Annotated in this window: 50 protein-coding genes, 1 tRNA gene and 2 pseudogenes (1 of these 53 cut by a window edge); 25 read left to right on the forward strand and 28 right to left on the reverse strand. The window is 64.4% G+C overall.

Features of this window, described 5'->3' with window-relative positions:
• Positions 1 to 257 precede the first annotated feature (257 nt).
• Positions 258 to 560, forward strand: coding sequence for a hypothetical protein (locus F2P44_RS13630; RefSeq protein ID WP_167087245.1), 303 nt, complete (start codon positions 258 to 260; stop codon positions 558 to 560).
• 93 nt (positions 561 to 653) lie between these two features.
• On the opposite strand, the gene F2P44_RS13635 is transcribed toward F2P44_RS13630, so the two are convergent.
• Positions 654 to 2750, reverse strand: coding sequence for a DUF6055 domain-containing protein (locus tag F2P44_RS13635; protein WP_187363320.1), 2097 nt, complete (start codon positions 2748 to 2750; stop codon positions 654 to 656).
• A gap of 225 nt (positions 2751 to 2975) precedes the next feature.
• Here F2P44_RS13635 and F2P44_RS13640 point away from each other — a divergent pair.
• The 4 genes from F2P44_RS13640 to F2P44_RS13655 all read left to right on the forward strand — a co-directional run bounded on the left by F2P44_RS13640 (position 2976) and on the right by F2P44_RS13655 (position 6933).
• Positions 2976 to 3062, forward strand: a tRNA-Leu gene (locus F2P44_RS13640).
• A 249-nt stretch (positions 3063 to 3311) separates the two neighbouring features.
• A complete protein-coding gene (locus tag F2P44_RS13645) occupies positions 3312 to 4109 on the forward strand; it encodes a hypothetical protein (RefSeq protein ID WP_167087246.1) in 798 nt (265 codons plus the stop codon).
• Positions 4110 to 4158: 49 nt separating this feature from the next.
• Positions 4159 to 6363 (forward strand): penicillin acylase family protein, encoded by a 2205-nt coding sequence (locus tag F2P44_RS13650; protein WP_167087247.1) that lies wholly within the window; start codon positions 4159 to 4161, stop codon positions 6361 to 6363.
• 33 nt (positions 6364 to 6396) lie between these two features.
• Positions 6397 to 6933, forward strand: coding sequence for a sugar O-acetyltransferase (locus tag F2P44_RS13655; RefSeq protein WP_187363316.1), 537 nt, complete (start codon positions 6397 to 6399; stop codon positions 6931 to 6933).
• Here F2P44_RS13655 and F2P44_RS13660 read toward each other — a convergent pair.
• Complete coding sequence (locus F2P44_RS13660) at positions 6916 to 7821, reverse strand: LysR family transcriptional regulator (protein ID WP_167087249.1); 906 nt, start codon at positions 7819 to 7821, stop codon at positions 6916 to 6918. The two genes, F2P44_RS13655 and F2P44_RS13660, sit on opposite strands and share 18 nt — an antisense overlap.
• A 102-nt stretch (positions 7822 to 7923) precedes the next feature.
• Between F2P44_RS13660 and F2P44_RS13665 the strand changes: the two genes are divergently transcribed.
• The 4 genes from F2P44_RS13665 (at position 7924) to F2P44_RS13680 (ending at position 10986) form a co-directional block, all read left to right on the forward strand.
• Complete coding sequence (locus F2P44_RS13665) at positions 7924 to 8991, forward strand: alkene reductase (RefSeq protein ID WP_167087250.1); 1068 nt, start codon at positions 7924 to 7926, stop codon at positions 8989 to 8991.
• Positions 8988 to 9914 (forward strand): NADP-dependent oxidoreductase, encoded by a 927-nt coding sequence (locus tag F2P44_RS13670; protein ID WP_167087251.1) that lies wholly within the window; start codon positions 8988 to 8990, stop codon positions 9912 to 9914. The genes F2P44_RS13665 and F2P44_RS13670 overlap by 4 nt, the downstream gene beginning before the upstream one ends.
• 69 nt (positions 9915 to 9983) lie before the next feature.
• Entirely contained in the window at positions 9984 to 10535 is a 552-nt protein-coding gene (locus F2P44_RS13675; RefSeq protein ID WP_167087252.1) for a thymidine kinase, read from the forward strand.
• 28 nt (positions 10536 to 10563) lie between these two features.
• Positions 10564 to 10986 carry a DUF7684 family protein gene (locus F2P44_RS13680; RefSeq protein WP_167087253.1) on the forward strand — a complete coding sequence of 141 codons (423 nt, stop codon included), beginning with the start codon at positions 10564 to 10566 and terminating at the stop codon, positions 10984 to 10986.
• Between the two features lie 16 nt (positions 10987 to 11002).
• On the opposite strand, the gene F2P44_RS13685 is transcribed toward F2P44_RS13680, so the two are convergent.
• On the reverse strand, positions 11003 to 11716 hold the full coding sequence (locus F2P44_RS13685; RefSeq protein ID WP_167087254.1) for a hypothetical protein: 714 nt from the start codon (positions 11714 to 11716) through the stop codon (positions 11003 to 11005).
• 198 nt (positions 11717 to 11914) lie between these two features.
• On the reverse strand, positions 11915 to 12577 hold the full coding sequence (locus F2P44_RS13690; protein WP_167087255.1) for a hypothetical protein: 663 nt from the start codon (positions 12575 to 12577) through the stop codon (positions 11915 to 11917).
• A 158-nt stretch (positions 12578 to 12735) separates the two neighbouring features.
• On the opposite strand from F2P44_RS13690, the gene F2P44_RS13695 reads away from it, so the two are divergent.
• Genes F2P44_RS13695 through F2P44_RS13705 form a run of 3 tightly spaced genes read left to right on the forward strand, consistent with a single transcriptional unit; the run spans position 12736 to position 14623 of the window.
• Positions 12736 to 12984 (forward strand): DUF3297 family protein, encoded by a 249-nt coding sequence (locus tag F2P44_RS13695; RefSeq protein WP_167087467.1) that lies wholly within the window; start codon positions 12736 to 12738, stop codon positions 12982 to 12984.
• Positions 12985 to 13028: 44 nt separating this feature from the next.
• On the forward strand, positions 13029 to 13949 hold the full coding sequence (locus F2P44_RS13700) for an ATP-grasp domain-containing protein (RefSeq protein ID WP_167087256.1): 921 nt from the start codon (positions 13029 to 13031) through the stop codon (positions 13947 to 13949).
• The gene (locus tag F2P44_RS13705) at positions 13946 to 14623 is read left to right on the forward strand and encodes a DUF1963 domain-containing protein (RefSeq protein ID WP_167087257.1); all 678 of its coding nucleotides are present in this window, start codon (positions 13946 to 13948) and stop codon (positions 14621 to 14623) included. The genes F2P44_RS13700 and F2P44_RS13705 overlap by 4 nt, the downstream gene beginning before the upstream one ends.
• A 5-nt stretch (positions 14624 to 14628) precedes the next feature.
• Here F2P44_RS13705 and F2P44_RS13710 read toward each other — a convergent pair whose 3' ends face one another.
• On the reverse strand, positions 14629 to 15420 hold the full coding sequence (locus tag F2P44_RS13710) for a M24 family metallopeptidase (RefSeq protein WP_167087259.1): 792 nt from the start codon (positions 15418 to 15420) through the stop codon (positions 14629 to 14631).
• 132 nt (positions 15421 to 15552) lie between these two features.
• On the opposite strand from F2P44_RS13710, the gene F2P44_RS13715 reads away from it, so the two are divergent.
• On the forward strand, positions 15553 to 16062 hold the full coding sequence (locus F2P44_RS13715) for a hypothetical protein (protein WP_167087261.1): 510 nt from the start codon (positions 15553 to 15555) through the stop codon (positions 16060 to 16062).
• A gap of 174 nt (positions 16063 to 16236) precedes the next feature.
• Positions 16237 to 18477, forward strand: coding sequence for a carboxy terminal-processing peptidase (locus F2P44_RS13720; RefSeq protein WP_167087263.1), 2241 nt, complete (start codon positions 16237 to 16239; stop codon positions 18475 to 18477).
• Positions 18478 to 18640: 163 nt separating this feature from the next.
• Here the strand turns inward: F2P44_RS13720 and F2P44_RS13725 are convergent, their stop codons facing one another.
• The 3 genes and pseudogenes from F2P44_RS13725 to F2P44_RS13735 form a co-directional block, all read right to left on the reverse strand.
• Positions 18641 to 19414, reverse strand: a complete 774-nt coding sequence (locus F2P44_RS13725) for a DUF4184 family protein (RefSeq protein WP_167087265.1) — start codon at positions 19412 to 19414, stop codon at positions 18641 to 18643.
• Between the two features lie 148 nt (positions 19415 to 19562).
• Positions 19563 to 19953 (reverse strand): annotated as a pseudogene (locus tag F2P44_RS13730) (VOC family protein).
• A gap of 368 nt (positions 19954 to 20321) precedes the next feature.
• The gene (locus F2P44_RS13735) at positions 20322 to 21533 is read right to left on the reverse strand and encodes a glycoside hydrolase family 19 protein (RefSeq protein ID WP_167087267.1); all 1212 of its coding nucleotides are present in this window, start codon (positions 21531 to 21533) and stop codon (positions 20322 to 20324) included.
• A gap of 237 nt (positions 21534 to 21770) precedes the next feature.
• On the opposite strand from F2P44_RS13735, the gene F2P44_RS13740 reads away from it, so the two are divergent.
• Complete coding sequence (locus F2P44_RS13740; protein ID WP_167087269.1) at positions 21771 to 22178, forward strand: hypothetical protein; 408 nt, start codon at positions 21771 to 21773, stop codon at positions 22176 to 22178.
• Between the two features lie 18 nt (positions 22179 to 22196).
• On the opposite strand, the gene F2P44_RS13745 is transcribed toward F2P44_RS13740, so the two are convergent.
• Positions 22197 to 22670, reverse strand: coding sequence for an Rrf2 family transcriptional regulator (locus F2P44_RS13745; RefSeq protein ID WP_167087271.1), 474 nt, complete (start codon positions 22668 to 22670; stop codon positions 22197 to 22199).
• 165 nt (positions 22671 to 22835) lie between these two features.
• Between F2P44_RS13745 and F2P44_RS13750 the strand changes: the two genes are divergently transcribed.
• From F2P44_RS13750 to F2P44_RS13765, 4 genes are read left to right on the forward strand one after another with little or no spacing between them, the layout of a single operon-like run.
• The gene (locus F2P44_RS13750) at positions 22836 to 24026 is read left to right on the forward strand and encodes an acyl-CoA dehydrogenase family protein (RefSeq protein ID WP_167087273.1); all 1191 of its coding nucleotides are present in this window, start codon (positions 22836 to 22838) and stop codon (positions 24024 to 24026) included.
• 10 nt (positions 24027 to 24036) lie between these two features.
• Positions 24037 to 25182 (forward strand): acyl-CoA dehydrogenase family protein, encoded by a 1146-nt coding sequence (locus F2P44_RS13755; RefSeq protein WP_167087275.1) that lies wholly within the window; start codon positions 24037 to 24039, stop codon positions 25180 to 25182.
• Positions 25179 to 25649: a MaoC family dehydratase gene (locus tag F2P44_RS13760; protein WP_167087277.1), complete on the forward strand. Its 471-nt coding sequence runs from the start codon at positions 25179 to 25181 to the stop codon at positions 25647 to 25649. The genes F2P44_RS13755 and F2P44_RS13760 overlap by 4 nt, the downstream gene beginning before the upstream one ends.
• On the forward strand, positions 25642 to 26097 hold the full coding sequence (locus F2P44_RS13765; protein WP_167087279.1) for a MaoC family dehydratase: 456 nt from the start codon (positions 25642 to 25644) through the stop codon (positions 26095 to 26097). Before F2P44_RS13760 ends, F2P44_RS13765 begins: the two co-directional genes overlap by 8 nt.
• A gap of 41 nt (positions 26098 to 26138) precedes the next feature.
• On the opposite strand, the gene F2P44_RS13770 is transcribed toward F2P44_RS13765, so the two are convergent.
• Complete coding sequence (locus tag F2P44_RS13770; RefSeq protein WP_223165033.1) at positions 26139 to 27047, reverse strand: LysR family transcriptional regulator; 909 nt, start codon at positions 27045 to 27047, stop codon at positions 26139 to 26141.
• 84 nt (positions 27048 to 27131) lie between these two features.
• Here F2P44_RS13770 and mdtH point away from each other — a divergent pair, with 84 nt between their 5' ends.
• From mdtH to F2P44_RS13790, 3 genes and pseudogenes are all read left to right on the forward strand, one after another.
• Positions 27132 to 28331 carry a multidrug efflux MFS transporter MdtH gene (gene mdtH, locus F2P44_RS13775; RefSeq protein WP_167087281.1) on the forward strand — a complete coding sequence of 400 codons (1200 nt, stop codon included), beginning with the start codon at positions 27132 to 27134 and terminating at the stop codon, positions 28329 to 28331.
• 188 nt (positions 28332 to 28519) lie between these two features.
• A pseudogene (locus F2P44_RS13785) lies at positions 28520 to 30223 on the forward strand (methyl-accepting chemotaxis protein).
• Positions 30224 to 30519: 296 nt separating this feature from the next.
• Complete coding sequence (locus tag F2P44_RS13790) at positions 30520 to 31638, forward strand: methyl-accepting chemotaxis protein (protein ID WP_167087287.1); 1119 nt, start codon at positions 30520 to 30522, stop codon at positions 31636 to 31638.
• Here F2P44_RS13790 and F2P44_RS13795 read toward each other — a convergent pair.
• From F2P44_RS13795 to F2P44_RS13880, 18 genes are all read right to left on the reverse strand, one after another.
• Positions 31565 to 32485 carry a diguanylate cyclase gene (locus tag F2P44_RS13795; RefSeq protein WP_167087288.1) on the reverse strand — a complete coding sequence of 307 codons (921 nt, stop codon included), beginning with the start codon at positions 32483 to 32485 and terminating at the stop codon, positions 31565 to 31567. The two genes, F2P44_RS13790 and F2P44_RS13795, sit on opposite strands and share 74 nt — an antisense overlap.
• Complete coding sequence (locus F2P44_RS13800; RefSeq protein ID WP_167087290.1) at positions 32482 to 37026, reverse strand: response regulator; 4545 nt, start codon at positions 37024 to 37026, stop codon at positions 32482 to 32484. Before F2P44_RS13800 ends, F2P44_RS13795 begins: the two co-directional genes overlap by 4 nt.
• A 297-nt stretch (positions 37027 to 37323) precedes the next feature.
• A complete protein-coding gene (locus tag F2P44_RS13805; RefSeq protein WP_167087292.1) occupies positions 37324 to 38583 on the reverse strand; it encodes an acyl-CoA dehydrogenase family protein in 1260 nt (419 codons plus the stop codon).
• Complete coding sequence (locus F2P44_RS13810) at positions 38583 to 39665, reverse strand: phosphotransferase (RefSeq protein WP_167087293.1); 1083 nt, start codon at positions 39663 to 39665, stop codon at positions 38583 to 38585. Before F2P44_RS13810 ends, F2P44_RS13805 begins: the two co-directional genes overlap by 1 nt.
• Positions 39666 to 40021: 356 nt before the next feature.
• The gene (locus F2P44_RS13815) at positions 40022 to 40723 is read right to left on the reverse strand and encodes a histidine phosphatase family protein (protein ID WP_229423542.1); all 702 of its coding nucleotides are present in this window, start codon (positions 40721 to 40723) and stop codon (positions 40022 to 40024) included.
• Between the two features lie 17 nt (positions 40724 to 40740).
• Positions 40741 to 41292 (reverse strand): prepilin-type N-terminal cleavage/methylation domain-containing protein, encoded by a 552-nt coding sequence (locus F2P44_RS13820; RefSeq protein WP_167087295.1) that lies wholly within the window; start codon positions 41290 to 41292, stop codon positions 40741 to 40743.
• A gap of 45 nt (positions 41293 to 41337) precedes the next feature.
• Positions 41338 to 42027, reverse strand: a complete 690-nt coding sequence (locus F2P44_RS13825) for a hypothetical protein (protein ID WP_167087297.1) — start codon at positions 42025 to 42027, stop codon at positions 41338 to 41340.
• Complete coding sequence (locus tag F2P44_RS13830) at positions 42027 to 42764, reverse strand: ABC transporter permease (protein WP_167087299.1); 738 nt, start codon at positions 42762 to 42764, stop codon at positions 42027 to 42029. Before F2P44_RS13830 ends, F2P44_RS13825 begins: the two co-directional genes overlap by 1 nt.
• A gap of 3 nt (positions 42765 to 42767) precedes the next feature.
• The gene (locus F2P44_RS13835; RefSeq protein ID WP_167087301.1) at positions 42768 to 43475 is read right to left on the reverse strand and encodes a prepilin-type N-terminal cleavage/methylation domain-containing protein; all 708 of its coding nucleotides are present in this window, start codon (positions 43473 to 43475) and stop codon (positions 42768 to 42770) included.
• Positions 43472 to 43864, reverse strand: a complete 393-nt coding sequence (locus F2P44_RS13840; RefSeq protein WP_167087303.1) for a hypothetical protein — start codon at positions 43862 to 43864, stop codon at positions 43472 to 43474. Before F2P44_RS13840 ends, F2P44_RS13835 begins: the two co-directional genes overlap by 4 nt.
• Positions 43861 to 44523, reverse strand: coding sequence for a hypothetical protein (locus F2P44_RS13845; protein WP_167087305.1), 663 nt, complete (start codon positions 44521 to 44523; stop codon positions 43861 to 43863). The genes F2P44_RS13840 and F2P44_RS13845 overlap by 4 nt, the downstream gene beginning before the upstream one ends.
• Positions 44523 to 46091, reverse strand: coding sequence for a hypothetical protein (locus tag F2P44_RS13850; RefSeq protein ID WP_167087307.1), 1569 nt, complete (start codon positions 46089 to 46091; stop codon positions 44523 to 44525). The genes F2P44_RS13845 and F2P44_RS13850 overlap by 1 nt, the downstream gene beginning before the upstream one ends.
• Before the next feature lie 2 nt (positions 46092 to 46093).
• Positions 46094 to 47299 (reverse strand): type II secretion system F family protein, encoded by a 1206-nt coding sequence (locus F2P44_RS13855; RefSeq protein WP_167087309.1) that lies wholly within the window; start codon positions 47297 to 47299, stop codon positions 46094 to 46096.
• The gene (locus F2P44_RS13860) at positions 47299 to 49002 is read right to left on the reverse strand and encodes a GspE/PulE family protein (RefSeq protein WP_167087311.1); all 1704 of its coding nucleotides are present in this window, start codon (positions 49000 to 49002) and stop codon (positions 47299 to 47301) included. Before F2P44_RS13860 ends, F2P44_RS13855 begins: the two co-directional genes overlap by 1 nt.
• A 4-nt stretch (positions 49003 to 49006) precedes the next feature.
• Positions 49007 to 50293, reverse strand: a complete 1287-nt coding sequence (locus F2P44_RS13865) for a tetratricopeptide repeat protein (RefSeq protein ID WP_167087313.1) — start codon at positions 50291 to 50293, stop codon at positions 49007 to 49009.
• A complete protein-coding gene (locus F2P44_RS13870) occupies positions 50290 to 52146 on the reverse strand; it encodes a pilus (MSHA type) biogenesis protein MshL (RefSeq protein ID WP_167087315.1) in 1857 nt (618 codons plus the stop codon). The genes F2P44_RS13865 and F2P44_RS13870 overlap by 4 nt, the downstream gene beginning before the upstream one ends.
• A gap of 67 nt (positions 52147 to 52213) precedes the next feature.
• Positions 52214 to 53140, reverse strand: coding sequence for an ExeA family protein (locus F2P44_RS13875; protein WP_229423543.1), 927 nt, complete (start codon positions 53138 to 53140; stop codon positions 52214 to 52216).
• Positions 53128 to 53844, reverse strand: a complete 717-nt coding sequence (locus tag F2P44_RS13880) for an ABC transporter ATP-binding protein (protein ID WP_167087317.1) — start codon at positions 53842 to 53844, stop codon at positions 53128 to 53130. The genes F2P44_RS13875 and F2P44_RS13880 overlap by 13 nt, the downstream gene beginning before the upstream one ends.
• A gap of 270 nt (positions 53845 to 54114) precedes the next feature.
• Between F2P44_RS13880 and F2P44_RS13885 the strand changes: the two genes are divergently transcribed.
• The 3 genes in view from F2P44_RS13885 to F2P44_RS13895 are tightly spaced (at most 3 nt apart) and all read left to right on the forward strand, a layout consistent with a single transcriptional unit that may run on beyond the window.
• The gene (locus F2P44_RS13885) at positions 54115 to 55818 is read left to right on the forward strand and encodes a GspE/PulE family protein (protein WP_167087318.1); all 1704 of its coding nucleotides are present in this window, start codon (positions 54115 to 54117) and stop codon (positions 55816 to 55818) included.
• 3 nt (positions 55819 to 55821) lie between these two features.
• The gene (locus F2P44_RS13890) at positions 55822 to 57057 is read left to right on the forward strand and encodes a type II secretion system F family protein (protein ID WP_167087320.1); all 1236 of its coding nucleotides are present in this window, start codon (positions 55822 to 55824) and stop codon (positions 57055 to 57057) included.
• Positions 57054 to 57172, forward strand: partial view of a type II secretion system protein gene (locus F2P44_RS13895; RefSeq protein WP_167087322.1) — the beginning only. Its footprint extends 403 nt past the window's final position; the window shows 119 of its 522 coding nt (coding positions 1–119); the start codon lies at positions 57054 to 57056; its stop codon lies off the right edge, out of view. Before F2P44_RS13890 ends, F2P44_RS13895 begins: the two co-directional genes overlap by 4 nt.

A 57172-nucleotide genomic window follows, 5' to 3' on the forward strand; every position in this document is an offset into this window, starting at 1 on the left:
GAATGAGATTAACCATGATTCCGCCACCATAACCGACCAGAATTCGTCCAGCATCACGAAAATGCGATGGAAAGTCGCGCTCCCGTGATGCCGGCCAGTTCAGAAAAATCGTTTTGCAATTGGCTCATAGCAATTGCCGCTTGCGCTGGCTACGCTGGCTGGCGCCTGCTCAGCGCAAAATAAACATCCTGTACCTTAACTTATCGCGGGAAATCGGAATGAATCCATTTCCCGCAGTTCTTTTGAGGAGGCGAACGATGTCTGACGCTGACGTAAATTTCGTGGTCATGTTCACGATTCTTGTTGGAGTAATACTCCTGTTGTCGCGGGTTGGTGGGCTAACGGAGCGGCTGAAAAAAGTAGAAACTCTATTGTTGACGCTTCCGGTGGATAAGGCGGCACTGGACTTGTCGCCGGAAGTAAAAAAATTGATTGCGGAGGGCCACAAGAATAAGGCCACGGCTTTGCACCAGAAACAGACCGAGTCTTCCTTGCGAAGTGCCCAAACTGTGGTCGAGGACTATATCGCCCGGGAAGCAATTTCCCCAAGCAAAGTTTGACCGCCACCGCTGCTTGAGCTGCTTTGCACCGGACTCATCGCCGACCATCGGCGGTGAGTCCGGGAACCACTCAGCGTTGCTGCACGCTCCCGATCACGGCCGCCAGACTGGCCGCGCCTTGGTATTGATGTCGGTGGCCGATCCCACGTTGGAGGTGGCATCGACGAAGCCGGACCGGTTGCCCGAGCCGAGATTGAGGCCAGTCCCCCGATACTCCACATCCCCGTACAGGTTCAAGCTGCCCGACGCGGCCTGGGCGCGCTCGAAGAACCCCAGTGGATAGAAGGTGGTGCGTACCTGCGCCGAGCCGCCGACGATAAAGGCATTGTCGCCGTTGTTGCCCCTCTCGCCGATGATGCTCAAGCCGCCCACCGTCCCACCCGATACCGTGCCGTTGGCGATGATGGCCTGGTCCTCGATGCGCGCATTGCCCGTCACCGAGTTACCGGCCAATACCGTGGCATACGGACCGACGTAGACGCTCGCCGGCGTGCTGGACGGCGCGCAGCCGCCGCCGTTGACGTGACGCGCGGTACCCGATGGGCAGGCGTCGCGCTGGCCGTTCTGGAAGCCCTGCGGCCAGGCGTTCGCCAGTTCGATCATGTAAGGGTAACGCCAGATGGAGCCGTATTCCTGCTCCGCGACGATGGTCTTGAACACCGCCGGCGTGGCCGTCACCACCAGGAACAGCGGCTCGCCCGGATTGACTTTGTAGGTCAGGTTGGCGTCGAGGCCCTTCTGCAGTGCACTGTAGCGCGGCGCGGTGAATTGCGCATTGGTGGCCACCAGGCCCCAGCGGAAATCGGCGTCGGAGCCCGGCTGGTTCACGCCACGGAACTTGACGGTGACGGTGGTGGCGCAACTGGCCGGATACAGGCGAACCACGTTGTAGCCGAATCGCTGGGGCGCGCCATAGTTCGGCGAGACGAAGCGGCGGTTGCCGGTCCAGTTGGTGTCGAGCGCTTCGAGCGGCATCAGGCGATGCATGCGCTCGGACTTGTCGGCCTGGGTGATATTGCCGTATGCGTTGCGGAAAGCGTCGGGCGTGGACTTGTAGTCCCACGTCACATTGTGCATCGCCCAGTCGCCGAAGAAGTCATTGAGCTGGGAGATATTCCATCCGCGCGACTTCTGGATATTGGTGAACGGGGCCGGACCCGGGGTGGTGTGGATCTGGTTGGTCGCGGCCGGGCACTGCTTGTCTTTCAGGTACTCCATGAACTGCCAGTTGCAGTAGCGGTCGCGGGTCGATCCGAGGTACAGGTGCGGCGCGTTCGACAGCATCTCGGAACAGTGGGCCTCGTTCTTGTATTCCGGGAGCTGGTGCGGCGTGTAGTTCGCGTGGCTCTCGGCGATCCAGCCGCAGGTATTCGAGTCCGGGCAGCCAAGGCCGCAGTTGTAGGCCATCCAGAATTGCCAGGCGTGGGTGAATTCGTGGGTCAGGCCCCAGTGGTCCTTCAGGGCGCCAGGGCCGATCCACATGCCGACCCGGTCGCGCGCCCATCCGCCAGCGCTCAGGCCATCGGTCGAGTGGATGTGGATCGAGGGCTTGATCTTGTTGGCCGTGTTGTAGAACGGCTCGGGCATGAACAGATTGCTGTTGAAAAGGTTCTGCCACACCGTGTTTTCGAGCGTGGATACCGCCAGAGTGAGGTCGGCATCGGAAACCGCTTCGTCGGAATAGAAAGCGAAGTGCGTCGATTCCTTGACCAGTCTGTAGTTCGGGCGGTCAGGGGAGGGGCCGCCAGCCGTCCAGGTACCTGGCGTGGTGGCCGGCTTGGTGGTATCGCAGCCCGTGGCCCAGACGGTGGTCGTGGTGCCGGCGTCGACCACCGGCGTGGGAGTTGGTGTCGGGGTAGGCGTCGGAGTTGGTGTCGGCGTAGGCGTAGGCGTAGGAGTTGGCGTCGGCGTCACCGGACCAATCGCACAATATTTTTTCTTGCCCGGGACCGGATCGCCAAAGGTCGTGTTGTTGCACGCTACGTTGCCGGAGAGGCTCTTGGTGACCCACTTGTTGCTGACGCCGTAAGAAACCGAGCGCTTGCTGGCGCCGACGACACAGGTTTCCCGCTCGGCGGCGCACTTCGCATAGCCGCTCGGCCAGTCAGCTGCGAAAGCCGGTGCGGCGGCGCTACAGGCAACCAAGGCGGTGGCGCTGGCGATCAAGGTCTTGCGAATGATATTTGTCATGTGTCTCCCATTAGTTATTTAAAGATAAATCATATGTTATCAGACGACTTGTAAATTAGGTAAGTATGTATTGATACCATCGTGGACTTTTTCCGCCAAGTGCACATGCAACCCGCACGGGACGGGTGATCGGACCGGCGGCATCGGTGGCGCGGGGGCGTTGCTTGCAGCGGCGCGCTGAAAGTGGCCGTATCGACCACATCCTGTGCTAGAATCTCGCCCGCTGCCCGGATGGTGAAACTGGTAGACACCCGAGACTTAAAATCTCGTGCTCGTAAGGGCGTGCCGGTTCGATTCCGGCTCCGGGCACCAGCAATGGCGGGGTTTTGTAGCTTCAAAGCCCCGCCACCTTTTCCGCAAAAGCGGGTTTATTCCGCAAAAATCCCCCCTTCCTTGACTGGCCGGTCGGCCGTGCCCGCGCGACGCTGGTACTGTGCCCAATTGGCCGCCGCCGTGTCATCCAGCGCGATCCGCTGTGCATTCCCCTCGTCCACGGTATGGTGTAGCATTCGTGGCGGCGCGCCGTAGCCCGGCGCGCCGCAGCATTTACAAGGACACGAATTGAACATCACTATCAACGAGGAACTGCGTTCCTTCATCGACCCGCTCACCGCCAACGAATACGCCGCGCTCGAACGCAGCCTGCTGGCCGAGGGCTGCCGCGACGCCCTGGTTTTATGGAACGATGTGCTGATCGACGGCCATAATCGCTACGAAATCTGCCAGAAGCACCATATCGAATTCAACACCGTGCAGAACGCGACCTTCGCCACGCTCGATGACGTGATGCTGTGGATGATCGATAACCACCTGGCGCGCCGCAGCGTGTCGGACTACCAGCGCGGCGTGCTCGCCCTGCGCAAGAAGGATATCGTCGCCGCCCGCGTGGCGCAGCGCGCCGCCGAGCCGGAGCCGAAAGCCGCCGCGCAGGACGCGCAGGATGCGCCCAAGGTGCCCGAATCGCCGCCATGGAACACGCGTGAAGACGTGGCCAAGGCCGCGCGCGTGTCGAGCAATACCATCAGCCAGATCGAACGCATCCAGAAAGCGGCCACGCCGCAGCTGGTCGAAGCGGTGCGCTCCGGGACCATCTCGATCAACGCCGCCGCCAACGTGGCCTCGCTGCCGGAATCGGTGCAGATCGCGGCCGTCGCCGGCGGACGCAAGGAACTGCAGCAGGCCGCGCGCCAGGTGCGCGAACAGAAGGCAGCGAGCCGTCCGCCGAAAGAGGCGCCAGCCGATGCCGAAACCGAACTGCGCGCCCAGGTAGCTACCCTGCGCGGCAAGGTCGACGCCCTGAGCGCCGAGAACCAGGTCCTCAGGGAGCGCCTCGCGGCATTGGGCGACAGCGGCGCGTAGCAACGCGGGCGGCTGCCCCGGATCACCATCCTCGTCAGGAGATTCATCGATGTTTCGACCCGTTCTCGTTTTGACACTGCTAGGCTGCGCCATCCTCGGCGCCATGCTGCCCGCCTGCGCCGCTTCCGACACCCGCCCCGGCGCGTCCGCGCAACAGGCGCGCTGGAACAAGACCGCCCGGCGCGTGACCATCATGCGCGACAAGTGGGGCATTCCTCACGTCTTCGGCAAGACCGATGCCGACGCCGTTTTCGGCCTGCTGTACGCGCAGGCGGAGGACGATTTCAACCGGGTCGAACTCAATTACATCAATGCGCTTGGCCGCCTGGCGGAAGTCGAAGGCGAGGCTGAAATCTGGCGCGACCTGCGCATGAAGATGTACATCACGCCAGAAGGCATGAAGGCCAGCTACGCGGCCAGTCCGGCGTGGCTCAAGAAGCTGATGATTGCCTTTGCCGATGGCCTGAACTTTTACCTGCACACCCACCCCGAGGTCAAGCCGCGCCTGATCACGCATTTCGAGCCATGGATGGCGCTCGCGTTCAGCGAAGGCAGCATCGGCGGTGACATCGAATCGATCAACCTCAAGGAGCTGGAACAGTTCTACGGCAAGAAGAGCGCGCTGGCGCTGGCCGACGCGTCCAATGTTCTCGACAAGGAACCGAGCGGCTCGAACGGCTTCGCCATCGCGCCGAAACGGAGCGCGTCCGGCCACGCGCTCCTGCTGATCAACCCCCACACTTCTTTCTACTTCCGCCCCGAGGTCCATATGGTCAGCGACGAGGGCCTGAACGCCTACGGCGCCGTGACCTGGGGCCAGTTCTTCGTCTACCAGGGCTTCAACGACAAGGCGGGCTGGATGCACACCTCGGGCGGCGGCGACGTGATCGACGAGTATCTCGAAACGGTGACCGAAAAAGACGGCAAGCATGTCTACAAATACGGCAGCGGCGAGCGCGCCCTGCGCGAAGTGAAGGTAACGCTGCCTTACAAGACCGCTGGCGGCATGGACAGCAAGACCGTGACGGCTTATTTCAGCCACCACGGCCCGGTGGTGCGCGAGGAGGGCGGCAAATGGGTGTCGGTCAAGCTGATGGAGGAGCCGCTCAAGGCGCTGATGCAGTCGTACACCCGCACCAAGGCCCGCAATTACAAGCAGTTCCGCGCGTCGATGGAACTGCGCACCAATTCGTCGAACAATACCGTGTACGCCGACGCCGATGGCAACATCGCTTACTTCCACGGGAATTTCCTGCCCCGGCGCGACACCGCCTTCGACTGGAAAAAGCCGGTCGACGGCAGCAATCCGGCGACCGAATGGCAAGGCTTGCACGCCATCGACGAGACCATCACGCTGTTCAATCCCGCGAGCGGCTGGCTCCAGAACACCAACAACTGGCCGTTCGCCGCTGCTGGCGCAAGTAGTCCGCGCCAGCAGGACTATCCCCTGTATATGTGGTCGCTGCCCGAAAACGCGCGCGGCCTGCATGCCGTGGCGGTGCTGGAAAAGCAAAAGGACGTTACCCTCGACAGCCTGATCGCCGCCGCTTACGACAGCCACCTGACCGCTTTCGACCCGCTCATCGGCTCATTGTCGGCGGCGTACGACGCACTGCCTGAGGGCGACGCGCTCAGGGCGCAACTGGCGCCGCAGATGGCCGCCTTGCGCGGGTGGGACCGGCGCTACGGCGTGGCGTCGGTCCCGACCTCGCTGGCGATCTACTGGGGCCAGGACATGATCGGGAGAGCGTCAAGCGCGGCCAAGGCCAAGGGCGTGCCGACGGCCGACTACATCCGCGACAGCCTGGCGCCGGCGGAGCGCTTGCAGGCACTGGTGCGCGCCACGGCCAGGCTGGAAGCTGATTTCGGTACCTGGCAGACGCCATGGGGCGAGATCAACCGCTTCCAGCGCATGGGCGGCGACGTCACGCAGCAGTACGACGACGCCAAACCGAGCTATCCGGTGGCGTTCGCGTCCGCCACCTGGGGCTCGCTGGCCGCCTTCGGCATGGTGGCGCCGCAAACGACCAGGCGCATATACGGCGACCGTGGCAACAGCTTCGTGGCGGCCGTGGAGTTCGGGCCGCGCGTGCGCGCCAAGAGCATTCTGGCGGGTGGCAACAGCAGCAATCCGGCTTCGCCGCACTTCAGCGACCAGGCCGAGATGTACAGCAAGGGGCAGTTCAAGGACGTACTGTTCTACAAGGCGGATATCGAGAAGCAGCTCGAACGCAAATATCATCCCGGCCAATAGGAGCGCCACGTGAGACTGAGTGAAAAACAAAAAATGCTGGCTGGCGAGGCGTATCGTTTCAGCGACCCGGAAATCCAGGCCGACCATGCGGCGGCCAAGGCATGGATGGTGCGCTACAACGCGGCGCTGGCCGAGCCGGCACCGGCGCGCCACGTTCTGCTGGCCGAGGGGCTCGGCGAAGTCGGGGAGGGTGCGGCGATCCGCCCGCCGTTTCACTGCGATTACGGCTACAACATCCGCCTCGGCAAAGACGTTTTCCTGAACTTTAACTGCGTTATTCTCGATGTCGTCGGCGTGACCATCGGCGAAGGCACGATGATCGGTCCGGCCGTGCAGATTTACACGGCCGACCATCCACGCGACCCCGAGCAGCGCCGCGCGGGCCTGGAATTCGGCCGTCCGGTCAGCATCGGCCGCAATGTGTGGATCGGCGGCGGCGCCATCATCCTGCCCGGCGTGAGCATCGGCGACGATGCCGTCATCGGCGCTGGCAGCGTGGTCACGCGCGACGTGCCGGCCGGCGCCACGGCGGTCGGCAACCCGGCCCGGGTGCTAGCGCCGCGCGACTGAACCGTGGGCGGCGAGGCGCGCCTTCAAAAAATCCAAAAACAGCCGGGTACGCGCCGACAGCAGGCGCGTATCGGTAATCGCATGCACCGGGATCGGCGCCAGGCTCCATTGCGGCAGAACCCGCCGCAGCTGCCCTGACGCCAGTTCCGCGCGCGCGATCACGTTGTCGAGGATGGCAATACCGGCCCCCTGGGCCGCCAATGCGCGGCTCAGCCCCATGCTGTTGAGCATGAAGCGCGCTGCGATGGGCACCGTCGTGCTGTCCGCGCCGTTGAAAAGTACCCATCCTTCCTGCTTGATCCCTCCGGCGACGCACAAGGTGTGATGTGCCAGGTCCTCGGGATGGGCCAGCGGCGGCGCCTGGTCGAGATAAGCGGACGACGCATATAAATGGCGCTCCAGCAGCGCGATCTGGCGCGCGACCAGGGTCGATGGCGCGGCCGGGGCAGGCCCCATGCGGATCGCCAGGTCGAACGGTTCGGCCAGCAGGTCGACCCGGCGCGCGCCGGCATCAAGTTCAAAGTCGATCAGCGGGTAGGCTGCGGCAAATTCGGCCAGCAGCGGTGCCAGATAGTTGATGGCAAAGTCCACCGGCATCGAGATGCGCAGCGTGCCGCTCGGGTGGACCGCTGCGCCGCGCAGCGCTTCGTGCGCCATCTTCGCTTCTTCCACGATGCCCTGGCAGCGGTTGAAGTAAGCCTCGCCGGCCTCGGTCAGTTCCACCCGGCGCGTGGAGCGGTGCAGCAGGCGTACGCCGATTTCCTTTTCCAGCGCGGCGATATTGCGCGAGAGCGTGGAACTCGACATGCCCAAGGTATCGGCCGCTTTGCGGAAATTCTTGGTCCGCGCGACTTCCACGTACAGATGCATGTAATTAAGTAGTTGCATATCGATTGCTCCATTTTTGCAGCAGTAAATCCCATTCCTGCCTATTTCTACTATCAGCGCATCAATGTACCATGGCTTTTCACTCAGCCAGAAGGGAATCAGATGAATACGCTTTTCACCCCGCTCGACCTCGGCCGCCTCACTTTGCCTAACCGCGTCGTCATGGCGCCCATGACCCGTTCGCGTGCCGATAGCGCCAGCGGCGTGCCGTCCGCGGCGACCATCACCTACTACGAACAGCGCGCCGATGCCGGCCTGTTGATCACCGAAGGCACCTGGCCTGGCCCGATGGGCAAGGGCTACGTGCGCACGCCCGGCATTCATACCGGCGAACAGATCGCCGCGTGGAAGAAGGTTACCGATGCGGTGCACCGCAAGGGCGGACGGATCTTCATGCAGTTGATGCATTGCGGGCGCATCTCGCATCCGACCCTGCTGGCGGACGGCGCCGCACCCGTTGCGCCATCCGCGATCAAGGCGGCGGGCACGGTGTACACCGATGCCGGACCGCTGGAACTGGCGCAGCCGCGCGCACTGACTACCGGCGAGGTGCGGCAGGTGGTCGAGGAGTACCGCGTGGCGACCCGCAACGCGCTCGCCGCCGGCTTCGATGGCGTCGAGCTGCATGCGGCGTCGGGCTATTTGCCGGAGCAGTTCCTGTCCTCGTCGACCAACGAGCGCACCGACCAATATGGCGGTTCGATCGAGAATCGGGCGCGCTTCATTCTCGAGGTGCTGGCCGCGATGGCGGGCGAAGCCGGTGGCGAGCGTGTCGGCATCAAGATCTCGCCGGAGATGGGCTTTAACGACATCAGCGACGCCACGCCGCAGGAGACCTACCGCTATCTGGTACAGCAACTGGCGCCATTCAAACTGGCGTACCTGCACGTGGCGCTGTTCAAGACATCGTTCGACTACCACGCGGCGCTGCGGCCCCTGTTTGCGGGCGCCTACCTGCAGGGTGGCGGATTGACCCAGGCGAGCGCACAAGGCGTCATCGGCGAGCAGCGTGCCGACGCCGCGGTGTTCGGCGGCCTGTATCTGGCCAATCCCGATCTGGTGCAGCGCTTCCGCGTGGACGCGCCGCTCAATGCGCCGGACCAGTCGACCTTCTATTCGCCCGGACCGGCCGGCTACACCGACTACCCGACGCTGGGAGAAGCAGCATGAACCGCGCCGTTCGGATTCATGGTTACGGCGGCGCCGGCGTGGTACGGGTCGATCAGGTCGACGTACCCGCGCCGGGCGCCAGCGAGGTGCTGGTGCGGGTGCATGCGGCCGGCGTGAATGCGCTGGACTGGAAGGTCCGCCAGGGATACCTGCAAGCGGCATTCCCGCTGGCGCTGCCCGCCACGCTGGGCATCGAACTGGCTGGCGAGGTGATGGCGGCCGGCGTTAGCGTGACGGGGTTCGCGCCGGGCGACCGTGTCATGGCGCCGCTGGGAAGGCTTGGCGCGTATGCCGACGTGGTCGCGATTGCGGCGGACAAGCTGGCGCTGGTGCCGCCAGCGATGGATTACACGCAGGCGGCGGCGTTGCCGGTGGCCAGCCTGACCGCGTGGCAATCGCTGCGCGCCGCCGGCCCGCTGCGGCCCGGCCAGCAGGTGCTGATCCACGGCGCGGCCGGCGGGGTAGGTGGCTTCGCGGTGCAGTTTGCAAAGGCGGCGGGCGCCGTGGTGGTGGCGACAGCGTCGTCGTCGAGCCGCGCGCATGTCCTCGCGCTGGGTGCGGACCGCGTCATCGACCGCCACGCCGAACGCTTCGAGGAGCAGGTGCGCGATGTCGACCTGGTGCTCGACCTGGTCGGCGGCGATACGCTGGACCGCTCCTGGCAGGTTCTCGCCAAGGGCGGCGCCATCGTCAGCACGGCCGCGCCGGACATCGTGGCGCGCACCCCGGCCGGACGGCGCGGCCTGTGGTTCATGATGGTGGCGGACCAGCGGCAGTTGACCGAGATTGCCGCATCGGTGGCCGCCGGCAGCGTGCGCTCGACCATCGCCCGGGTGGTCGCCTTCGATGCCCTGGCGCAGGCGATCGAGGAATCCCACAGCGGACATGGGCCCGGCAAGGTGGTCGTCGATTTCACTCGCTGATGCTAAGGTGCAACAGGCTGGCCCGCCGCGCTTGCTATAATGACGCGCTTCAATTGGTGGGAACACGCAGTGGCAAAACTTTATTTCAGGTATTCGGCGATGAACGCCGGCAAGTCGACAGCACTGCTGCAGGTCGCGCATAACTATGAAGAGCAGGGCCAGCAGGTCAAGCTGTACACGGCCGCGATCGACAGCCGCTATGGCGTGGGGCAGGTGACGTCGCGCCTGGGGCCGCAGCGCGAAGTCGATATCTTCGATGGCGCGACCGATTTCCTGAACGATGCGCCGCATGTGGCTTGCGTGCTGGTCGACGAAGCGCAGTTTTTATCGACCGCCCAGGTGCAGCAATTGCACCAGTTGGCGCAAATCAGGGGTGTACCGGTGATTTGCTACGGCTTGCGCAGCGATTTTCGCGGCGAGCCGTTTCCTGGCTCGGCCTATTTGCTGGCGCTGGCCGACGATATCGAGGAATTGAAAAATATCTGCACCTGCGGCAAGAAAGCCACGATGAATATCCGCGTGGACGGGCAGGGCAAGCGGATCCGGGAAGGCGAGCAGGTCAGCATCGGCGGAAACGAGCAGTATCGCCAGGCTTGCGGCCGGTGTTTTTATGCGGGCTGACCAGCCCCGAGGGTAAGGAGGTGTTTGCATGTCTCATCCCGTCATCTATATTCATCTTGCGCCGGGCGATACGCCCACCGGGCGCGTGCAGCCGGCACCGTACAAGATGGTGGTCATCGCCGATGCCGCCGTGTCGCCGGAATGGCAATCGCAGGTCAGCAACTGGATCGTCAAATCCGGTTGCCGCTACATGGTCGCCTGGGGTGTCGATTGCAGTTCCTGGGACGACGCGGTCGACATGGCCAATATCGAAGCGTTCGACTTCGGCGAAATCCCGGACCAGCATTTCATTCCCACCTCGTGGCATGCCGACGACTTGCTCGCCGATGTGTTCGGCTTTTGCAAGCACGATGTGGCGCATCCGGTCGTGAAACTGAAGCAGACGGTCCTGCTGCATATTGCCGACGCGGCAAACGAGGAAGCGCTGCTGCAAGCGTACGCGGCAGCGTAAATCGGTCTTGTCGCGCTTAACGCCGTGAGGAGCGCGGCGGCTTGGAAGGCTTGATGAATTGCGCCGCAACATCCCTGCGCACGGACGGGCTTTTGATCACGCTGATTGCCAGGGCCTTGATACGGGTGGCTTCCGCAAAATCCTCGTTCCCGGCCAGAATCGTGACCAGCCGCTTTACCTCGTCGACGTAATTAAAGATAGTGGCCCAACGTGCGGGGGCGCGAGTAACGGGTCGATGTTTGATGCGTCCGATATCGTGTTCGAGCATGATTGCGCGTTGGCGTAGTAGCGGCTCGGGTGGCGGCATCAGACGCGCCGCTAGTGCATAGTCCTTCGCCGCCACAATCGCGGGTAAAGCCGCGCGTGCGCATTCCGTCGCCAGCGCCGGACACGACTCTGCAAGCGCTACGTAAAGCTGATAGGTGAGGGTAGTATTGCCAAGCTCCCTGTCGATGGCCATGACATCCCGAAACCACTCCAGCCCGGCGTCGCCACGTAGCAGTGCTTCCGCCTTGTCCTTGCGAATGGCGCGCAGCGCGTCGAGCGCTTTTGGATAGACTTGCCCCAGCTCCGTCCAATAACCGAGCGCGAAGGACAACCTCACACCGTACAGCGACGGTTCCTCCTCCAGCGCGTGATGATGGAACCAGATAAATTCCTGTAAGGCTTCTTCGTGGCGACCTTCGCGCGAGGCTTTTGCCGCATTCTGGAGCCGTTCGTGTCCGTTCATGTTTCCCCTTAAAGATGGGTACTTAGTCAACCCTCGATCTGATCGAAGATGCTTTCGGCCTATATAAATACGCTGTGTCCCGCCTGGTATTGGAACTAAATCAGACGGTCCTGCTGCATATTGCCGATGCGGCAAACGCGGACGCGCTGCTGCAAGCTTACGCGGCAGCATGAATCGCCCATGCCGCGACGGATGCTGTCAGGAGCGCCGTGCCTTTGCAGGTTTGCTCAATCCGGCCGCGACTTCCCTGCGCACGGATGGGCTTTTGATCAGGCTCACTGCAAGGGCCTTGATGCGGGCCGCTTCGTCAGGATCGCCATTCCCGGCCAGGACGGTGAGCACCCGCTGGACTTCGCTGACATACGTGGTGATTTCTGCCCAGCGCTCGGGTGTTCGCGACAACGGACGGTGCTTGATTGCCGCAATCTCTTGTTCGAGCACGATGGCCATTTCGCGCACAAACGGCTCCGCTGCCGGCATCAGGCGTGCCGCCAGCGCATAATCCTGCGCCTCTACAATCGCGGGCATGGCAATCAGCGCGCACTCGGCCGCAAACACCGGGCACGCCTCGGCAAGCGCGAGATAGAACTGATAGGTCGCCGCCGTATTGCCGAGTTCCGCATCGATGATGACGATATCCCAAAATAATTCCCGGTCGCTTTCACCGCGCAGCAGCGCATCGGTTTTGTCGCTGCGGATCGTGCGCAGCGCCTCGAGCGCCTTGGGGTAAGCCTTGCCGAGTTCGACCCACATGCCGATCAGGTAGTACCGCATTTCTTCCAGCGACGGATCTTCTTCCAGGGCATGCTGATAGAACCAGATAAACGCTTCCAATGCCTCGTCATGGCGGCCTTCGCGCATGGCGTCTTCCGCATCCCTCAGTCGTGTCAGTGCTGTCATGATTTCCTTTCAAGTTGGGCGTGCTGCCCGAAAGGCGCATGATGCCATACTTGCCATTGCTGCAAAAGGCGGCACCGAAGCCCGTTGTACTGCGCGCCGATCTGGTGGATAATTCGCCCATGAACGATACCACTACACTCCCCCCATTGCCCGACCGCCTGTCGATCGACCCGCGCAGCCCTTTTCACAATGAAGCTGCGTTCGAACGCGACGTCGCCATCAAGCTCAACGACAAGGAATACCTCAACGTCGAGGAATACTGCATCAGCGAAGGCTGGATCAAGATTCCATCCGGCAAAGCACTGGACCGCAAGGGCCATCCGATGCTGATCAAACTCAAAGGCAAGGTCGAAGCGTTCTATAAATAGAGCGGTTTGACGTCATCCTGCGGATGTAACGCCGGGTGCCGCACTTGTTGTTCCATTGTCATCCCCGCTGCGATGCCGCGCTGTTTTCAGGCGGTATTGCCACCGGGGATATTATTTTGTGCAAGCGGTCGTTGCAATATCCCCGTCGGCTGCCCGACTGTCACCAGCAGGAGCCAAACAGGATGCACTGGATACTGCAAGAGGGATTTGTGTCCGAAACCGGCTGGGATGCCCTGATCGCCACCCTGGAGCGCTTCGGCATCGGGTATTCGGTCCACGCGGTGGCGCCGAAAACCGGCGAGCTTCTGCCGCCAGCGGTGATTGCCCACGCCAATGTGATGTGCATCGGTTCGTACTCGATGCGCCACGTGGCGGCAAAACACGGCTGGGTGCCGGGCGTTTTCGACCTGTATGCGCAGGATTTCGGGCAGCAGCGGGCGCACTGGGGCGAGCATATGCTCAACGCTGGCGCCGTCGTTAGCACGGTGCGCGACGCGCGCTTCAGCGGCGGGCAGATGTTTGTTCGTCCGGTCAACGATTCCAAATATTTTTCGGGGCGGGTGTTCGATGCGGACGCCTTCGCCGCATGGCAAAACGCCGTCTGCGATCCTTCGGACCGTCATGCCACCAGCCTCGCGCCCGACACCCTGATCCAGTTATCCCGGCCGGTGGCCATTTACGCCGAATACCGTTTTTGGGTTGTTGGCGGCGACATCGTTACCCAATCACTGTACAAGCGCGGCAGCCAGGTCATTTATTCCAGTGATGTCGATGAACGGCTCACGCAATTCGTCAAAGCGCGTATCGAGGAATGGTCGCCGCATGACGCATTCGTCATCGACGCCTGCGATAGCGCGAATGGCATGAAGATCGTCGAAATCAATACCCTCAATTCGTCCGGCTTTTACGCCGCTGATGTCCAGCGCCTCGTGCTCGCGCTGGACCAACGCTACGTCGGACCATGAACCCCGCCGCCCGCGCCGAACTGGACCAGCTGCGCCTGGCACTGCGCAGCGCGTCGCTGGGCACCGCGGGCGGTTTTCGTCCGCCGCAGGACCCGCTGACATCGTGGTTCGGACGCGGCGTCGGCTTACCGCACGAAACACTGCCTGAATTTGAAGGCAGTGCCATGTTCCCGCTGCTGCAGATCCGGGTCAGCGAACTGCCATTCGTGCCCGAGCAATTGCGCGACGTCGCGCTGCTGGTGCTGTTCCAGAATTTGTCGCGCCATCCCTTCGACCTGCCGCACGGCGAAGGATGGCTGATCCGCGAATATGCGAGCGTCGACGGCCTTGTTGCGCTGCCCGGGGTGGCGCATCCGTGCCGGCCCTTTCCCATCCGCTGGACCCGCGTGGACGACGATGCGCCGGGCTGGGAGGGGGCTTGGGAAATTGTCGGTCTGACAGCGGTCAACGGGGGCGAGGCTGCATCCGATGCATTCTTCGACGATTTTTCGCGCCATATCGGCACCAAGGTCGGCGGCTATCCGTACGAGATCCAGCACGGTGCCGGCCTGCATGACTTCGTGTTCCAGGTCGGCTCGGAAGAGAAGGTCGGCTGGATGTGGGGCGATAACGGGGTCGGCTACTTTTACCGCTCGTCCGACGGCCAGTGGCGCTGGGAATGCCAGTTTTACTAGTGCACTCAGGCGTGCAGCCGATACGGCGACGTCAGCAGCTGCGGCAGTGCCGCCACCCGCACCATGTGGCTGTACGCGGCCGACATCCCGTGCTTGCGGTCCACCACTGTCCAGCCATCGTCGCGCCGGTCCAGGCGCGGCCTGGCGGCATGCGCCAGCACGAACAGCGATAGTACCGTGCCTTCGGTTAGCGCATGGCCGGTGGCGAACAGACCCTTCGGTTGGACGATCGAGGGCGGCATGACAGGTTCCTGACCGATCATATGGCCCGCAAATTCGGTCGATAGCCAGAATCCCTTTTCCGCCGCCGATCTGGCCAGCCGCGCGGCCAGTTCCGATACCTTGATGCCGGGACGGCAATACGCCAGCGCGTCGTCAAGGCTGTCGCGGGCGTCGTTCAGTAGCGCGCGCCGTGCGGGAAGGATGGTCCCGGCCTGCATGCTCCAGTTCTGCACGCAAAACGCGCCGCCGCCATCGGTGCTGCCGAAGGCGATCTTGACGATATCGCCATCCTTGATCAGGGTATTCCGGTTTGGAACGCTATTCATCGCCTGCGTATTGATGCATGCCGAAATATCATCGGGAAAGCCCATCTTGGTGCGGAACGACAGCCCGATTCCCAGTGTTGCCGCCTGCTCGCGCGCAACGTCGGCCAGGTCGGCGGTCGCCATGCCCGGCCTCACCGCGTCCAGCAAGACCGCAAGCAGCTTGCTGTGGGCGCGCGCCAGCAGCGTGATCCGGTCGTTCACGGCGGGTGGATTGGGAACGGTCGGGTGGATGACGGTAAACAGGGGCATGGGCGGTCAATTCGGCGGGGCGGGGAGTGAGGCACGCACGATAGCATGCGGGCGTCCTGTCGGCCTGGTCTATGGTATAAGTTCGGCCATGAACGCCGGACAATTCCCCGCCGCATTGCCGATAGCCGCCCCATGAAGGAAATTCTCCTCTACCTCGCGCCATCGGCCGCGCTGGCGCTGGTGATCCGGGTGCTGGCCGGCGCCCATCCGTTCTTTTTCCTGTTCACCGTGGCCGGCACCATCTGCCATGAACTGGCGCACTTCGTGGCCGGCCTGCTGACCGGCGCGCGGCCCGCCTCGTTCACCGTGATTCCGCGCAGGGTAGGGCGGCATTGGGAACTCGGTTCGGTCATCCTGACCCGGGTGCGCTGGTATAACGCTGCGCCGGCCGCCCTGGCGCCGCTGGTGATCGTGCTACTGCCGTTCTGCGTGGCCTGGTGGCGCACCCGCCAGAGCTGGCAGTTCGACCTGCGCGACCTGTTCATTGCGCTGGCGCTGGCGCCCCAGTTCCTGTCGTTCTGGCCATCGATGGTCGATTGGCGTATCGCAATACGCTCCTGGCCTTATCTGTTTATCATCGTCGGCGCGGCCTGGGTGGTGTTTCACTTCCGGCCGCACCTGTTTCAATTTGTAAATCCATGAACCCGCACCGCCGCCAGCCCGTAAGCTCGGTTTCGCGGCAACGCGCTGGCTGGCTCTGCCCCACGCCACTATCCTGTTAGAATCAGCAGCAGTAGCCGATTTAGCGGCTGGGCGCCCTTGCAGTGCACGGTTTCGCCCGCAGATAACACCAGTTCCCGCTCGGAGAGACAACGAATGAAGAAGCACATGTTGATGGTCGCACTGGCATTTGCCGCGACGACACAAGCGGCAGTCCCGCAGCCCGTCAAGGTAGGCGCCACCCAGCTGCGGCCGGTTGCGACGCAAACGCAGGCCGCCGCCTGGGCCGCTACCGTCTTTGGACGCCACCATTACAAGGTCACGCCGCTCGACGATGCGATGTCCGAAAAGATTTTCGACCGCTACCTCAAATCGCTCGATGGCGACCGCCTGCATTTCCTGCAGAGCGATATCGATTCCTTCGACAGTATCCGTACCAAGCTCGACGATGCGATCAAGACAGAAAACCTGACCACGCCGTTCAGCATGTACAGCCTGTACCAGCAGCGCTTCAACGAGCGCTTCACCTATTCGCGTGAACTGCTCAAGGGCAAGTTCGACTTCACCGTCGACGAAACCTTCCAGATCGACCGCGAAAAAGCCGCCTGGCCGAAAAACCTGGATGAAGCACGCGACTTGTGGCGCAAGCGCGTCAAGAACGATTGGCTGCGCCTCAAGCTGGCCGGGAAAGATGACAAGTCGATCCGCGAAACGCTGGACAAGCGCTACGAAAATTACGCCGGCCGCATGAGCAAGGTCGATAGCGAAGATGTGTTCATGACCTTCATGAACGCTTACGCCACCTCGATCGAGCCGCACACCAACTACCTCGGCCCACGTTCGGCCGACAATTTCGCCATCGCCATGCGTTTGTCGCTCGACGGCATCGGCGCCGTGCTGCAACAGCGCGAAGATTACACCGTCATTCGCGAAATCGTGGTGGGCAGCCCGGCCGGCATGTCCGGCAAGCTCAAGGTCGGCGACCGCATCGTCGGCGTGGCCCAGGCCGATTCGCCGGGCTTCACCGACGTGCTCGGCTGGCGTATCGATGACGTGGTGCAACTGATCCGTGGTCCCAAGGAATCGGTGGTACGCCTGAACGTGCTGCCGGTCGACGCCGGTACCGATGGCAAGACCGTCACCGTGTCGCTGGTGCGCAAGAAAATCAACATGGAAGAACAAGCCGCCAAGAAAACCATCATCGAAGTCAAGGAAGGCGGCGTCAAGCGCCGGGTGGGGGTGATTTCCCTGCCAACGTTCTATCTGGACTTCGAGGCGCGCCGCCGTGGCGACAAGGACTTCAAGAGCGCCACGCGCGACGTGGCCCGCATCCTGGGCGAGCTCAAGAAAGAGAAAGTCGACAATGTGCTGATCGACCTGCGCAACAATGGCGGCGGCGCCCTGGGCGAGGCGGTCGAGCTGACCGGCCTGTTCATCGATAAAGGCCCGGTTGTCATGCAGCGCAGCGCCGAAGGCAAGGTCGAGGTCGAAAACGACACCCAGCCGGGCCTGGCCTGGGATGGCCCGATGGGCGTGTTGATCAATCGCGGCTCCGCATCGGCGTCCGAAATCTTCGCCGCCGCCATCCAGGATTACGGCCGTGGCCTGGTGATGGGCGAACCGAGTTTCGGCAAGGGCACTGTCCAGACCCTGGTCAACCTCGACCGGGGCAATCCGGGCGAAAAAGCGCGCTACGGCGAACTCAAGATGACCATCGCGCAATTTTTCCGCATCAACGGCGGTACCACGCAGTTGCGCGGCGTCACGCCCGACATCAAGATGCCGGTCACCTCCGATCCGGAAGGCTTCGGCGAGTCGAGCTACGACAATGCCCTGCCGTGGGTAGCGATCAAGCCGGTGGCGTTCACGCCGTCGGGCAACCTCAAGCAACTGGTTGCTCCGCTGCAAAAGCGCCACGAAGCGCGCATCGCCAAGGACAAGGACTTCCAGTACTTGCAGGAAGACATGGCCGAGCTGCGTAAGTTGCGCAAGGATAATGTGATCTCGCTGAACGAAGCGGTGCGCCGCAAGGAACGCGATGCGCTCGAAGCCAAGGCCAAGCAGCGCGAGGCACGCCAGGTCGCCCTGCGTGCCGCCGTCACCGACGAGCCGGCCGATATGACCGACGCCAAGGATGCGCGCAGCAAGCTGGCGTCGCCGGCCAAGACCGCCAAGGCCGCCGCCACCAAGCCGAACCGTCAGGACGATGGCTTGCAGGCCGACGAGCGCAACCTGGCATCCGAGCTGGCCGCCGAAAAAGCGGCCAAGGATGCCAAGGACGTGATGCTGCAGGAAGCGGCGCACATCCTGGCCGACGAAATCGAGATGCTCAAGACCGATACGCGCATGGCGGCGCGCCTGATGCCTTATTTGCCGGCTGTTAAAGCGGGTAACTGAGCAGGTCTGGAATAGATCGCAATGCGGGGCCGTTGAGGCCCCGCAGTCGTTTACATGCTGACGTATGCGAGTTGCCCGGCTATGGCGGCGGCAGCTCCTCCCATATCGCTATCGGGAGGCGCAGAACAGCGTCCATTGGACGCTGGCGCCATCCCCGCTGGCGTCAGCGTGTCCGCGTCCTGGTACGGACGTATGCGTTCCAGCCGACGCAAACGAGCGCGATTGCGATTGCTCCTGACGCCATACCCGTCGTCACCATGTTGAAAATTCCGTGTTCAGCCGATGTCACGCGTCGAAACAGTCGCCCCCACGCGCCACCAAGCACGCTTGCCACCCCGACAGCGGCCAGGGCCAGCCGCCGCTGCCTGTCGCTGAAACAAGGTTGATAAGGCGGGCCCGGCTCGCTGCGTGACAACCAGGCGGCGGCATAGCTGGCGATAACCATGAATCCGACCAGGCTGCTCATGTGCTGAAGAACTTTGAATACGGGTATATCGTGGCCGCCGACCGTGACCAGCGTGCGTAACAGGTCGAGGCGGGAGACAAGCATCGTATCGGGGTGAGTGAAACTATCCCAGATTAGATGGGTCGACGCGCCGACCGCCAGTGAAACGAGCATGACCGATACCGTTCGCACGCTTTGCAAAGGCATGGGAATGTGCCACGCCATGCGCGCGCTCACCGCTTGCGGCAGCCACGCAAGGAATGCTTGCCTCAACAGTGCGGAATAGAGGAGATACACCAGGGCGCCGACGGGGACGCAATACAGGAATATCCCCGGCACGCTGTGACTGAACCTGCCGCTGACGCCAAAGGCAAAGAAGTAGACGAAATCGGGCATCATGCTGCCGATCACCAGCGCCGGCAGGGATGTGAGGCCGCGTGCACATCGATGCAAGGGAATGACGATGGCGGGATGGCATAAGGTAAATGGCATCTGAGCCTTTATTGCCGCGCCGTTCGGCCACTGCTCAGCGGCCGTGTGCCGGAAAATCTGGCAATGAACGAGCGCTGAGCGTGCGCCTGAAGGTCAATGCGAATCGTCGCACTGCTGTCCCAGCAGGTGATGGCATGTCACCCTGGGATTATTTAGGGCGATGCAGCGCGCAGAGTTTATTACCGTCCGGATCGCGTACATACGATAAATACACGGGGCCCATGTCGCCCTCACGCAAACCCGGAGGGGCTTCGCACGATACGCCGCCATGCGCCACCGCGACATCGTGAAATTGCGTTACCTGCTCAGGCGAATTGCATTTGAAGCCGATCGTCGCGCCGTTCGAGCACGTCGCTTCCTCGCCGTTGATCGGCTCGGTGATGCAAAACGTGTTTCCATCATGGCGATAGAACAGCCGGGTGTGACCGGAGGCGGCCACGTTGCGAAGCGGCGCCCGCGCCGAGCATGCCAAGCAGCGCGTCGTAGAACCGTTTTGAGCGCTCGATATCGTTCGTGCCCACCATGATGTGATTGAACATACTGTTTCTCCTTATATCCTGACTGTTCTCAGGGCGTGGTTCTTGTGGTGCTTAAAGTTGACACTGACGGGAACGACATTGGACTGCGTCCTCGTCAGTCCTGTTGCGTGGAAAAGTCTCGTGATCATAAGCTTTAACAGCGTGGCGTGGTGCGTGGTGCGGGCTTGGCTGTGCAGGGCTTGGGTCATTGAATAGCCGTCAACGGATCGATTGAAACAGTGTACGCTAAACCGCTCTGGCCTTGAAAAGCGGCCAGCTACGGATGGGTACATAGTCCCCCGAGTCCAGACACGTCGATAGGAAAAAGGCGGCATCAGGACATCGATGCCGCCTTTGACGTTTCAGGCCAGCGCTTCAGCCCGTGCCTATCAGCAAGTCAGATGGGGACCGGTGGGTACGCCCAAGTTCTGGGTGAAGGTCGTGTAGTAATTCACCCGGGTCTGCATCTGTGCCGGCCCCTGGTACTCGGTGCCGCCTGCGCATTCGCGATTGCCGTTAATGGCATTGATGGTCTGGCCGAAACCGTATCCGCCCACCATCGAGTCATGCGCCGACCTGCCGGCGCGGCCCGGTTGGGTCATCCAGTACCAGACCGCACTTCTCCAGGCAATGGTGGCGTTGGTGGCCAACAGTTCCGGATTGTTCACCAGTTGCTCGCCCAGGCCCATGGCGTTGCCCAGACTGCGGTAGTTCGAGGTCCAGCTGATCTGGATCGGGCCGCGACCAAAGTACTGGTCGACCATGTTGGTGCTCTTGCAGGCGACGCGTACCCAGTTTACGTCGCAGTACAAGGGCCAGTTGGCGGTGTTGTACTCCCTCACTGCCTTTAGCTTGTCCGACTCGTGCTGCAGGTTGGCGAAGAAGGCGGCCACTTCCTGCTTGTCCAGGGTAGCGTTGCCCGACTTGGCAAAGCCTGGATAGTACCCTGCTGCAGTGACGAAGTCGGCGTATTGGTAGAACGAACTGCGGCTGGGGAACCATGCTTCGAACTGCGCTTTTGACAGGCCGGCAAAACTACCTGCCGGGTCGGGAGTAGGCGTCGGCGTTGGCGTGCTGCCACAAGTAGTTTGCTGCCAATACCAAGTGCTAATGGTCGGATCAGTACCGTCGGAGCCGTTGGTGCCGCTATTGACGACCTTGTAGAAATTGCCGTTAGCTGGGTACTTCACCACGCTGCCCAAGCTGTAGTTCACTCCTGCGCTCCAGGTCTGGGATGAGCAGGTCGGTGGCGGGGTGGGTGTCGGCGTCGGTGTTGGCGTCGGTGTCGGTGTCGGCGTGGTGCCGCACGAGCCACTCACCGTCCATGGCTTGCCACTTCCAGCGGCCCCGCTGTTGGTCGATGGATTGTCGCCCTGCGTCCAGTAGGCGGCCGTGTAGTTGATCCCCCCGTAGCTGGCCGACTTGCCGCCATCATAGACGGTGGCGCTGTTCCACGCTGCGTTACAGACGCTCGTTGCCGCCAACATCTTGCTTTGGGATGACTGGGTGCCGGTGGACGTATTGTCGCCGCCGCCGCCGCACGCGGCCAGCGTCCCGCCCAGTACGCTGATGATCAGGCTATTGAGGATTGTTTTGTTCAATTGAGGCTCCATATCAAATTGTCGGGGCACTTGCATGCCGGGGATAAACCTGGTCGATCCGTGTGCCGCGCGTCACTCCGTGCCCGCGCGGTGATGGGCGGAATCGATTTACGCGACAATTCCGATGTTTTATGTGCAAGATCGGTATACCAATATAACACCAATAATCGGATATATGCATACCAAGTTGGAGGAAATTAATACCAAATTGGGCCACTGAGGAAATGAGAGACCGTCATGCCTGGCACTTCGAAGGGCGCGCCGCTCAGGTCAATTACCGTCACATTGGCGCCCGCTTCGGCGCGGCGTTTTTTCGCGGCAGAGCAGGGCACGCGGACAAGGCCGATTTCCTGGTCCGGAGACAGGTTTGGGGGGATTTACGTCGAACATGCGACCCATCCGAAAGATGCGAGCCAGATAGGGGATACATGGCTGGAAAGCGGGCCCGATCATCCGGCTGCCCTCGCTGAAATTCAAGAATCGAAAACAGCGCCAGCTGACTTTTATGAGCCTCACCTTGTCATCGTGACGGGGGCGGGCGACACCGCATTTGCCGATGACGCGACGGCACCGCTTCTGGCGCCGGAGAATCGAACCACATTATCCATTTTGACGCCCTCCGCTGCGGTGCGGAAGCGTGCTTGAGATGGTCGCCTGCCGCGACTAGCCCTTCGCGTTGCTATTGCCGTGCCGTGCCGCGATGTCCCATCCACCGTCCACGCACAGCTGGTCGAACTGCTGCGCCAGATCGGCCAGCACCACATTCCCCAGACTCTCGATCAGGATCGCCTGCGCCCGTTGCAGCGCCTCGCCCAGCGCCTGGTTGACCACCTTTTCTACCGCGCAGTCGGGATGTTCGTTATCGACGCCAATAGCGAACAAATGCGGCCCGCCGACCGCGCGATGAATATCGAGCAGGGTCACCGACCGTAAATCGCACGCCATCGACCAGCCCCCATGCTTGCCCGCGCCGGAGGTCACATAACCCGCTTCGCGCAAGCCGGCCATGGTGCGCCGCACCACCACCGGATTCGTATCCAGCATTTTCGCGATGTGTTCCGATGTCAAAGGTCCGTCGTGCCTGGCCATGTGCAGCAGCACATGAAGCACGCGGGAAAGGCGGCTGTCTGTTCTCATTCAATTCTCGGTCGAGGTGATCTGAACGCACAGTTTACCGCCTCGCGGCGTACCGCGTGGGCCGATCTTCATGCCCGCAAAAGCCATCTTCCCGGCGCGATTATTTCGGGTACAATCATTGTGAACGGTCGTGCTATTTTTAGGCGATAACAACAAGGAGACTGTATGGACCTGAACTATACGAGCGAGGACCTGGCGTTCCGCGACCAAGCGCGCGCCTTCCTCGACGCCAATCTTCCGGCCGATCTGCAGCACAAGGTGCGCCAGCACCTGCGCCTGTCGAAGGACGATTACGTGCGCTGGCACCAGACCCTCGCCAAACAGGGCTGGGTGGCGCCGGGCTGGCCGACCGAATTCGGCGGTCCGGGCTGGAGCGCCGTGCAGCGCCACATCTGGGAAGAAGAATGCGCCCGCGCCGGCACTCCGCCCATCCTGCCGTTCGGCGTCAACATGGTCGCCCCGGTCATCATGGCCTTCGGCAGCGACGCACAGAAAGCCCGCTTCCTGCCGCGCATCCTGTCCTGCGAGGACTGGTGGTGCCAGGGCTACTCGGAACCGGGCGCCGGCTCCGACCTCGCGTCGCTCAAGACCAGCGCTGAACGCGATGGCGACTTTTACGTCGTCAACGGCCAGAAAACCTGGACCACCCTGGCCCAGCATGCCGACATGATCTTCTGCCTGGTGCGCACCGATAGCGGCGTGCGCAAGCAGGAAGGCATCTCCTTCCTCCTGATCGACATGCACAGCCCCGGCGTGACGGTACGCCCGATCATCATGCTCGACGAAGACCATGAAGTGAACGAAGTCTTTTTCGATCATGTGCGCGTGCCCGTGCAAAACCTGGTCGGCAAGGAAAACAAGGGTTGGACCTACGCCAAATACCTGCTCGGCCACGAACGCACCGGTATCGCCGCCGTGGGCCGCTCCAAGCGCGAACTGGGCTCGCTCAAGCGCATCGCCGCGCAGCGCAACAAGAACGGCAAGCCACTGATCGAGGACCCGCTGTTCGCGGCCAAGGTGGCCACCCTGGAAATCGAACTGATGGCGCTGGAAATGACCGTCATGCGCGTGCTGGCGCAAGAGCACAAGGCGCCCGGACCGGAAGCGTCGGTGCTCAAGGTGCGCGGCACCGAAATCCAGCAGACCCTCACGGAGCTGATGGTCGAAGCGGTCGGCCCGATGGCGCTGCCGTTCGACCCGGCCTATCTGGAATCGGCAACGCCGCACAGCGTATTCGACGATGACGACGCCGCGCCGCTGGCCGCGCACTACTTCAATTTCCGCAAGACCTCCATCTATGGCGGCTCGAACGAGATTCAACGCAATATCATCACCCAGATGATCCTGGGCCTGTGAGGGACTGAACATGGATTTCAACTTCAAGGAAGAACAGCTGGCCTTCGCCGATGCCCTCAAGCGCTGGGTAACCAAGGACTACAGCTTCGAGACACGCAAGAAGATCGTTCACTCCGACGCGGGCACCTCCGACGCGGCGTGGGCCACGCTGGCCGAACTGGGCATGCTGGCCTTGCCGGTGCCGGAAGAGCAGGGCGGCTTCAATGGCACGGCGGTCGACATGTTCGTCGTGATGCAGGAGCTGGGGCGCGGCCTGGTGGTCGAACCGTACTTCGCCACCGTGCTCGGTGCGCATTTCCTGGCGCTGGGCGGCAAGCATCCCGACCTGCTGGCGCAAGTGGCCGGCGGCGAACTCAAACTGGCTTGCGCGCTGGCCGAAAAACAGGCGCGCCATGACCTGTCGGACATCGCCACCACGGCCGTCGCCAATGGCGGCGGCTACCTGCTCAATGGCCACAAGAGCGTGGTGGTGCACGGCGGCCAGGCCGGCAGCCTGATTGTGTCGGCGCGCAGCAGTGGCGCCCAGCGCGGCGTCGGCGGCGTATCGCTGTTCGTGGTGCCCGTGGACGCCGCCGGCGTGACCGTGCGCGACTACCGCACGCTCGACGGCCAGCGCGCCGCCGAGATCGCGCTGGCGAACGTCCAGCTGCCGGCAGCAAGCCTGATCGGCAGCGAGGGCCAGGGCTGGGACCTGCTCGACGCCGGCGCCGACTACGGCGCGGGCCTGCTGTGCGCCGAAGCGCTGGGCGCGATGGAAGCGATCTTCGCGGCCACCCTCGACTACCTCAAGACGCGCACCCAGTTCGGTGCGCCGATCGGCAAATTCCAGGCGCTCCAGCACCGCATGGCCGACATGTACATCCACCTGGAGCAGGCGCGCTCGATGGCGCTGCTGGCCGCCGTGCGCCTGGCCTCGACCGATGTGGAAGAACGCCGCCGTACCGTCTCGGCGGCCAAGTTCCGGGTCGGCCAGGCGCTCAAGTTCGTCGGCCAGCAGGCGGTCCAGTTGCACGGCGGCATGGGCGTGACCGACGAACTGCCGGCCGCGCACCACTTCAAGCGCCTCACCATGATCGAACTGTCGCTGGGCGACTCCGACCACCACCTGCAACGCTTCATCGCGCAGCCCGGCTTTGCGGCGGGTGACATGGCATGAAGAAAACCACATGGTATTTCGAGGACTTTTACGTCGGCCAGGAGATCGCGCTCGGCAGCCGCACCGTGAGCGAAGAAGAAATCATCGCTTTTGCCACCCAGTTCGACCCGCAGCCCTTCCACGTCGACCATGACGCGGCCAAGGCGTCCATCTTCGGCAGCGTCATCGCCAGCGGCTGGCACACCTGCAGCATGATGATGCGCATGGTGGTCGACGGCCTGTGGTGCGCCTCGTCGAGCATGGGTTCCCCGGGCCTGGACAAGGTGCGCTGGCCGCAGCCGGTGCGCGCCGGCGACACGCTCACCGTCACCTACATCACCACTGCGCTCAAGCCATCGAGCTCGCGCCCCGACCGCGGCGTGGTCTGGTCGACCTGGCGGGCCGTGAACCAGCACGGCGAGGTCGCCTGCGTCATCGAGGGCATGGGCATGCTGGGGCGCCGCCCGAAGGAGAACGGCGATGCGTGAATTTTCCAGCCTGGCCGAGATGCAGGCGCTGGTGGGGCAGGAACTGGCCGTGTCGGACTGGGTCGAAATCACCCAGGAGCACGTGAACCTGTTTGCCGACGCCACCGATGACCATCAGTGGATCCACGTCGACCTGGAACGCTGTGCGCGCGCATCGCCCTACGGCGGCCCGGTGGCGCATGGCTTCCTGACGCTGTCGCTGATCTCCGGCCTGTTCGACCGCACGCTGCGCATGGTCGATGCGAAAATGGTCGTCAACTATGGCTTGAACAAGGTGCGCTTTCCGGCCCCGGTGCCGGTCGGCAGCCGCGTGCGCGCGCGCCTGGCCTTGCAGCAGGTCGAACCCATCGAGGGCGGCGCGCAGCTCGCATGGAGCGTCGTGGTCGAGCGTGAAGGCGGCACCAAGCCGGTGTGCGTGGCCGAACTGCTGATCCGGCGCTACGCCTGATCGTGCGCTAACCCGGACCTTCGCGAACGTAGCGGCATGATTTACCTGGCTGGGGTCCAGCCGGCCGCTATGTTTCGCACGACCTGCAACACCATCTGCTTGCTCGCATCGGCCCGCTTCCCGCTGCGCCACGCCATCATGACTTCCCACTCCCACAGCGGCAAATCGGCGATGTCGAGTTTGACCAGACTCCCGTCCTGCAACTGTCTTGCTACCGCCATGTCAGGCATGAACGTCAGGAAGCCATGCTCCAGCACCAGCTCAAGTGCGGCACTGGCCGGCTGGATCGCATGAATCGGCGTATTCGTTGTGCGACTGGCGTGCAGGCGTCCGATTAATTCATCGCATTCCGCACCCCAGAATTGCGGGGCCAGCCGTGCGTTCGCGATATCGGCCAGCAGGCAAGCGGGCGAGCGCGCGAGCGGATGATCGCGATGCACCACGGCAATAATGGGCGACACGCAAATGCGTTCCAGCTCGATGCCGGCAATCGCCGGGCATCGTAATACAAAGCCGAGCTGGGCCTGATCGGTGAGGAGCATATCCATGATGATCGGCGAGTGATTCGTGGTACAGCGAATTTCCATGGGCGCCTCCGCCAGGGCCAGCAGGATCGGGCCGAACAGCATGGACGCGAGCGATGGCACACACGCAAGGCGCATTTTCGGCAGCGCGGGCGCGCCCTGGACCGATTCCATGCCGAGCTCGAGCGCAGCGAGCGCGGCCCGCGCCGCCGGCAGGAACGTGACGCAGGCTTCGGTGGGGACGGCGCCGCGGCGGTGGCGCCGGAACAGCTGTACGCCAAGCTGGTCTTCCAGCGCGCCCACCCGCTGGCTCACCTGCGGCTGCGACCAGCGGCGGCGCGCGGCGGCCTGGGTAAAACTGCCGTATTCCACGATTTCAATCAACAGGCGCAGGTCGTCGAAACTCACAGACATAAAAATATCCAATATCACACATCCGAATCCGGTGTCTTCTATTATGTCTTGCTCTTGCCTAAGATGAAAGCTCATTGATGACGTGGGAGCAGGAACATGGCAGGAACAAGCGACGCCAGGCGGCGCGGCAAACGCTTTATCATGATCGACAATCTGTTGGTGGTGGTCGGCTTCTATGTGGTCTTTCCCATCATCGGCCTGCATTTTATCGATCGGCTCGGATGGGCCGCGGCGGCGGTCGGCCTGGCGCTCGGCTTGCGGCAAGTGTCGCAACAGGGCCTGGGGCTGCTCGGCGGGTCGCTCTCCGACCGGTTTGGCGCCAAGCCCCTGATCGTGGGCGGCTTGCTGCTGCGGGCAGCCGGTTTCGGGGTACTTGCCTACGCCAGCAGCCCGGCCCACCTGTTCGTTTCCTGCATCCTGTCAGGGCTGGGCGGCAGCCTGTTCGAGCCTGCGCGCGGGGCGCTGGTCGTCAAGCTGACCCGTCCGGCCGAGCGCAACCGCTTCTACGCGCTGCTGATGATGCTGGAAAGCGCGGCGGCCGTGCTGGGAGCCTTGCTCGGCACCTTCCTGCTTGGCCTGGATTTTTATTGGGTCGCGATGGGCGGCTGCGCGGTGTTCGTGTTGGCGGCGCTGGTCAATGCGCTGGCGCTGCCCGCCTACCGGGTCGCCGTTCCCGGCACGGCTGCGCTGGCGGCGATCCGCGTTCCGCTTGGCGACAAGCCCTTCCTTACCCTGGTGCTGACCCTGAGCGGTTACTACGTGTTGCAGGTCCAGCTGATGTTGCTGCTGCCGGTGCTGGTGACGCACGTGACCGGGACCACCCAGTCCGTGGCCTGGATGTACAGCATGGATGCGCTGCTCGCCGTGCTGCTGCTGTATCCCATGGCGCGCCTGGGCGAACGCTACCTGAGCGAGGAATCGCGCCTGCTGCTCGGGATCGGCGTGATGACGGCCAGCCTTGCAGCCATGGCGCTGGTCTCGGGCGCGGCCGGCGTGTTTGGCGTGATGGCGCTGTTCTATGTCGGCGGCCTCATCGCCGAGCCCGCGCGTGAGGCCATCGTGGCGCGCCATGCGACGGCGCGGGCACGCGCCAGCTACATTGGACTGAGCAGGATCGGGCTGGCGCTGGGCGGGCTGATCGGCTACGTTGCAGGCGGATATCTGCTTGACGCGGGCCGGGCGCTGGGCCTGCCGGGCCTGCCCTGGATGGTGCTGTGCGCGGTCGGCTGCCTGACCCTGGCCGCGCTGGCGCACCAGTTCTTCCGCGCCGCCTCCTGGCAGCGGGCGCGCGCATGATTCCCGCTGGCGCGCAGACGCAGGCAGCGACCGCCAGCACTCCTTGTACATCATAAAGCCGATGTATTCATCTGCGCGAAGGAACGCACGCCGCAACTATCAATATGTACGGGCGAACGCCGCGCGCACTTGGGACTAGTATGGACTGACGGGTAGTTATCGTCGTTCATACATCAGCAGGAGTCCGGATGAAAATTGCGAACTTGAAGATCGGCGTTCGTCTGGGGGCCGGTTTCGGCCTGCTGTTGCTGCTGATGGGGACCCTGGTCGCTACCGGCATCACCCTGCTCAACAGCGCGGGCAAAAGCACCGCGCACATGGTCGACCACGAATGGGTCAAGGCCGAAGCGGCCAACCAGATCAACGTCGGCACGCGCGCCAATGCGCGCAGGACGCTCGAACTGTTCATCGTCACCGACCCGGCGCAGCTGGCCAACATCCACCAGCGCATCGAAGCGAACAAGAAGCAGATCACAGCCGCCCTGGCGACGCTGGAAAAGCTGATCGACTCACGCGAAGGGCGCGAACTGCTGGCCCGGGTGGCGCGCGAGCGCACCGTCTACGTCAGCTCGTACTCGCGCATCGATCAACTGATCGGCGAGAACAGGCGCGATGAAGCGTCGGCCCTGATGCGCGCCGAAACGCTGCCGGCGCTGGACGCGCTGCAGACCTCGATCACCGCCCTGGCAGCCTTGTAGAAGCGCCTGGCCGACGCGGCCAGTGCCGCCGTCGAAGAGAGCATCGCCGGAGCCCGTACCATGATGCTGTGGCAGGGCGCACTGGGCCTGCTGATCGGCGTGGTGGCCGGATGGTGGATCACGCGCTCGATCACGCTGCCGATCAATGATGCGGTCAGGGTGGCCAGGACGGTGGCCGCCGGTGACCTGAGCGCCCGGATTGCGCCCGGATCGTCGAGCGAAACGGGGCAGCTGCTGCACGCGCTGGGCGACATGAACGCGGGCTTGCGCGACATCGTCAGCCAGGTGCGCAGCGGTACCGATGCCATCGCGACGGCGTCGAGCCAGATCGCCAGCGGCAACCTCGATTTGTCGGCGCGCACCGAACAGCAAGCCAGTTCGCTGGAGGAAACCGCGTCGTCGATGGAACAACTGACATCGACCGTCAAGCAGAACGCCGACAATGCGCGCCAGGCCAACCAGCTGGCCATTTCGGCCTCGCACGTGGCGCTGCAGGGCGGGGCCGTGGTGGCGCAGGTGGTCGACACGATGGGGTCGATCAACGAATCCTCGCGCAAGATCGTCGACATCATCGGCGTGATCGAGTCGATCGCGTTCCAGACCAATATCCTGGCCCTGAATGCGGCGGTGGAAGCGGCGCGCGCGGGCGAGCAGGGGCGCGGCTTCGCGGTCGTGGCCAGCGAGGTACGCAACCTGGCGCAGCGCTCGGCGGCGGCGGCCAAGGAGATCAAGATGCTGATCGACGACTCGGTGGACAAGGTCGCGCAGGGCAGCGAACTGGTTGACCGGGCCGGATCGACCATGCAGGCGATTGTCACGAGTATCAAGAGCGTGGCCGACATGATGGGCGAGATCACGGCGGCCAGTGTGGAGCAGACCGCCGGGATCGAGCAAATCAACCGGGCCATCACGCAGATGGACGAGGTGACGCAGCAAAATGCCGCGCTGGTCGAAGAAGCGGCGGCCGCCGCCGGGGCGCTGCAGGATCAGGCGGGAACGCTGGCGGGCGTGGTCAGCGTGTTCAAGCTGCCGGCCGGCGTGGTGGAAGGCCGCGCCAAGCCGGTGCTGCGCGAGGTGGCGGCGAGGGTGGCGGCGAGGGTGGCGGTCGAACGGCCGGCGCGGGCGGCCAGTCCGGCGGGCGCGCGCAAGCGCGAGGTGGCCGCCGCCGGGACGGACGATTGGGAAGAATTTTGAGCCGCCGTTTTCCCATCGGCCCTGCCGGGACCCGGCCGCCAACTTCACATTCCTTGATCTGGATTGGTTGACGAGGCCAGAGCGCCGGCATACAATTTCTTTTTGGAAACAATGATGGCATCGCAGTCGCGCCGCAGGGAAGGCAGCGGCGCTGCAGGCCGCCGCGCCGGCCATTGCTCGTCTTCTTCCGCCCGCCCCAAACCAGCGGGCGGGCTCACAAGCACCTCCTTTCCGTTAACGTCGCGGCGTCCAGCCAGCGCTGGCGCGCCCGCATCACCCGGGATAGTCGGATGAATATGACAAACTTGCGAATCGGAGCGCGCCTGGGCGGCGCTTTCGGCATGATTTTGCTGATCATGGCGGCCCTGATCGCCACGGCACTCACACTGCTCGCCAACCTCAGCGCCGTCAGCAGCAACATGATGGAGCGCGACATGGTCCAGGCCGATGCGGCCAACGTCATCAACGCCGGCACCCGCGCCAACGCGCGCGCCACGCTTGAATTGTTCATTGCGCCCGACGCCGCCTACAGCGCCAGGGTGCGCGACAAGATCGAAGCGAACAAGAAGGACATCAGCGCCGCCATTGCGCTACTCGACAAGCTGGCCAGCGACGCCGAAGGCCGGCAACTGCTGGCCAGGATCAAGGCCGAGCGCGCGCTGTATGTCGGCTCGTTCGCCAACGTCAGCAAGCGCATCGCCGCGCAGGAGCGCGATGCGGCCGCCGCCCTCATGCTGGGCGAGACCCTGCCGGCGCAGGTGGTCGACACCATGGGATCGATCAACGAATCGTCGCGCAAGATCGTCGACATCATCGGCGTGATCGAATCGATCGCGTTCCAGACCAATATCCTGGCCCTGAATGCGGCGGTGGAAGCGGCGCGCGCGGGTGAACAGGGGCGCGGCTTCGCGGTCGTGGCCAGCGAGGTGCGCAACCTGGCGCAGCGCTCCGCGGCGGCAGCCAAGGAAATCAAGGCGCTGATGGGCGACTCGGTGCACAAGGTCGCGCAGGGCAGTGAACTGGTTGAGCGCGCCGGAACGACCATGCAGGCGATTGTCGCCAGTATCGGCAGCGTGACCGACATCATGGGCGAGATCACGGCGGCCAGCGTGGAGCAGACCGCCGGGATCGAGCAGATCAACCGGGCGATTGCGCAGATGGACCAGGTGACGCAGCAAAATGCCGCGCTGGTGGAAGAAGCGGCAGCCGCCGCCGGGGCGCTGCAGGATCAGGCGGGAACGCTGGCGGATGTGGTGAGCGTGTTCAAGCTGCCGGCGCGTGTGGTGGAAGGCCAGGCCGGCGGCGCGCCCGGGCACCGCGTGGGGCGGCGGCAAGCGCGCCCTAATCGGGCTGTAAACAATAGCGGTTGCGGCCCCCCGCCTTGGCCTCGTATAACAGCGCGTCAGCCATCTTGATCAAGCCACCCGGTAGCAAGCCATCGGCCGGCATCAGGCTGGCCACCCCCATGCTCAGGGTCAGCCACGGCGAGGCCCCGGATTTTTCGTGCGGGATGGCCAGCAGCGCCAGTTCGTCGAGCAGCTTCCTGGCCACCACCTCGGCGCCGCGCTTGTCTTCCTGCGGCAGCAAGATCACGAATTCCTCGCCGCCATAGCGCGCCACCAGGTCTTGCGGGCGTGCCGCCGCGCGCCGCATCGCCGCGCCCACCTGCACCAGGCTATCGTCGCCGGCCTGGTGTCCGTAGGCGTCGTTATACGCCTTGAAATGGTCGATATCGGCGATGATCAGCGCGATCGGCAGCTTGGAGCGCGCGCAGCGCCGCCATTCGGTATCCATCGCTTCGTCGAAACCGCGCCGGTTGGCCACGCCGGTCAGGCCATCGGTCAGGGTCAGCTCGCGCAGCGCGTCGCTCTGGCGCTTGACCGTCAGCTGGGTGCGCACGCGCGCCCGCACCACCGCCGCGTTGACCGGCTTGGTGATGAAATCGGCGGCGCCGGCTTCCAGCGCCCGCGTTTCATCCTCCGGCGTCTTGAGCGCCGTGACGAAAATGATCGGAATGTCGCGCGTCGCTCCCGACTCGCGCAAGGCCCTGCACACCGCGTAGCCATCCATGTCGGGCATCATCGCGTCGAGCAGGATCAGGTCGGGGCGCTGGTTCTGGGCGATATGCAGCGCCTTGGCGCCGTTCATCGCAAACAGCACGTCGTGCTCGTCCTGCAAGGCCTGGTGCAGGATCTGGATGTTTTCCATCGCGTCGTCGACGATCAGGATACGCCCGTTCCTCGCCATATCGGTCCAACTCATGCACGGTCCCTTCGTTTCAAAATCTCTTGCACCTGCAGCGCGGCGTTGGCAAAAGCCAGCGTGGCGACGGCGTCACCCAGCGCGGCCATCACCGCCGGGGCCAGGGCCGCGTCCAGCACCGGACGCAATGCGTCAAATGCCGCCATGGCCTTCAGATTGTTATTCTGAAGCAAACTCAGAAGATCCGCCAGCGCCGCATCGACTTGTGCGGGGTCTTGTAGTCCCGGCTGCACATCCGCCGCCGCCGGCGCGGGCAGGGCGCGCGCGGTGTCGAACACCGCTTGCAGCGCCTTGTCGAGCGCCCCCAGGCGCACCGTCAGCTCGGCGCTGCCGGCGCCGCGCAAAGCCTGTTCAAAATCGAAGGCCAGCGCCGCCAGCTCGCTCGCCCCCAGGTTGGCCGCCACGCCACGCAAGCGGTGCACGCGCTGGATCGCCTCCAGCCGCTGCTCGCCGCGCAACAGCGCGCGCACCTCGTCCAGGGTGTGCCCCTGCGAACTCTCGAAGCGCTTGAACAAGGTGATGAAGTTATCGACATGGCCACCGAAGCGCGGCAGGGTCGACGCCAGGTCGATGCCCGGGATATCGAGCGCGCGCACGCTGTCGGGCAGTGCGGCCCTGGGCTCATGGACCATGCCCGCGGGCGCGTGCGCCTCGGGCGCGGCGCCGGCCGACGTCACCCGCAGCAAGGTGTTGACCATGTTGTCGACGTCGATCGGCTTGGCCACGTGGCCGTTCATGCCGGCCTCCCTGGCGCGGCGGCGGTCCTCTTCCATCGCGTTGGCCGTCATCGCGATGATCGGCAGGGTCCTGATGCCCATGCGCCGGATCGCTTCGGCCGCCTCGTAGCCGTTCATGACCGGCATCTGGATATCCATCAGCACCGCGTCGTAGCGGCTGGGGGAATCGGCCAGCATGCTGACCGCGATGCGCCCGTTGCCGGCGATGTCGACCGCGGCGCCGGCGTGCAGCAGGATATACTTGGCCACTTCCTGGTTGATCTGGTTATCCTCGACCAGCAGTACGTACATGCCCTTGAGCCGCCCCGCCAGCGGCTGCTCGGGCGCCGCCACCGGCGCCGCCTTCCCGGTGTGCAGCTCGATTGCCGCCGCCGCCAGCGCCAGCCGCGTCACCGGCTTGCTCAGGATGGCGTCCAGTTTCAAGTCGTCCTGCAACGCCACCAGCTGTTCGCGCGCGCTTTCGGCCACCATCAGCGCGCAGCGCGGCATGACGATGGCCGGGTCGGTACGCGCGAAGGTCAGTACCGCGATGCCATCGAGTTCGGCCATCGCCGTATCGAGGAACATCAGGGCATACGGCGAACCGGCGCGCCCGGCCGTACGCAGCAGTTTGAGCGCCTCGGCGCCGCTGGCAGCGCTGTCGACATCCCATCCGAAGCCGGCGCACAGGCGCGCGATGGCCTCGCGCGCGCTGCGGTTGTCGTCCACCACCAGCACCCGCCGCATGGCGCCGCCGGGCAGCGGGGGCAGTGCGGGCAGCAGCGCCGCCTCGCCGGCCTGGGCGATGCCGAAGGCCGAATCGAAATGGAACTCGGCGCCGGCGCCAAGTTCGCTGCGCACGCCCAGGGTGCCGCCCATCAGGTTGACCAGGCGGCGGCAGATGGCCAGTCCCAGTCCGGTGCCGCCGTATTTGCGGCTGGTCGAGGTGTCTCCCTGCGAGAAGGCGTCGAACATGTGGGCCTGCTGCTCGCGCTCGATGCCGATGCCGCTGTCGCGCACCGTAAAATCGAGCACCACCACGCCATCGTGGTCGCCGCGGCGCGTGATCGACAGCACCACTTCGCCCTGGTCGGTGAACTTGATCGCGTTGCCGATCAGGTTCAGCAGCACCTGTTCAAGCCGCAGCGCGTCGCCCACCACGGTCAGCGGCACGTCCGGCGCCACCGCGTACACCAGCTCCACGCCCTTGCTCCAGGCATTGGCCGACAGCAGCACCGACATGCTTTCCAGGACCTGGCACAGCGTAAACGGCGCCGATTCGAGCACCAGCTGGCCCGCCTCGATCTTGGAAAAATCGAGGACGTCGCTCAGGATGCCCATCAGCGAACGGGTCGACATCTTGATCTTGGCGACATAACTGCGCTCGCGCCGCTCCAGCGCACCTTCTTCGAGCAGGCGCGCCAACCCCATGATGGCATTCATCGGGGTACGGATTTCGTGGCTCATATTGGCCAGGAACTGGCTTTTCGCGCTGCTGGCCGATTCGGCCCGTTCCAGCGCCTGGATCAACTGCTCGTTGATCGATTGCAGGCGCAATTCGGTGCGCTTGAGTTCCGACACATCCGAAATGAGCACGTAAAAGCCGCGCACCGCACTCTCTTCGTCGAAGTCGGGGATGTAATTGGCCCAGGTATGGCGCACCTCGCCGGAGGGATCGTGCAGCTCGCGCGAAAAATGGGTGGCCTGGCCTCCCAGGACTTCGCGCAGGTACGGCGCGATGTCGGCCATTGTTTCGGGGCCGAGGATGTCGTCCATGCGCGCGCCCGTCATGCCGGTGGCGCTGCGCCCGCACAGCTCCAGGTAGCGGCGGTTGGCGAACTGGCAGCGCAGTTCCGCGTCCCAGTAGGCGACCATGCCGGGCACGTTGTCGGTCACGGTGCGGATGAAGCGCTCGCTCTGTTCGAGCCGCTCGCTGGTGGCGCGCAGCGCCTTTTCGGCCGCCACGCGCTCGCTGATATCGCGCACGGTCGATTGCAAAATGCCCTTGCCGCCGATGTTCACGCTGGTGAGCAGCACATCGGCATGGAACAGGGTGCCGTCGCGGCGCATGTGCAGCCACTCGAAATGGTGGCTGCCCGTTTCGATCGCGTAGCGGATGAACTGTTCGGCCTTGTCGTCGGAGCGGCGTCCGTCCGGCTGGAACTCGGGCGAGGTGGTGGCCGGCGACAGGGTCAGGAATTCCTCGATGGTGGCGCAGCCATAGATGCGCACCGCCGCCTGGTTGCCGCCGATGAAACCGGCGCCCTGGGCGATCAGCATGTGGGCGTCGCCCGACATTTCGTACAGCGCCCGGAACTGCTCGTTGACGTCGCGCAGGCGCTCCGAGAGCAGCTTGCGCTCGCTGACATCGAGCACCACGGCACTGATGCCGACCAGCGCGTGGTCGGCCCCGAACACCGGATGGTAGCTGGTCACCCAGTGGCTTTCCACATCGGGCGAGCCGGGCACCGAGCGCGATTCGTGCACCGACTTGAGCGGCAGGCCGGTATCGCGCACCTGGCGGTACGCCTTCTCGAATTCGGCGCCGAGGGGGCCGAGCAGCTCGGGCAGGGTGTGCCCCAGGTGGTCCGCCACCGGAATCGCGTTGACCGCGGCCAGGTAGTCGTTGACCATCACGATGCGCAGGTCGCTGTCGAGCAGGGCCAGGCCCACCGGCGCGGTGGCGTACACGGTTTCGAGCAGGGCGTTGGCGCGTTGCAGTTCGCCGGTGCGCTCGGCCACCAGGGTTTCGAGGTCGTTGCGGTAGCGTTGCAGTTCCCCGTCCATGTGCTGCAGGGCGCCGGCCACCTCGGCCACCTCGCGGATTTGCATCGGCGGCAGCGCCATCGGCTCGCCGCGTCCGAGCGCAGCTGCCGGTGCGCACAGGGAGCGCACCGAGCGTCCGATCACGCCGCCGATGCTCCACGCGGCGGCAAAGCCCACCACCAGCAGCGCGGCCACGCTGAGGAACACGCTGGCCAGGGCCTCGCGCATGGCTTCATAGGCCGCGTCGCGCGGCAGGGCGACCGTGGCATACCAGCCGCGCGTGGGAGAGCGCTGCAGGCTGGAGATGACGGGCACGCCCTCGCGCGAGGTCAGTTCCATCGTGCCGGCATTTGCGCGGCGCGCCAGGTCGGCCATTTCCGGGCGCGCCAGCGCGCCGATGAACTTGTCGGGAGCGATGCTGCGCGCGACAAAGGTGTCGTGGCGGTCGAATACCTGGGCGTTCCAGCGCGGCGGCAGGCGCTGTTCGGCCAGCAGCTGGTTGAAGCGTTCGGGGCGTAACTGGGCCGACAGCACGTACACCACCTCGCCGTGGCGCCGCACCGGCACCTCGACCGAGACGGTGTAGGGATCGGTGGGGCTGGCGCGGTACAGGTCCGAGGTGGCGGCCAGGCCGCTGGCGGCCACCTGGCGGATGGTATCGGCATTGCCGTTCGGTGGCAGGGGCAGGCCATGGGCGACGCGGGTGTTGAGTAGCGGCGTGCCATCGCGCTCGCTCAGCACGAAGGCGAAGCCCGGGAATTCCGGTCCGAGGATGCTGCGCGCCTGCTGATGGAAGGCGGCCAGGTCGGCCCTGGTCAGGCTGGGCGAGCTGGCCAGGGCGCGCGCGGCGGTTTCGCCGGCATCGAGATCGCGCTCGACGGCCATGAGCACATTTTGCGCCAGGCGCTCGGCATTGCGCAGCAGGTTCTGGTGCTCGCGCTGGAAGGAATCGTAGGACAGGGCGGCGAAGCCGATCAGGGTCGGCAAGGCGCAGGCGAGGACCAGCTTGGCGGTCTTCGAGCGGATGGACGGCAGGGTTGAACGTGATGAAAACGACACTGCCCGAGCCTCCGCCGCATCAAACGCGGCGCCGCGCACCGCTGTGAGACCGATGGTAGCCGAGCGCGCGTTTTCTTCAAAGCACTTTACGCCAGCCGTGCGCGGCCATCGCTCGCCATTTCTCCAGCAACGTTTCCTAACCGGGGTCAGAGCTCCGATTCGACACGTTTCTTCATTGAGGTCTGACCCCAATTGCGCCCGGCAACATTTCTTAACCGGGGTCAGAGCTCCAATTCGAAACGTCTCTTAATTGAGGTCTGACCCCGATTAAGAAACATTGCCAGCTGGATCGGCGGGTCAGGAGCGGGTGATGGGCAGCGAGAAGTCTTCGCCCAGCTTGATGTGCTTGGCCAGCTCGATCTTGGCAATCGCGTTGCGGTGCACTTCGTCCGGGCCGTCGGCCAGGCGCAGGGTGCGGTTGCCGGCCCACTGGTAGGCCAGCGGAAATTCGTCCGACACGCCCGCCGCGCCATGCGCCTGGATCGCCCAGTCCAGCACCTGCTGGGCCACGTTCGGTGCCAGCACCTTGATCATGGCGATCTCGGCCTGGGCGTGCTTGTTGCCCACGGTATCCATCAGTGCGGCGGTCTTGAGCGTCAGCAGGCGCGCCGTATCGATCTGGATGCGTGACTCGGCGATGCGCTCGCGCCACACTCCCTGGTCGGAAATCTTTTTACCGAAGGCAACACGGCTGTTCAAGCGCAGGCACATCAGTTCCAGCGCGCGCTCGGCCACGCCGATGGCGCGCATGCAATGGTGGATGCGGCCCGGTCCCAGGCGGCCCTGAGCGATCTCAAAACCGCGTCCCTCGCCCAGCAACAGGCTGGAGGCTGGCACGCGCACGTTCTCGAACAGGATTTCGCAGTGGCCGTGCGGGGCGTCGTCGTAACCGAACACGGGCAGCGGGCGGACGATGGTGATGCCGGGCGTGTCGGCAGGCACCAGGATCATCGATTGCTGGGCATGGCGCGCCGCTTCCGGATCGGTCTTGCCCATGACGATGAAAATCTTGCAGCGCGGATCGCCCGCGCCCGAAATCCACCACTTGCGTCCGTTGATGACGTAATCGTCGCCGTCGCGCGCGATGCGGGTTTCGATATTGGTTGCGTCGGACGAGGCCACGGCCGGTTCGGTCATCGCAAAAGCCGAGCGGATCTCGCCGCGCAGCAAGGGTTCGAGCCAGGTGCGCTTGTGTACTTCGCTGCCGTAGCGCTCGATGGTTTCCATATTGCCCGTGTCGGGCGCGGCGCAATTGAACACTTCCGGCGCCCAGCCGACCCGGCCCATGATCTCGCACAGCGGGGCGTAATCGAGGTTCGACAAGCCTTCCGGCGCGCGCACCGATTTTGGCAGGAACAGATTCCACAAACCCTGCTCGCGCGCCAGCGGCTTGAGCCGCTCGATCAGCTCGGTTGGAATCCAGCGGTTGCCCTTGTGCGTGCCGTTGCGGTCGACTTCCTGCTTGAACGCGGTCTCGTTCGGATAGACGTGCTGGTCCATGAAGGCGAGCAGGCGCGCCTGCAACTCTTTGCAGCGGTCGGAGTAATCGAAGTTCATTAGTTATCCTTGGAAAGAGAAATGGCGCGCTGCGCATACTGCCAGCCCAGTTCGGCCATGGGCCGCGCGGCCTTGCCGTTTTCGAGGGCTTGGGCGCTGGAGGCGGTGCCGTCGACGTAGCGTTTCATGATGCCTTGCATGATGCCGGCCAGGCGGAACATATTGTAGGCCAGGTAAAAATTGAAATCCTCTATGCGGATGGTCTTGCCGGTGCGCGCCGCGTAGGCGGCGATGTAGGCTTCCTGGGTGGGAATGCCGAGCGCGTCCAGGTCGAGGCCGGCGATGCCGCGGAACTGTCCGGGCGGGATGTGCCAGCTCATGCAATGGTAGGAGAAATCGGCGGCCGGGTGGCCCAGGGTCGACAGTTCCCAGTCGAGCACGGCCAGGATGCGCGGCTCGGTCGGGTGGAAGATCATGTTATCGAGGCGGAAATCGCCATGCACGATGGCGGTATCGTCGCCCGGCGGGATGTTGTGCGGCAGCCAGGCGATCAGCTGGTCCATGGCGGCGATCGGCTCGGTGACCGAGGCCTGGTACTGGCGTGTCCAGCGTTCGATCTGGCGTGTGAAATAGTTGCCGGGTTTGCCGTAATCGGCCAGGCCGATGGCGGCGTAGTCGACCGTGTGGAGGAGGGCGATGACGCGGTTCAGCTCATCGTAGATGGCGCCGCGTTCGGCGCGCGTCATGCCGGGCAGGGACTGGTCCCACAGCACGCGGCCATCGATAAATTCCATCACGTAAAACGCGCGGCCGATGACCGACTCGTCGGTGCACAGCGCATACTGGCGGGCGGCGGGAAAACCAGCCTTTTGCAAGGCATCCATGACGCGGAATTCGCGCTCGATGGCGTGGGCGGAGGGCAACAGCTTGGCCGCCGGTCCGGGTTTGGTGCGCAGCACATAATGCTGGCCGCCGGCGCTGATCTTGAAGGTGGGATTGGACTGCCCGCCCTTGAACTGGGCCACTTCCAGCGGGCCGCCGGGATAGTCCTCGACATGGACGCGCAGATAAGCGTCGAGGGCATCGACATCGAATTTCTGGCGCTCCGAGACCGGCTTGGTCCCCATCATTTCCTCGAACATCTTGTCTCCTGCTGGTTATATGAGATCTATTCTAGCGCATGAATAGAACGACCGTACTAATTTTTCCACAACCGGGGTCTGACCTCTGATTAGCAATAGTTTCCTGAAGTGTGGCAGAGCGAGGATGATCATCAACGTGTTGCTAGTCAGAGGTCTGACCCCGGTTTTGCCGCTCAAACAGTCGTATATCGAAGTCTCGCCTTGCGAACGTCCTCAGTGACCCGGCGGACGAAGCAGTCTCCTACAAATAGCACCCCGAAATTGCCGAATTTCCTACAACCGGGGTCTGACCTCAATTCAGAAATGTTTCGAGTCAGAGGTCAGACCCCGGTTGGGGAATGTTGTTGGCGGGAAGCTTAGCGCGAGAGGCGGTATTGCTCGTACAGCTGTTCCATCGTGGTGCTGCGCGTCTCGGTTTGCAGCGGGGCGGGTGGGGAGTAGTTGACGAAGCGAACTACCCAGTCGGCCTCGGCATCACCCACGTCGAGCGCGTTGATGCAGCCGGCCGTTTGCGATAGCCCGCCCAGGAACATGCGCTGGCCCGTCAATGCCAGCGATAAAATCGCGCAGTTGACGCCGCCATGGAGCACCAGCAACGCCGTGTCCCAGTCGTCCTGCCCACGCAGGCGCGTGACCGCCGGATGAATCCGGTCCATCAGCTGCCCCACCGATTCGCCCCCCAAAAAGCGCTTGTCTTCGCCCACCATGCCTTCGAAGGCGCCCGTAAACGCGTCCTTGAGGTCGGTATCGGCAATCGTCGACAGGCGCCCGCCACGGATTTCTTCGAACTCGGGCCAGAGCTCGATATCGATCCCCTGGCCAGTCACCGCCAGCACGCGCGTGGCCGTTTCCACCGTGCGCGGCAGGCCGGAGACGATCACGCGGTCGAACTGGATGCCTTCGGCCGCAAACGCCCGCCCGGCAGCACTGGCTTGCGCGCAGCCCTGCTGGTTGAGCGGAACGGTTTCTGGAAGGAATGGTTTGCCTGAGGCATCAAAATAGGTAACGCTGCCATGGCGCATCAGGAAGATGCGGCGGCGCTGGGATGTAGGGGACATGGGTCCTTGTGGTCGGTTCAGAAAAACAGGGCGGTGCGGGTGACGATGCTGCCCGTGTTGGTGTATGGGGCGCTCGCGCGCACGGCGCCGGTGGTGGCGACGCCATCGTCGAGCTTGCTGTCGAGCTGCTGGGCGAAGGAGTCGGGCAGGTTGTCGAAGCGCAAGCCGTTGCCGCTGCGCCCGCCCACGGCGTCGTTGTAGATGTACACCGCACCGCCCTGGGCGCTGGTCATGAAGTCGGTGCTGCCGTTGTACGCGCCGGTGATGAAGCCGGACAGCGCCAGGTGCTGCGGCGCCGACAGGTATTCGGTGATCTGGCCGTCGCCGTTGCCGTTGGCGGTGGCGCCGGCCACATGGGTGGTGGCCAGCACGTCGTCGCCGGGCAGCGCGCGGAATTTGTCCTGGTAGGCGTTCACCGCCGCCGCCAGTGAGTTCGATTGCTGGATGATGTTCTTGACCTTGGCGCTGTCGATCAGTCCCTGCCCCTTGAGCACGCCGCCCAGCAGCAGACCGATGATCACCAGCACGATGGCGATTTCGACGAGGGTGAATCCTTGTTGTCGTTGCATGAGGTTCTCTCTGTTGTGACGGCCGCTGCGTATTATTCTAGCGTATCAAGGATGGGCCCGGCGCCGGCGGGCCGAAATGTCGTGCAGCCGTCGTTCCAGGAACGCGAGTTCGCGCGGATCGCTGACCTGGCCGCCGGCGAGCATGGCGCCGATCAGCGCGGTGGCGCTCTCGTCCTCGCCCATGTCGTCGAGGATGAACAGTTCCATCTGGCGCGCCCACGCCGGCACGACCGCAGCCGTGGCGTTGAGCGCGTGCGCATACCGCCGCGCCAGGGCGGGATCGTGCAACCGGTGATGCGCCACCAGCGCCGCATGCGCCAGCCACGGCCAGCGCCGGCCGGGGTCTTCGCCAAAGCGCCGGTAGACAAAATCGAGCATGATGCGGGTGCGCGCGGGGTCGCTGCTGGCGCTGTACACCTGGCTCGCCGCCAGCAGCGGCGCCTGCCCGCGCGGGTCCAGGTCGACGATGCGCTCCAGCCAGGTGCGCAAGGCGCTGTAATCGATGGTACCCAGCGGCGTGGACGCCTCGTCCTGGCCTTGCACGTACAGGGTCATGGCTTTGGCCAGCACCACCGGTTCGCCCAGGCTGGCCAGGCGCAGCACCGCCAGCGGAGGCGCTGGCGCCAGCCCGGCTACGGCGCGCTGCTGCGGTGCACGCGCGGCGTGATAGCCCACCTGCAGCGCCAGCGCGGCCAGCAGCAGCAGCGTCACCGGAACCGGCACGCGCGCGGCCATCACAGGTCCTTGCGGTAAAAATCGACCAGCGCGGCGGCCCCCAGCAAGGTGACATAGATCGCCGTCTGCGCCAGCAGCGGCGCCAGTTGCGCGCCGCCGTACACCAGCCATTCGCTGCGCGTAAACTGGTCCAGGTGCGGCAGCAGCGCCGCCAGGGCGTCGATGGCGATGCGCGGCAGCTGCGTGCCGTCCTGCGCCATGGCTTGCAGGCTGCCGATCGCCCGCGCCAGCAGGTAGAACGCCAGCGTGGCCGTCAGCGCCGCCATCGCCTGCCCGAGCGTCAGTACGCACAGCAGGCAAAATGCGGCGACAATCCACAGTTCCCACCACAGCGACAGCGCCCACGACACGCACCATGCGGCCGGCGCGAGCATCAATGCCATCGCTCCGAACAGCAGCGCCGGCAGCAGCGCCACGAGACCAAATCCGGCCAGCTTGCCCAGCACGTAGGCGGCGCGCGGTATCGCCAGCGCGAGCAGCAGTTCCTGCCCTTTGTCGGCCGCTTCGCGCACCACGCTGGTGGCCACGAAACCGGCCACCAGCAGCACGCAGCACAGGCGCAGCAACGCCGCCAGCAGGGCCGCTTGCAGCGCGGCGCTTTCGGTCAGCGCCAGTTGGCCCACGAAGCCGCCCAGCGCCACCGCGCCGATGGCCAGTGCGCCCAGCACCCACGCCAGCCGGTTGCGCAGCGCTTCGAGCAGGGTGAATGAGGCAATTGTAAAAATGGGTCCCAGCATGGGCTAGCGCGGCAGCGTTCCGGCGGCAACCATGCGGTTGAACAGCACATTCGGCGAGACCCAGATGACCAGGTCGTCGTACTCGCCGCCCGGCGCGGCGGGGCTGTCGCTCGGCGTACGCGCCACGAAGGCGATGCCGGCGCTGCTGGCGTTGGTGCGCTCGTCGACGTTGCTGCTGCTCGTATCCATGCTGCGGACACCGGTGTCGCCAAAGCCGCCGGCACCGTTTTTCCCGTGCGAGACGATCACCGCCGGAATATCGTTGATGCCGGTCGCCGCCACCACGTTGCCGCGCGCATCGCGCGTGCCGATGGTGATGTCGCGCGCGGTCTGCAGCGTGAACATGGTCTGGCTGTTGCTGTACGCCGGCGACACGCTGTAGTGATATGCGTGCCCCCAGCTATCGAGCTTGGGCAGGCCGAGCGTGGCCCACGGCAGCACGCCCTGGCGCTTGCCATCGCGGCAGGTGGCACCAATCCGGTCTTCCAGCCCGTTGACCGGCGAGACGGCGGGGCAGGGCAGGTAGCCGTTGCGCAGCGCGAAACCCATCAGCGCTTCGCGTGCTTCGTCCATCGTTTTCTGGGTATCGCTGATCTTGCGCTGTTCCATCTGCACCGCCAGCGGGGTCAGTAGCCCCCCGATCATCAGTCCGACGATCACCAGCACCACGGCCATTTCGACCAGGCTGAATCCCTGCCGCGCGCGCGTCATGGCTTCTCGACGTCGGTGACGGTGCCGGCGTTCACGTCAACGCTCTGCCCGGGTTTGAGCACCACCTTCTGGCCGGAGGGCAGCGTCAGCGTCACGCGTGGCGCCTGCGCCGGTCCGCTGAAGCGGTTGCGCGCGCCTTCCTGCGCCTCGTTGTTCACCCACACGGTGGACTTGCCGCTGCTGCGCCGCACGAAGCCATTCACGGTCATCGGCTGCGGCGCGGGTGCCGCTTCCACCACCGGTGCGGGCGGTGCCGCGATCAGGCCGCGCTGGACGTCGAGCTGATGGCGTTCAGCCGGCGTCGTGAACAGGCGCCCCATCGGCGCCGTCTGGGCCCGGGCGTTCAGGGTTGCGCCGAGCAGCAGGCAGGCGGCGACGGTGGGTTTCATGGCGATTCCTTCGCAATCGGCTGCGGCGTGGCGCCGAGCGTCAGCCAGACCAGGGTGCAGTTGGCCGTCAGGCGCGCCACGCCAATCGATTCGGCCGGTGCGTCGGTGCGTTTCAGCTTGCAGTCCTGGACCGTGAAGCGCCCGGCGCCGCGCAGGTCGTCGATGAAGTGGAACAGGTCCAGTTCGTGCACCAGCCCGAGTTCCACGCGCATGCGGCTACCGCGCAGCTGGTAGTCGCCCAGCGCCATCGGGGAATGGAAGGCAAGCGGCTGCTGCACGTCGATGTCGTAACTGGCCGAAACCAGCTTGCGCGTGAGCTGGATCGATTTGATCGATTCAATCCACGCCAGCCGGTTCTCGTCGCCGATCAAGCCGCCCGCCTGCAGTTCCGCAAAGCGCGGCTGGTAGATGGCGATGTCCTGCTTTTCCGATTCGACGTTCTGGAAGCGGCTGGCCGCCGCGCCGCGCTCCTGGGCCGCTTGCGCCAGCGATGCCGCCTGCCGCGCGCCGGACCAGGTGGCCGCGCCCACCAGCAGCACGGCGGCGCCCAGCACCCCGGCGCACAGCCGGGCGGACGGCGCGATCATGCCGATTTCATCGCGCCAGGTGGGTACGCGGGCGTCGCTCGGCTTGCGGCGCAGGGCGTTCGGCTTGGCCATCATGGTTTCCAGGTCACGTTGATGACGAAGCGGGGCTTGACGCCGGCCTCGCCGGTGTCGGTCTTGCCGCTTAACTTGACGCTCTGGCGCACGTCGAGCGGCGCTTCGACAATGTGCACCGCCACGCCGGGATTGCCCGCCATGTCGAGCGCGAACTGATTCACGCTGTCGAGAATGGCGCGGTAATCCGACCGCCCGAATTCAATCTCGCCATCGATGCGCAGCACCTGCACCGGCGCCGATGGCAGGCCGACCAGGCTCGCCGCGATCGGCTCGACGGCGTCGCCGGCGGCCGGTGCCGCGAGACTGGCGACGGCGCCGGGCTGCGCGAGCGCCGGCTGCTGCACTTGCCAGTCGAGCGCCAGCAGGCGGATCGCGGAGGCGCGGTCGAGCGCACGGCTCACCAGCGCCACCAGCGGCGCCGGCGCGGGGGCGGTGGCACCGAGCAGGCGGTCAAGCCGCACCGCGCCCTTCATGTTGGCGCTGCGCGCGGGCGTCGGCGGCAGCGTCGCCATGATGGCGCGGTAGCGCGCATCGAGCTGCGCCGCCTCGGCCAGCAGGCGCGTGGCTTCCCGGCCATCGCGCACGCTGCCCCACACGCTCCCGAGCAGCCAAATGGCGCCGACGACGGCAATCGCGGCGCTGGCGCCGTTGAGCGCCAGGCGCGCGCGCCAGGTCTGGTAAAAGCGCCCGGCCGCGCCAAGCGGGTACTGGCTGGGCGGGGAGTCGCGGCCCAGCAGGCCAAGCAACAGCTGTTCGGCCGTGCACACGTCGCCGGCCAGTTTCAGGCGCGCGCAGGCGCTGTCGATGTCGATGAAGTGGAAGGCGACCTCCGGATCGTCTTCGCAGCGTTCTTCCAGCGCCGCCACGCGCGCCGAGGGCGCGAGTACCACCACGTGCAGCATGTCGCCCCTTCCCAGCAAGCGGGTACTGGTCAGGAATTGCTGCATCTTGGCTGTTTCGAGGGCGGTGGCGTCGACCACGTCGTCGTGCGCGGCCAGCACCGTCAGGCGGGAAAATTTCAGGTACTGGCGCTGGAAATAGCTCTGGCGCAGGCCGCCGCCCTGTTCGGCGATCAGCAGCAGATGGTCCTGGGCGATGCCCATGCGGCGCACCAGCTGCGCCGACAGGTGGACCGCCGAATACAGGCCGGCCAGCGCGATCCTGTTCTGCTCCATCGCGGCCACCCACGGCTGCACCATGGCGGCGTTGGTCAGGGCCGAGAACACGGTGTGGTCGTCGCGCCGGCCTTCGCTATCGCGGTCCTGGATGTCGGCGTGGCGGAACGGCGTGTCGCGGAAGGCGTGCGTGAGGCGCCGCTCGACCAGGCTGCGTCCGGCGCGGCCACCCACGTGCGGCAGCAGGCAGCGCTGGAAGTCTTCTTCGACCAGGTCGGCCACGAGGTAGGCGCGCGTGCCTTGCGCGCCATCGAGGTAGCGCGCAAAGGCGTCCATGCCGTCACGGTCGGCGGAAAAGCAGGGCCCGGGCGTGAGCGTGCCGGCGCGCCAGTCGAAGGCGCACAGCCGGTCGTTCGTCACATAGAATAATTGTTTGGGCAGCACTGCCATCCTCAGGTTTTCAACTGGCTCATGGTGTCGTAGATCGGTCCCAGCACGGATAGCATGATCCATCCGAGCAGCAGGCCAAGCGTGACCGTCATGGCCGGTTCGATCAGCGACTGCACGCGTTCGATCATTTCCTTCACTTCCCGATTATAGAAGTAGCTGACGTTGCGCAGGGCGTTGTCGAGCGAGCCGGTGGCCTCGCCCACGCGCAGCATGCGCAGCACCAGCGGCGGGAAGATGCTGCTGTTCTGGAACGCCAGCGTGACGCTCTGGCCGTCCGAGATCAATTGCGCGGCGCGCTGCAGGCCGGCGGCGACCACGCGGTTGGCGACGATGCCTTCGGACAGGCGGATGCATTCGAGGATGGTGATGCCGGAACCGTACATCAGCCCAAAAAACGTGGCGAAGCGCGCCAGGATGATCTTGTGCAGCACGGGCCCGATCAGCGGCAGGCGCAGTTTGAGGCCGTCGGCCAGCATGCGCGCGCTGTCGCTGCGGCGCAGCCATGCGCGCCCGCCAAAGTACGCCACCAGCGGCAGGGCGAGCAGGATGTACCAGTAGTGGATGAACACATTCGAGACGGCGATCAGCGCCCTGGTGTGGAACGGCAGCTTGCCGCCCATGTTCTTGATAAAGGAGGTCAGTTGCGGCACCAGCACGATCATCAGGAAAAAGGTCACGCCCAGCACCACGACGGCGACCACGATCGGGTAGGTGATGATTTTCCTGGTCTGGGCGGCCAGTTCGTCCTGCCATTTCAGGCTGTCGGACAGGTTGCGGAATACTTCGGCCAGTTTGCCGCTCGATTCGCCGGCGGTGATGAGGCTGGTGAAGGTGTTGTCGAACACTTCGTCATGGTGGCGCAGCGCTTCGGACAAGGTCAATCCACCTTCGATTGACTCGATCAGGTCCGTGACGATTTCGCGAAAGCGCGGGTGGTCAAGGGAGTCGCGCAGGTCGCCCAGGCCCTCCAGGATCGGCACGCCGGCGGCGCTCAGCTGCTCCATGTGAAAGCAGAAGTTGATCAGGTCCGCGCGCTTGACCACGCGCTTGCCGAAGGCGACCGCCTTCTGGCCGGCGATATGGAAGTCGATCAGGTCCAGCTCCATGCGGCGCAGGCGTAGCTCCAGGTCGGCGCTGTTGGTCGCGTCCATGGCGCCGGGTACCATCTGGCCGGCCAGGTCCATCGCGCGGTAGGCGTACAGCGGCATCAGGCCAGCCTGTCGGTCAGGTCGACCACGCGCGCCACTTCGTCGAGCGAGGTGGCGCCCTCCAGCACGCGGCGCATGCCGTCGTCCACCAGCGAGCGAAAACCGGCGGCGCGCGCCGTCTCTTTCAGGTCGCGCAGAGAGGCGCGGCGGGCGATGGCTTCGTCAATGTCGGCGTTCACCTTGAGCAGTTCCATGATCGCCATGCGGCCCTTGTAGCCCTGGTGGCCGCAGGCTTCGCAGCCGGCCGCGTGGCAGATGGTGGCCGGCGGGTCCTCGGCGTTCAATCCGAGTAGCCGGCGCTCGGTCGCGTCGGCAAGCGATTCGTTCTTGCACGCCTGGCACAGGCGCCGCACCAGGCGCTGCGCGATGATGCCGATGATGTTGCCGGCCATGATGTCGGGCAGGATGCCGATGTCGAGCAGGCGCGAGACCGAGCCGATGGCCGAATTGGTGTGCAGGGTCGTGTACACCTGGTGGCCGGTCATGGCTGCCGAAAACGCCATTTCGGCGGTTTCCCTGTCGCGCACTTCACCGACCAGGATGATGTCCGGGTCCTGGCGCATCATCGAGCGGATGCCGTCGGCAAAGCCCATCTTGGCCGATTCGTTGATCGAGGTCTGGCGGATCATGTTCATCGGGTACTCGACCGGGTCTTCCAGCGTCATGATGTTGACGCTCTCGGTGTTGATGTGGTTCAGGATCGAGTAGAGGGTGGTGGTCTTGCCGCTGCCGGTCGGCCCGGTCACGAGAATGACGCCGTGCGGCCGGGCGATCATCAGTTTCAAGAGGTGCAGTTCGTCCTCGCCCAAGCCCAGGCCGTCCAGCGGCACCAGTCCCTTTTGGCGATCGAGCACGCGCAGGACAAAATTTTCACCGTGCGTGGTCGGTTGGGCCGAGGCGCGAAAGTCGATCTGGCGTCCCGAAAACTTGATCGAGATGCGCCCGTCCTGCGGCGCGCGCGATTCGGCGATGTTCATATTGCTCATCACCTTCAGGCGCACCGCCATCGCCGGCCAGTACGACTTGTGCAGGCTGCGGATCTGGCGCAGGATGCCGTCGATGCGGTAGCGGATGCGCAGAAAACTCTGTTCCGGCTCGAAGTGGATGTCGGAGGCGCCATTTTGCACTGCGTCGGCCAGCAGCGCGTCCATCAGGCGCACCATCGGCTGGCTGTATTCGTCGGTGGTGGCGGCCATGGCGGCGTAATTGACTTCGCCGGTTTCAATCTCCAGCAAAATGCCGTCGATCGACAGTTCGAAGCCGTAATACTGGTCGATGGCGCGCGCGATGTCCGATTCGTTGACCAGCACCGGCGCAATCGTGATCCCCTTGACCAGCATGGCGCTGATCTGGTCCAGCGCGACGATGTTGCTGGTGTCGGCCATGGCCAGGATCAGGTTGTCGGTATCGCGCTCGTACACGATCGGGAACACACGGTAGCGCTTGGCCACGTCCTTGGGAATGAGTTTGAGGGCGATGGCGTCGACCACCAGGCTGGTGAGGTCGGCGCTTTGCTGGTTCAGGTTTTCGGACAGCGCTTCGCGCACCGTCGCTTCGGTGACGAAGCCGAGCGTGATCAAGAGTTTGCCGAGCGGCTCGCTGCTGCGTTTTTGTTCGATCAGCGCGATGCGCAGCTGGTCTTCGCTGATGACCCCTTTCTGGATCAGCAGTTTGCCGAGGGGGAATTTTGCATGTTCCGACATGCGGTTATTGCCCGCCCAGTTCGCGCGCGCGGGTGGCGGCCGCCTCGCGGTCGAAATTGACGGCGCCGCGCTGCGCCAGTTCCAGCGCGCGCTGGTAGTAGGTCAGCGCCAGTTTGCCCTGGTTCAGCCGGTCGAGGCCGATGGCCAGGTTGAAGGCGTAGTCGGCGTTGTTCGGATTGGCGGAATAGGCGCGGAAATAGTGCTGCTGGGCTTCCGGCCAGCGTCCCTGGCGCGCATACAGATTGCCCAGGGCGAACAGCAGCGGGCCGGATTCGGGATTGCGCTCGACCACGCGGCGCAGGCGTCCTTCGGACTGGCCCGGGTCGCCCTGGCGCACGCTGCTCAGGCCGGCCAGCGCATCGTTGTCGTTGGGATCGAGGTCGAGCAGGCGCGCGTAGATGCCGGCTGCCTGCTCGGCCTGGTTGTCGCGGGCGGCGAGGGCGGCCATGCCGAGCAGGGCGTCGCGATTGTTGGGGTCTTGCCGCAGCACCGTCTGGTAGCTTTGGCGCGCGGCCGGCAAGTCGCCATTGTTGTAGGCCGTAAAGCCATTCTGGAGCGAGGGGTTGAGCTGCTCGGGCTTGCTCACGCGGGCCACGCGGATGGCGCTGCTGTCGGCCGCCGCGGCCGGCGCGCGCGGCGCGGCTTGCGGCGCAGCTTGTTGCTGCAACTGTTGCAGGCGCATCGCTTCATCCGGCGGGATCTGGTCGCGCGAGGAGGGCGGGGGCGCCTGCGGCACGTAGGCCTGGACCGGCTGGGCTGGCTGTATCGGCGCCTCCGCGCCCGGCTGGGCGGCGATGACGGGAACGCCGGGCGCCACTGCGCCGGGGTCGGGGGCGGCCGGCTGGTTCTGGCCCGGCATCGGCACCATCGGCAAATGCCGGCTGGAACCGGGACCGTACACAGCGCTCCAGTACATGTAGGCGAACACGGCCGCGATCAGCAGGGCGATGCTGCCGAGGACGGCAATGCGGATGGTGCGCGCATCCATGCGCGCCATGGCGCGCTTCCGGGCCTTGACGCGCGGCGGTGGCGGTGGCGGGGCGTTGCGCGATCGGCGCGGTGGCGCGGCCTGCGGCTCCGGCACGAAGCCGATGGACGGCTCGGCGCGCGCCTCGGCCGGCCCCGCGTCGAGCGGCGACAGGCTCAGCGGCTCGGCGGCCGCGGCCTCCTCATGCGGCGCCAGTGCCAGTACCTCGTCGTAGGCTTCGGAGGGCTTGGCCAGTTCCTCGTCGGGAACGTGGTTTTGCTTGGCGCGCTCGGCTTTCTTGAGCGCCTGCATCAGGAGGCTCATGGTCGGTTCACCTTTGCGCGCACAGGTTCGGAGTACGGTTCGGATGATGCCGAACCTGCGCCGGTGCTGTCGGGCAGCAGGTAGCGGTAATCCTTGTAGTCGCCGTTGACGCTGGCGTTTTTCACCACCACCGGCCGGATGAAGATCACCAGTTCCGTCTTGCTGACTTTTTCATTGCGGTACGAGAAGAAATTGCCGATCACCGGCAGCACGCCCGCGCCCGGCACCGCATCCTTGGCGTTGTCCACCGAATCCTGCATCAGCCCGCCCAGCACGGAAATGTCGCCGCTGTAGACCTTGAGGATCGATTCGACTTCGCGCGCCTGGATCACGGGCACCTGGCTGGTCACCTTTTCGGCGGCCAGCGCCGGGTTCGGGTCGGTCACGTAGCCGACAATGCGGGTGATCGTCGGGCGCACGTTGAGGGTGACTTCGTCCGTGTCGGCAATCTGGGGCGTGACGCTCATCACAAAGCCGACCGGCACCGTTTCAAGCTTCGATTCGTAGGTGGCGGGCGTGGTGACGTTGCCATTCACGCCGATCACGGCGGGCGTCACCTTGATGGTGAAGAAAACGTTGTTGTCGACCACTTTCAGCATCGCGGTCTGGTTGTTCAGCACGCTGATCTTGGGACTGGACAGCACTTTGACCTTGCCGAACGATTCGAGCAGCTGGATCGCGGTGGTGATGTTGCCCAGCGCCGAGGCGGGATTCAGGTAATTGATCGAAAACAGTCCCGGCGTGGTGCCGACTGCCACGTTCGAGCTGGGCAGCGCGCTGCCGACAGACTTCTGGGTCAGGGTCAGCCCGCCGTGCAGGCGGCTCCAGTTGATGCCCTGCTGGTACTGGTCCGACAGGCGCACTTCGATGATGGTCGCTTCGATCAGCACCTGGCGCTTGGCACTGCCGAGCACGATGTCGAGGAATTGCTGGATCTTTTCGTGCTGGCGCCCTGTCGCGCGCACCGCCAGCAGCCCGCCCTCGGCATTGACGATGACCGATGGCGCGTTGCGCTGGCGCTCGTTCGAGGATGCGTTGAAGGCGGCCAGCACGGTGTCTGGCACGGCCTGCGGCGCGGGCTGGGTCGGCTGGTTCGGGTTCGCCGGGGCTGCGCCGGCGGCGGATGGCGGGGGCGCCGACGAGATCGTACTCGGCGCGTCACCCAGCGTCGTGTCGCGCAGCATGTCGCGGATATTCTTTTCCAGGCTGCCCCAGAAATTGTTTTCCGAGCGGTTGGTCACCGAGGTCGTCGAATTGTTGTTGCTCGACCCTCCGGGCGCGGCCGCGCCACCGCTGGTGGTGCCGTTGGCGTTGGTCAGCGTGGGGCTGCTGGAGCCGCCGCCGGTGGTCGATATCTGGGTGGCGATGTTGACACTGCTGTTGGTGCTGCGCGCCATGTTGACGTAGTCGACCTTGTAATTACGCCACACGGGGGTATCAGGCAGCACGGTCAGGGTGGCGCCATCGATTTCGTAGCGCATGTCCACCTGCCGCGATATGCGGGTCAGGAGCTGCGGCAGGGTCTGGTCGAGCGCGTTCAGGGTCACCGTGCCGTCGATGCCGGGATGGATATCGACATTCAGGCGGGCGTCGCGCGCCAGCGCGAACAGCAGCGACTGCACCGGCACCTTGTGCACCGTGACGCTGTAGGTTTCGGCCTTGGGCGTGGCCTTCGGTGGCGGCAGCGGCGCGCTGTGCATGACCGGGTCGGGAATCCGTCCGGCCGCCGGCGGCGCCTGGGTCACATGCGATGGCGAACCGGGCAGGGTAGGCGTGGCACACGCGCTCAAGAAGGCGCAGGCAATGGCAGTCCCGGCGGTGCTCAGCGGAAAAACGGATTTTTTCAGGGTCATTGGTGCGCTCTTGAATGCCATGACACAATAATGGCGGAAAAGTAAGCGTGGGGCAATTGCTGCACGCCTAATGAAAGAAGATGCTGCGCGAAACGAGCCACGCCAGCAACGCCAGCGTGGCCGCGCCAAGGCCGGCCAGGGCCAGGGTCTTGCCCGTGGAGCCGCCGCTGGCGGCAAAGGCGCAGTCGGCGATGGCCGCCTTGGCGTGGCGCGCTTCGACCCGGTCGGATTCGTCGATGTAGGCGGCCATCAGGGCTTTGTCCGCGAGGATATTGATGCGGCGGACGATGCCTTGCGATACGCGCGCGATCTGCCTGGTCGCGGCGGCGCTGAACACGGCCGGGCCGTTGTAGCCGGCCGCATGCAGGCGAAATGCCAGGAAGTCGGGAATCACGTCGGGCGGCATGGCCGGCACCACCAAGTTGTGGGTGATGCGCTCCTTGAACTGGCGCATGCTGGCCAGGTTCAGGTGCTCATCGAGCTCGGGCTGGCCGAACAGTACGATCTGCAGCAGCTTGTGGCGCGCCGTTTCCAGGTTGGAGAACAGGCGCACCTCTTCCAGCGTGTCGAGCGGCATGGCCTGGGCTTCCTCGACCAGCAGCACCACCTGCTTGCCGGCGCTGTGGCGGGCGATCAGGTCGGCCTGGAGCATGCGCGTGACTTCGTCGATGCGCTTGCCGGTCACGTCGAGTTCGAGTTCGCCGGCGATGGCGTAGGCGACCTCGGTGTTTTTCAACGTGGGATTGGCCAGGTAGATCACATCGATGTGCGGCGGCAGCTGGTTTTCCAGCATGCGGCACAGCATGGTCTTGCCGCTGCCGACTTCGCCCGTGACCTTGATGATGCCTTCACCGTGCTCGACCGCGTAGAGCAGGGCGTCGAGAATCTCGCCGCGTGTGTTGCCGGCGTAGAAAAAGACGGGATTGGGCGTGATGCCGAAGGGCGACTGCTGCAGGCCGAAGTGCTGGTGGTACATGGGGTTCAGTGCACGCATGCGAGGAAGGCCTGTTCCAGCGTGGCGGCGCCGTAGGTATCGCGGCAGGCGGCCGGGGTGCCGGTGAAGCGCAGCTGGCCGTCGTGCAGGATGGCCACGCGGTCGCACAGTTCTTCGATGTCGGCCAGCGCGTGCGAGCTGAAAAATACGGTGGCGCCCTGGCTGCGTGCGTTTCGCAGACGCTCTTTCAGGCGGGCGCGCGCTTTCGGATCGAGGCCGCTCATGGGCTCGTCCAGCACATAGGCTTGTTTGTTGGACAGGAAGCAGGCGGCCAGGCCGAGTTTTTGGGTCATGCCCTTGGAGTGCTTGCGCACCGGCAGGGACAGCGCCGCGTGGTCGAGCTCGAGCGCGTCGAGCATGGCGTGGGCGGCTGTGGCGTCGTAGGCGTTGCCATGCAGTCTGGCCATGTACTTGAGGAATTCGGCGCCGCTGAGGTAGTAGGGCGGCGTGAAGCGTTCGGGCAGGAAGGCGAGCGGACGGCGCGCCCCGGCCAGGCGGTGGCCGTGGCCGAAAATCTCGATGCTGCCGGACTCGAACGAGACGAAGTCGAACAGGCATTTCAGGAGGCTGGTCTTGCCGGCGCCATTCACGCCGACCAGGCCGACGCATTCCCCTGCCGCGATGTCGAGGTCGATGCCTGCCAGCACCGGCGCGCCGGCGTAGCGTTTGACAAGCTGGCGGAAGCGCAGCGCGGGTGTGCTCATGTTGACAATGTTGGCAGTGGTAGCAAGGTTGACAGGGAGCGACGCTCCGACTGTAGCGCATTCAGTGTCGCTTGCACAATGGTTGCACGTTCGCACGACACAAAATCGTTGTGAATGTAAAAAACGAGTGTTTCTGGAATAGAATAGTTCGACGGCTTCTCGCGCCCCGAGGCGAATACCGCTATCTTAAGAATGACGGTTTTGGGTGTAGCGATAGACGTGCGCAGCGACCGTCTTATCCACTCGACAAGCACATCAACAAAGGTCTTCATGGCACGCCCAGAAAAAGTCCGCCTCGGCGAAATCCTCGTCCAGCAAAAGCTGTTATCCGAAGACCAATTGAGTGCGGCGTTGCAAGACCAGAAACGCACCGGCCGCAAACTGGGCCGGGTGTTCATCGAAAACGGTTTCGTGACCGAGGAGCAAATCTCGGGCGCGCTGGCCAAGCAGCTCGACATTCCGTACATTAATCTCAAGTTTTACAACACCAACCCGGACATCGTGCGCCAGTTGCCGGAAACCCAGGCCCGGCGTTTCCGCGCCATCGCGCTGGAAGACCGGCGCGGCGCGCTGCTGATCGGCATGTCGGACCCGACCGACCTGTTCGCCTACGACGAGATCGCACGCCTGGTCAAACGCAATATCGAACTGGCCGTGGTCAACGAGACCGAGGTGCTCGCTGCAATCGACCGCATCTACCGCCGCACCGATGAAATCACCGACTTCGCGCGCGAGCTGGAACAGGACCTGGGCGACACCTTCGTCGACTTCGGCACCCTGGCCGCCAATCCGAACCTGGAAGAGGCGCCCATCGTCAAGCTGCTGCAATCGGTGTTCGACGACGCCACCCAGGTGCGCGCCTCGGATATCCACATCGAACCGCAGGAAACCCGGCTGCAAATCCGCTTCCGCATCGATGGCGTGCTGCACCTGCAAACCGAGGCCGATATCAAGATCGCCACGCCGCTGGCGCTGCGCCTGAAACTCATGTCCGACCTCGACATTTCCGAAAAGCGCTTGCCGCAAGATGGCCGTTTCGCCGTCAAGGTCAAGCAGCAGCGCATCGACGTGCGGATTTCGACCATGCCGACCCAGTACGGTGAATCGGTCGTGATGCGGCTGCTGAACCAGGGCGGCACCACCCTGCGGCTGGACGCGATCGGCATGCCGGCGCGCCTGGTCGAAAAATTCCGCGCCATCGTGCAGCGCCCCAACGGCCTGGTGCTGGTTACCGGCCCGACGGGTAGCGGCAAGACCACCACCCTGTACAGCGCGCTGGCGGAACTCAATTCTGTCGAGAAAAAGCTGATCACGGTGGAAGATCCGGTCGAGTACCGCCTGGCCGGCATCAACCAGGTGCAGGTGAACGAAAAAATCGACCTGTCGTTCGCGCGCGTGCTGCGCTCCGCACTGCGCCAGGATCCGGACATTGTGCTGGTCGGCGAGATGCGCGACCAGGAAACCGCCCAGATCGGCCTGCGCGCCGCCATGACGGGCCACTTGGTGCTCTCCACCCTGCACACCAACGATGCCGCCAGCACGCCGCTGCGCCTGATGGACATGGGCGTGCCGCGCTACATGGTGGGCAGCTCGCTGCAAGCGGTGCTGGCGCAGCGCCTGGTGCGTGTCATTTGCGAAAGTTGCACCACTACTTACCAGCTGACGCCGACCGAGCGTGAATGGCTGCGCGCGGAGTTGCACGAGCATGCCGAGAGCACCCAGTTTTTCCACGGCAAAGGATGTTCGCATTGCAACGGCATGGGTTACCGCGGCCGTACCGGCGTGTACGAGCTGCTGGAAATGACGCGCGCCGTGGTCGATGCGGCCAACCATCCCGATCCGGCCCACTTCCTGAAAGCGGCGCACGCCGAGATGCAGGGCGAAACGCTGCGCCGCCACGCCGTGCAGCTGGCCGTGCAGGGCCGCACCACGGTGTCCGAAGCGATGCGCATCAGTAACCAGATCGAGGAATAAACCGTGCCGTTTTTCGCCTACAAGGGACGCAATGCCAAAGGCGAGCTGATGCAAGGCGTGCTGGAGGGGGCCGATAGCGGGGCCGTGGCCGACCAGCTGTTCGGCAACGGCGTCACGCCGCTCGACATCAGCCCGACCAGCCGCGCCGTCACCAGCGGCGGCGACGAGGAAAGCTGGCTCGACCGCATGTTCGAGAAAAAAGTCACCTCGATGGATGTGCAGTTATTCAGCCGTCAACTCTACACCTTGCTCAAATCCGGCGTGCCGATCATGCGCGGGCTGGCCGGGCTGCAGGAGTCGGCCATCAGCAAGTCGTTCGGCAAGGTGATCAAGGATTTGCGCGAGTCGCTCGATTCCGGGCGCGAACTGTCGGCGGCCATGCGCCGCCATCCGGCCGTGTTTTCCAATTTTTACCTGTCGATGGTGCGCGTGGGCGAAATGACCGGGCGCCTGGAAGATGTGTTCCTGCGCCTGTTCGACCACCTCGAATTCGACCGCGACATGCGCGAGCGGGTGAAAACCGCCACGCGCTACCCGATGTTCGTGATGATCGCCATGCTGCTGGCGATGATCGTGGTGAATATTTTCGTCATTCCCCAGTTCGTGAAGGTGTTCGAGAGCTTCAATTCGCAGTTGCCGCTGATGACGCGCATCCTGATCGCCAGTTCGAACTTCATGGTGCGCTTCTGGCCGGCGCTGCTGGGGCTCTCGGTGGTGGGGTTTTTCGGCTGGCGCACGTATATCAATTCGACCGAGGGCCGCATGTGGTGGGACCGCGTGCGCCTGCGCATCCCGATTGCCGGCAAAATCATCCTGAAAGGCACCATGGCGCGCTTTGCGCGCAGCTTCGCGCTGTCGATGAAGAGCGGGGTGCCGATGGTGCAGGCGCTCACGGTGGTGTCGCAAACGGTCGACAATGCCTATCTGTCGTCGCGCGTGGAACAGATGCGCGATGGCGTCGAGCGCGGCGAGAGCATCTTGCGCACGGCGGTGGCGGCCGGGGTATTTACGCCGATCGTGCTGCAAATGGTCGCGGTGGGCGAGGAAACCGGCTCGCTCGACGACTTGATGGATGAAATCGGCCAGATGTACGAGCGCGAAGTCGATTATGAGCTCAAGACGCTATCGGCCCAGATCGAGCCGATCATGATCGTGTTCCTGGGGGCGATGGTGCTGGTGCTGGCGCTGGGCATCTTCCTGCCGATCTGGGACTTGGGCAAAGCGGCTTTGCATAAATGAGACAGATTGCCACTCCGTCAAGCGCAGTGCGCGCCAGCGGCTTTTCGCTGCTGGAAATGGCGGTGTGCACGGTGGTGATCGCGCTGTTGACCGGTGTGCTTTTACAACGCTTGCT

This window comes from Massilia frigida (assembly GCF_011682175.1).
Classification (GTDB): domain Bacteria; phylum Pseudomonadota; class Gammaproteobacteria; order Burkholderiales; family Burkholderiaceae_D; genus Telluria_A; species Telluria_A frigida.

Coding starts and splice junctions, on each gene's coding strand:
- F2P44_RS13685 (WP_167087254.1), bottom strand. CDS start 11,716: ATGAACGGACACGAACGGCTCCAGAATGCGGCAAAAGCCTCGCGCGAA.
- F2P44_RS13820 (WP_167087295.1), bottom strand. CDS start 41,292: ATGCAACGACAACAAGGATTCACCCTCGTCGAAATCGCCATCGTGCTG.
- F2P44_RS13865 (WP_167087313.1), bottom strand. CDS start 50,293: ATGAGCCTCCTGATGCAGGCGCTCAAGAAAGCCGAGCGCGCCAAGCAA.
- F2P44_RS13830 (WP_167087299.1), bottom strand. CDS start 42,764: ATGCTGGGACCCATTTTTACAATTGCCTCATTCACCCTGCTCGAAGCG.
- F2P44_RS13680 (WP_167087253.1), top strand. CDS start 10,564: ATGTCTCATCCCGTCATCTATATTCATCTTGCGCCGGGCGATACGCCC.
- F2P44_RS13850 (WP_167087307.1), bottom strand. CDS start 46,091: ATGGCAGTGCTGCCCAAACAATTATTCTATGTGACGAACGACCGGCTG.
- F2P44_RS13795 (WP_167087288.1), bottom strand. CDS start 32,485: ATGAGTTGGACCGATATGGCGAGGAACGGGCGTATCCTGATCGTCGAC.
- F2P44_RS13875 (WP_229423543.1), bottom strand. CDS start 53,140: ATGCGTGCACTGAACCCCATGTACCACCAGCACTTCGGCCTGCAGCAG.
- F2P44_RS13760 (WP_167087277.1), top strand. CDS start 25,179: ATGAAGAAAACCACATGGTATTTCGAGGACTTTTACGTCGGCCAGGAG.
- F2P44_RS13825 (WP_167087297.1), bottom strand. CDS start 42,027: ATGGCCGCGCGCGTGCCGGTTCCGGTGACGCTGCTGCTGCTGGCCGCG.
- F2P44_RS13715 (WP_167087261.1), top strand. CDS start 15,553: ATGAAGGAAATTCTCCTCTACCTCGCGCCATCGGCCGCGCTGGCGCTG.
- F2P44_RS13750 (WP_167087273.1), top strand. CDS start 22,836: ATGGACCTGAACTATACGAGCGAGGACCTGGCGTTCCGCGACCAAGCG.
- F2P44_RS13705 (WP_167087257.1), top strand. CDS start 13,946: ATGAACCCCGCCGCCCGCGCCGAACTGGACCAGCTGCGCCTGGCACTG.
- F2P44_RS13745 (WP_167087271.1), bottom strand. CDS start 22,670: ATGAGAACAGACAGCCGCCTTTCCCGCGTGCTTCATGTGCTGCTGCAC.
- F2P44_RS13670 (WP_167087251.1), top strand. CDS start 8,988: ATGAACCGCGCCGTTCGGATTCATGGTTACGGCGGCGCCGGCGTGGTA.
- F2P44_RS13815 (WP_229423542.1), bottom strand. CDS start 40,723: ATGTCCCCTACATCCCAGCGCCGCCGCATCTTCCTGATGCGCCATGGC.
- F2P44_RS13710 (WP_167087259.1), bottom strand. CDS start 15,420: ATGCCCCTGTTTACCGTCATCCACCCGACCGTTCCCAATCCACCCGCC.
- F2P44_RS13840 (WP_167087303.1), bottom strand. CDS start 43,864: ATGAAACCCACCGTCGCCGCCTGCCTGCTGCTCGGCGCAACCCTGAAC.
- F2P44_RS13650 (WP_167087247.1), top strand. CDS start 4,159: ATGTTTCGACCCGTTCTCGTTTTGACACTGCTAGGCTGCGCCATCCTC.
- F2P44_RS13660 (WP_167087249.1), bottom strand. CDS start 7,821: ATGCAACTACTTAATTACATGCATCTGTACGTGGAAGTCGCGCGGACC.
- F2P44_RS13695 (WP_167087467.1), top strand. CDS start 12,736: ATGAACGATACCACTACACTCCCCCCATTGCCCGACCGCCTGTCGATC.
- F2P44_RS13885 (WP_167087318.1), top strand. CDS start 54,115: ATGGCACGCCCAGAAAAAGTCCGCCTCGGCGAAATCCTCGTCCAGCAA.
- F2P44_RS13790 (WP_167087287.1), top strand. CDS start 30,520: ATGACAAACTTGCGAATCGGAGCGCGCCTGGGCGGCGCTTTCGGCATG.
- F2P44_RS13880 (WP_167087317.1), bottom strand. CDS start 53,844: ATGAGCACACCCGCGCTGCGCTTCCGCCAGCTTGTCAAACGCTACGCC.
- F2P44_RS13725 (WP_167087265.1), bottom strand. CDS start 19,414: ATGCCATTTACCTTATGCCATCCCGCCATCGTCATTCCCTTGCATCGA.
- F2P44_RS13635 (WP_187363320.1), bottom strand. CDS start 2,750: ATGACAAATATCATTCGCAAGACCTTGATCGCCAGCGCCACCGCCTTG.
- F2P44_RS13855 (WP_167087309.1), bottom strand. CDS start 47,299: ATGCCGCTGTACGCCTACCGCGCGATGGACCTGGCCGGCCAGATGGTA.
- F2P44_RS13665 (WP_167087250.1), top strand. CDS start 7,924: ATGAATACGCTTTTCACCCCGCTCGACCTCGGCCGCCTCACTTTGCCT.
- F2P44_RS13630 (WP_167087245.1), top strand. CDS start 258: ATGTCTGACGCTGACGTAAATTTCGTGGTCATGTTCACGATTCTTGTT.
- F2P44_RS13755 (WP_167087275.1), top strand. CDS start 24,037: ATGGATTTCAACTTCAAGGAAGAACAGCTGGCCTTCGCCGATGCCCTC.
- F2P44_RS13860 (WP_167087311.1), bottom strand. CDS start 49,002: ATGTCGGAACATGCAAAATTCCCCCTCGGCAAACTGCTGATCCAGAAA.
- F2P44_RS13805 (WP_167087292.1), bottom strand. CDS start 38,583: ATGAACTTCGATTACTCCGACCGCTGCAAAGAGTTGCAGGCGCGCCTG.
- F2P44_RS13765 (WP_167087279.1), top strand. CDS start 25,642: ATGCGTGAATTTTCCAGCCTGGCCGAGATGCAGGCGCTGGTGGGGCAG.
- F2P44_RS13720 (WP_167087263.1), top strand. CDS start 16,237: ATGAAGAAGCACATGTTGATGGTCGCACTGGCATTTGCCGCGACGACA.
- F2P44_RS13655 (WP_187363316.1), top strand. CDS start 6,397: ATGCTGGCTGGCGAGGCGTATCGTTTCAGCGACCCGGAAATCCAGGCC.
- F2P44_RS13870 (WP_167087315.1), bottom strand. CDS start 52,146: ATGACCCTGAAAAAATCCGTTTTTCCGCTGAGCACCGCCGGGACTGCC.
- mdtH (WP_167087281.1), top strand. CDS start 27,132: ATGGCAGGAACAAGCGACGCCAGGCGGCGCGGCAAACGCTTTATCATG.
- F2P44_RS13835 (WP_167087301.1), bottom strand. CDS start 43,475: ATGACGCGCGCGCGGCAGGGATTCAGCCTGGTCGAAATGGCCGTGGTG.
- F2P44_RS13690 (WP_167087255.1), bottom strand. CDS start 12,577: ATGCGCGAAGGCCGCCATGACGAGGCATTGGAAGCGTTTATCTGGTTC.
- F2P44_RS13740 (WP_167087269.1), top strand. CDS start 21,771: ATGCCTGGCACTTCGAAGGGCGCGCCGCTCAGGTCAATTACCGTCACA.
- F2P44_RS13810 (WP_167087293.1), bottom strand. CDS start 39,665: ATGTTCGAGGAAATGATGGGGACCAAGCCGGTCTCGGAGCGCCAGAAA.
- F2P44_RS13845 (WP_167087305.1), bottom strand. CDS start 44,523: ATGGCCAAGCCGAACGCCCTGCGCCGCAAGCCGAGCGACGCCCGCGTA.